Below are 57671 nucleotides of genomic sequence, written 5' to 3'. Positions count from 1 at the left end.
CTCCCGCTCCTCCTCGCGGGACAGGAGGTTGTACTGGTCCTGCATCGAGACGAACCGGGTCCAGCCGCCCAGGTCGGCGGTGTACTGGGCCTTGGCGAGCTGCCAGGCGTACATCGACGAGGCACCGATGTACCGGGCCTTGCCGGCGCGCACCACGTCGTGCAGCGCCTCCATGGTCTCCTCGATGGGAACCTGCGGGTCCCAGCGGTGGATCTGGTACAGGTCCACGTAGTCGGTGCCGAGGCGGGTCAGGCTCGCGTCGATCGCCGAGAGGATGTGCTTGCGGGACAGGCCGCCGCCGTGCGGGCCGGCGTGCATGCGGCCGTGCACCTTGGTCGCCAGGACGACCTCGTCGCGGGACGCGAAGTCGCGCAGCGCGCGGCCGACGATCTCCTCGCTGGACCCGTCGGAGTAGACGTCGGCCGTGTCGAAGGTGTCGATGCCCAGCTCGAGGGCTCGTCGGACGAACTCGCGGCTCTCCTCCTCCGGGAGGCTCCACTCGTGGTTGCCGCGGGCGGGGTCGCCGTAGCTCATGCAGCCCAGCACGATCGAGCTGACCTGCAGGCCGCTGCTGCCGAGACGGTGGTGGTCCATGGGTGTCCTCACGTCGGACCGAGGGTGTCGACCCCCGGCGGGAAAACGGCTGCGCGGGACGGTGCGAACCGGTCCCTGCGCAGGTCGGAGCGGTCTCCACGCCGGCGGAGGCGCGCCCTGCTCGAGGCTAGCCCGCGACCCCGGCAGGCGCCGGGCGGGATCGGGTGCGACCGTGGAACGACCCGCCACGAGGAGGACCACGTGATCACCGAGCTGGCCACCAGCGTGTCCGTGTCGCCCGCGTCCCTGCTGCACGCCTTCGGACCGTGGGCGCTGGCGGGGATCGCGGTGATGATCTTCATCGAGTCCGGGGTGCTGTTCCCGTTCCTGCCCGGCGACTCCCTGATCCTCACGGCGGTGCTGCTGCGCGGTCAGCTGGGGCTGTCCCCGGTGTGGATCGCGGTGGTGGCGTTCCTCGCGGCGGTCGCCGGGGACCAGACGGGGTTCTGGCTCGGCCACCGGTTCGGGCGGCGGTTCTTCACGGACGACGCGAAGGTGCTGACCACCGCGCGGCTGGCGGAGGCCGAGCGCTTCTTCGACCGGTACGGGCCGGTGTCGCTGGTGCTGGCGCGGTTCGTGCCGATCGTGCGGACGTTCGTGCCGCTGGTGGCCGGCACGGCGCGGCTGCGGTACCGGCGGTTCGTCGTCTGGAACGTCACCGGTGCCCTGCTGTGGGTGGTGGGGCTGACCGTCGTCGCGCTGGCGCTAGGACGGGTGCCGTTCGTGGCGCACAACATCGACCTGCTGGCGGTCGTCGTGGTGGTGGTCTCGGTGATCCCGATCGTCGTCACCGCCCTGCGCCGGCGCGCCACGACCGGCTCCCCCGACCGGGACCGGGCTACCGTCCACGGGTGAGCGACTGGGTGCTGGACGTGCCGCTGCGCACGGAACGGTTGGAGCTGCGCGAGCACCGGGCCGGTGACCTGGAGGACCTGCTGCTGTTCCACGGGGACCCGCAGGTCACCCGGTACACGCCGTGGCCGGTGCGGGACCGCGAGCAGACCGGTGCCGCCCTCGACAAGCGCCTGACGCTGACGCACGCCGCCGAACCGGGCCAGGCCATCAGCCTGGCCGTGGTGGAGCGGGCGAGCAGCACGGTGATCGGCGAGGTGATGCTGATGCGCAGGTCGGACAGCACCGCCGAGCTGGGCTACGCGATCCGCACCGACCGCTGGGGGCAGGGACTGGCGTCCGAGGCTGTGGCGGCCCTGCTCGACGGAGCGGCGGCGCTGGGGGTGACGGAGGTGCGGGCCGTGGTGGTGGACGGGAACGACGCCTCCGTGCGGCTGCTCGGGCGGATGGGGTTCACCGAGCTGGGGGTGCCCGGTCCGGCGGCCAAGGACGGCAGCCCGACGCGGACGTTCGCGCTGACCCTGGGCTGACGGCGCGGCGGGTCGATCTAGTCGTCGGCCGGGAAGTCCGTCGCGGGCGCCTGCGTCGCGCGGGACGATGGGGGCGTGACCCTCCTCGACCGCCTGGACACCGACCTGCACACCGCGATGAAGGCACGCGACACGTTCGCCACCGGGACGTTGCGGCAGGCGATCGCCGCCGTCCGCGGCGCCGCCAAGTCCGGCCCCGTCGCGCGCGAGCTCGACGACGACGAGATCGTCGCCGTGCTGACCGCCGAGGTGAAGAAGCGCCGCGAGAGCGCCGAGATCTACGCCGGCGCGGGCGCCACCGACCGGGCCGCCAACGAGACCGCCGAGGCGGACTTCATCGAGGGCTACCTGCCCGCGGCGCTGAGCGACGCCGACCTGGACGCGCTGGTGGCCGAGGCGGTCGCCGCGACGGGTGCCACGTCGATGAAGGACATGGGCGCCGTGATGAAGGCGGCGCAGGCCGCGGCGGCGGGCCGTGGTCGCGTGGACGGCAAGGCCCTGTCCGGCAAGGTGCGTGCGGCGCTGAGCTGACGTGGGCTGACGTGGACGGGGCGCGCCGCGGGCTGACCTCCGCGCAGGCGGCCGCCCGCTTGCGGTCGGACGGCCCGAACGCGCTGCCCGCACCGCACCGGCGGTCGCCGCTGGCGACGTTCGCCGCGCAGCTGGTGCACGCGTTCGCGCTGCTGCTGTGGGTGGCCGCGGGGCTGGCGGCACTGGCCGGCCTGCCCCAGCTGACCGTGGCGATCGCCGTGGTGGTGCTGGTCAACGCCGCGTTCTCGTTCCTGCAGGAGGCCCGTGCCGACCGGGCCGCCGAGCGGCTGCGGTCGCTGCTGCCCGGCTCGGTGAGCGTGCGAAGGGACGGGCAGCCGCGGCAGGTGGAGGCGGCGGACGTCGTCGCGGGCGACGTGCTGCTGCTCGAGGCGGGCGACCGCGTGCCGGCCGACGGCGACGTGCTGCTGGCCGATGCGGCGCTGCTGGACACCTCGACGCTGACCGGTGAGAGCGAGCCGACCACGCTGGACGTCACCGAGCGGGTGTACGCCGGGACGTTCCTGGTGGAGGGGCTGACGGAGGCGGTCGTCGTGGCGACCGGACCGCGGACCCGGCTGGCGGGCATCGCCAGCGCCACGTCGGCGGCCGGCCTGCACCCGACCCCGCTGACCCGCGAGCTGACCCGGGTGGTGCGCGGCATCGGGGCGATCGCCGTCGTCGCCGGCGGTGCGTTCCTGCTGCTCACCCTGCTGATCGGCCGGCCGCTGCCGGACGCCTTCGTGCTGGCGATCGGCGTGACCGTCGCGCTGGTGCCGGAGGCGCTGCTGCCGACCGTCACCCTCGCGCTGGCGTGGGGCGCCGAGCGGATGGCGAAGCGGCAGGTGCTGGTCCGCTCGCTCGAGGCGGTCGAGACGCTGGGGTCCACGACGTTCGTGTGCACCGACAAGACCGGCACGCTGACCTTGAACCAGATGACGGTGGTGGCGGCGTGGACGCCTGCCGGGTCGGCGCGGGTGGGCACCGCCGGGTACGCGCCGACGGCTCCGGTCGACGTCGACCCCGGTGCGCACGAGGCGATGGTGGAGCTGGGCCGGGCGGCCGCCCGGTGCTCGCGCGGGTACGTGGAGCAGGCCGACGAGCGGTGGGTGGCGCACGGCGACCCGATGGAGGCGGCGCTGGACACCTTCGCCCGACGGCTGGGTGTGGACACCCCGAGGGTGCGCGTCGAGTCGTGGGCCGACGTCGCGTTCGCCTTCGACCCGCACCGCCGGCGGATGAGCGTGGTGGCCGGCGACCAGGTGCTGACCAAGGGTGCGCCGGACGCGCTGCTGCCGCTGTGCCCGGCCGACGAGGCGGCGGGGGCGGCTGCCGCCCTCGCGCGACTGTCCGGGCAGGGGCTCCGCGTGCTGGCCGTGGCGAGCCGGCCGACCGGGACTACGGCGCCGACGACCACCGCCGCGGCCGAGACGGGGCTGCACCTGCTGGGCCTCGTCGGGCTCGAGGACCCGCCACGGCCGGAGTCGGCCGCCGCGATCGCCGCGTGCCGCAGCGCCGGTGTGCAGGTCGCGATGATCACCGGCGACCACCCGGTCACCGCGGCGGCGATCGCGCTCGAGGTGGGGCTGCGGACCCCGGACGGTCCCGTGCACCTCGGCGCCGACCTGCCGGCGGACGACGAGGCGCTCGGCGCGCTGCTGGACCACGACGGGGTGGTGGTGGCCCGCGTCGCACCGGAGGACAAGCTGCGGATCGCGCGGGCGCTGCGCGCCCGCGGGCACGTGGTGGCGATGACCGGCGACGGCGTGAACGACGGGCCGGCGCTGCGCGAGGCGGACATCGGCGTGGCGATGGGCGCCTCCGGCACCGACGTCGCCCGCGAGGCGGCCGACCTGGTGCTGCTCGACGACCGGTTCTCCTCCGTCGTCGCGGGCATCGAGCTGGGCCGCGCGACGTACGCCAACGTCCGCCGGTTCCTCACCTACCACCTGACCGACAACGTGGCCGAGCTGGCGCCGTTCGTCCTGTGGGGCGTCACCGGCGGGGCGTTCCCCCTGGCGCTGGGCGTGCTGCAGGTGCTGGCCCTGGACATCGGCACGGGCACGCTGTCGGCGACGGCCCTCGGTGCCGAGCCGCCCGCCCGCGGCGTGCTGGCCGAGCCGCCGGCGGCCGGACGGCTGCTGGACCGCACCGTGCTGCGGCGGGCGTTCGGGCTGCTGGGGCCGGTCGAGGCGGTGGTGTCGCTGACCGCGTTCACGGTGTCGCTGCTCGCGGCCGGATGGCGGTTCGGCGATCCGGCACCGGGGGGCGCGGTGCTGGCGACCGCGTCCGGTGCGGCGTTCCTCGCGGTGGTGCTGGGACAGGCCGCCAACGCCTACGCCTGCCGCAGCGAGGGCCGGGCGGCGCCCGGCCGGGCGAAGAACCTGCTGCTGGTGCCGGCCGTGGCGATCGGCATCGCGTTCTGCCTGGTCACCATCTACGTGCCGCCGCTGGCGCGGCAGCTGGGACAGGCGCCGCCGAGCCCCGTGGGGTGGGCGGTGGCGCTCGGCGCGCCGGTGGCCGTGCTGGTGGCCGATGCGCTGGACAAGGCGGTGCACGCCCGTCGGGCGACCCGTGCCCCCGAGGCAAGTTCCGCAATGACTACGGAGGTCACGCCGGCGGCCCGCGGCTAGCGTCGAGGCGGCGCACGACCGTGCGCGGCACACCGTCCGGAGGGCACATGAGGGCAGCACCAGGCATCCACCGCGCGGGCACGGTGCGGCGGGCGCTCGTCGTGCTGACCGCCGGAGCTGTGGTGCTCGGCACGCTGAGCGGCTGCTCCCTGTTCGGTCGGGACAAGAAGGGCCACGCGGTCTCCGCGCTGGCCGCCAAGCCCGGCGACTGCGTGATCGCGCCGACCGCCATCTCCGCGGAGATCAAGGACGTCACCGTGGTGCCCTGCTCGCAGCCGCACCAGCAGGAGGTGTACGCGCTGGCCGCGTACCCGTTGCCCGCCGGCACCGAGAAGTCCGCCGCCTACCCCGGCGCCGCGGTGCTCAAGGCGTTCGCCGACGGCGCCTGCCTGTCCGCGTTCTCCGGCTACGTCGGCTCCGACTACCGCGACTCGTCGCTGTACTTCACCTACCTGCTGCCGTCCGCCCGCGGCTGGCAGGCGGGCGACGACCGGGACGTCACGTGCGTCATCACCACCACGGGGGCCAAGCGCACCTCGTCGGTCAAGGGATCGAAGCTCTAGCAGCAGCGGCGCGGCACTGCGCCGACGGGAGGACGACCATGGGCAAGCCCGCCGCCACCGCGACCGCGATGCTGCAGTGCAGCTTCGGCCTGGCCCCCAGCACGCTCAACGTGCTGCCGATCGCGCGCGTGATGATCGAGGGCAAGCCGGCCGCGGCGATCACCGACGCGATCCCGATGGTGAACATCCCGCCGTTCGGCATGTGCACCTCGCTGGCGAACCCGCAGGTGCTGGCCGCGACGACGGCCGCGCTCGGCGTGCTGACGCCGATGCCGTGCGTCCCGGTCACGGGCGCGTGGGTGGGCGGTGCGGTGCAGACGACGATCGGCGGGAAGCCCGCGCTCACCCTGGGCGCCACCTGCACGTGCGGGTTCGGCGGCGTGATCCAGATCGTCAACCCCGGCGCGGTGCGGACGCTCGAGTCCTGAGCGCAGGGGTCACTCGCGGCCGGCGAAGGACTGCGCGAGGCCGTCGATCCGGGCGCGTGCCTGGGTGTCGTCCGCCGGTGCCGTCGCCCACAGCAGCAGGTCGCCGTTCACCGTCGTCTCGACCACCAGGTCGGTCTGCCCGGCGAGGCCGCGCAGCTGCTGCTGGGCCGCCTCGGCCTCGTCGTAGTCGTCGAACTCGAGCACCGTGACGTGGGCCTGCTCCCCGGGCCAGTCGAAGGCGATCGCGTCGAGCGCGTCGACGTCCTCGGCGGTCGGCACGGGGTCGGTCTGCTGCACGTCGGGGTCCTGGGTCAGGCCCAGCAGGGCCAGCACGCGGCTGCGCTGGTCGGTGAGGCTGCTCATCGGTTCTCCTTGTCGACGGGCTGGGATGCTCGCGAGCCGATCAGGCCGGCGGCATCGCCTTGTTGGCGTCGGACCACTTGCCGTCGCTGATCGCTTCCTTGAACTTCGCCCACTTGGAGTCGAGCGTCGTCGCGCTGATCTTGGCCTTCTTGGCCTTCCAGGCGGCGCGGAACTTCTCCTCCAGCTTGGCGATGCTGCCCCCGAAGTAGATCTCGGCCAGCACGGTCTCCTGGTCCACCTTGCTCGACCCGAGGATCCGCAGCATGCCGCGGACGAAGGTGACCTGCTTCTGGTAGTTGTCCCGCTCCGGACCGCCGTCCTTGGCGGGTGTCGCGTCCTTGGCCGCGAGCATCCGGGTGAAGAACTCCGTGATGCCCTCGTTCAGGTCGAAGCCGTAGGTGTCCAGCACGTCGTTCGGGGCGTAGCGGTGCATGGACTCGTGGATCGCCGTGCTCGGCGTGCCGCGGTCTGCGTGCAGGATGGCCGGCTCGTCGGCGTTCTTCGTGGAGGCGTACGCGTTGGTGCTCTGCTCCTCCTCGGCCGAGTCGGTGGGGAACTCGACGCCGTAGACGATGGCCCAGTCCTCCGGCGAGACGCTGGCCACGTAGCCCTCGCCCTTCTTGCCGGCGGCGACGGCCGTCTCGATGAACGGCTTGATGTGCGGGTAGTCCTCGATGTTGGTCGTGATGAACTCGTCCGCCTCGGCACCGGTCAGGTGGTGCTTGACCTTGGTGCCGTCCTTCTTGGTCTTCTGCTTCGCCATGTTCACGGCGGCGAGCAACGACATGTAGTACAGGTCACCGAGGTGGGCGCGGCCCTTGGCCATCACCGCGGGGTCGTCGGCGATCGACTTCTTCTCCGCCGTGCTGAAGGTGTTGATCAGCACGCGGAGCGCGTCCATCCGGACCTTCGCCTCGGCCTTGCCGGCCGGGGCGGTCTGCGGGTCGCAGGCCTCCTCGAAGCGCTCCTTCGCCGACTTGGGCGTCGGCGGGGCGACGGCCTCGGTGGTGGGCGTCTGCGTGGTCGGGGTCTGGGTGGTGGGCGTCTGGCTCGGCGCCTGGTCCTGGGACGGCGTCTGGGGTGCGGTCTGCTCGGGGACCGGCGTCGGCGCCTCCGGCTGGGGCGGTGCCTGCGGCGTGACGGACTCCGGCGTGGGCACGGGCGGCTCGCCCCCCTGCGGCACGGGCAGCGGGACCGGCTGCTCGGGCGTGGGTGCCTGCGGCGTCAGCGCCTCCGGCAGGGGTGCCTGCGGCAGGGTCGGCGCCTTCTTCTTCTTGCCGCCGAACAGCTTCTTGAACGGGTTCCAGCGGCGAACGGTGGTGCCCTCGACGCGGGCCTGCTGCCGGCGCAGCGCCTCGGCGCCACCAGCGCCCGCGCCGTCGGCCGTCGCGCGACCTGCCGGCTCGGCATCCGCCGTGCCCGGCGTCGCGACACGCGCCGCCTGCCGCTGCAGCCGCTGCACCGTCCGCTCGGCCACCGCGTCGGCGGCCGCCTCCGCCGGGTCGTCGGCCCGCCCGATCACGGGACCGTCCCCCGCCGGTGCGACCCGGCCGCTCTGCTGCTGCACGACGTGGGCCAGCTCGTGGCCCAGCAGCCGGTCGCCACCCGGGGTGCCCGGCGCGTAGGTGCCGCTGCTGAAGTACACGTCGCTGCCCGCCGTGAAGGCCACGGACTGCACGGACCGGGCGATCGTGTCCGCCTCCGCGTCGTCGTGGATCCGCACGCCGCCGAGGTCCGCGTCCATCGCGGCACCCATGCGCTGCGCGACGGCCGGCTCGAGCGGCCGTCCCTGGCCCTGCCGCCGGCGCAGCACGTCCGCGACCTCGGGTGCGGCGGCGGTCCCGCCGAGCGGGTCCTGGGTGGCGGCGCGGCGGCGGACGTCCACCGCGAGCCCGGGGACGGCGACCGCGTCCACGGCGTCGTCCTGCGCCGGCTCCGTCGCAGTGACGGGGACGGCGGGCGGCGCCGCGGTCAGGCGTCGCTTCTCGAGCGTCGTGCGCTCGTTCTCAGCCGGCATGGTCGCCCTCGCTCTCGATCGGAAGTGTCGTTCGGACCCGCCCACCTGGCCGACCGCTCGCCAGGGCCCTGCGCCTCGCAGCCACCGGTGGTCAGCCCGGCGCGAACCCGTCGGCCGGCACGCGCCTGCCGAGCTTGTGGTACTCGGCGACCGTGGCCGCGAGCACGTGCCGCATGCCCACCGGCTGACCGGCGGCGATCGCGTCGTAGGCCGCCGCCAGCACGATGTTGCGGATGTCGCCCCCGGCCAGCTCGATCTGCTTCGCGAGGTGCGGCACGTCCACCGGGTCGGCGGGGTCCGTGGTGACCCGGTCCAGGTGCGAGCGCCACAGCAGCCGCCGCGTCGGCTCGTCGGGGTCCGGGAAGTGCACGATGAAGCTCATCCGGCGGCTGAACGCCGGGTCGAGGTTGCCGTGCAGGTTGGTCGCCAGGACGGTGATGCCGTCGAAGCTCTCCATCCGCTGCAGCAGGTAGGCGACCTCCTGGTTGGCGTACCGGTCGTGGGCGTCCTTGACGTCCGACCGCTTGCCGAACAGCGCGTCGGCCTCGTCGAAGAACAGCAGCACGTCCAGGCTCTCCGCCTCGTGGAACACGCGCTCGAGGTTCTTCTCCGTCTCCCCGATGTACTTGTCGACGATCGACGTGATGTCCACCCGGAACAGGTCCAGGCCCAGCTCGGCGGCGATCACGTGGGCCGCCAGCGTCTTGCCGGTGCCGGGGCTGCCGCTGAACAGGGCCGCGATGCCGGTCCCCTTGCCGCCGACGTCGACCAGCCGGCCGTCGGCGAGCACCTCGTCACGGTGCTGCGCCCAGGAGACCAGCCGGCGCAGCGTCGCGGCGGCGTGGCCGGGCAGCACCAGGTCGTCGAACGACGGCGCACGGCGCGGCGCCGCCGCGGGGCCCGTGGTCATCGAGCCGGCCACCCGGCGGGCGGCGGCCCGCGCCGAGCCGGCGGACAGCTGCGCACCGGTCAGCGCCGCGAGGTCCGTGGCGTAGCGGGCGGCGTCCGCGATCGACTCGGGCGCCAGCCGCAGCGCCGTCAGCGCCGGGTCCGCGACGCCGGCGCCCAGGTGCTGGTCCCACACCAGGGTGCGGTGCTGCGTGGTCACCGGCGGCGCCTCGACCACCAGCGGGTGCCGGGCCAGCCACAGCGGCTGCCACGGCCGGTCGCTGACGGCGAGCACCGGCACCACGGACTGCGCCAGCGCGAGGAACGCCGACGCCGGGTCGGCCGCCCGCTCGGTGGCGGCCAGCTGGTCGGCGTTGGCCAGCACCAGGCCCGCACCGCGCAGCGCCGCCTCCCGCACCAGCGACCTGACCAGGGCGGACAGGTCGGCGGACGGGGGCACGCGGGCGAGGTCCACCGCCAGGCAGCCGACGCCGGCGGCCGCCAGCGCCCCGGCGGCCAGCGACAGGCCGCCCGAGCCGAGCGGTGAGCGCACCCAGACCAGTGGCGCACCGGCCTCGACGGCCGCGGTCAGCACGCCGTCGGCGTCCAGGTCCGGCAGCGGCACCGGGTCGACCAGCAGCGCGGCCAGCGGGCCGTCGAGCTGGTCGACGCCCGTCAGGTGGGCCAGCACCCGGTCCGGCAGCCACACGTCGCGCAGCAGCCACGGCTGGTCCTGCTGCTGCTCGAGCAACCCGTACCGGCGCAGCGGAGCGCCGGCACCGAGCCGGCCGTGCGCCTCGCTCGACAGGGACGGCTGCCCGGTCAGCTCCAGCACCAGGCCGGTCGACGCGCGGGCAGGTGATCGCTGCCCCCGCAGCAGCCCGTACACCAGCGCGAGGTTCGCGTCGAGGTCCGGTGCGGCCGCGACGGTCAGCACGTCGACGTCCTCCGGGTCCAGCCCGAACACGTCCGCGACGCCCGCCAGCCGGTCCTCCTGCTGCGGCAGCGGACCGGCGTACTCGTCGCGCAGCACCTCGAGCGCCGCCTCGAGCCGCGCCGCCAGCACCGGGTCCGCGACGTGCCGCCGGTCCGCCGCGAGCTCGACCGGCTTGAGCAGGCGCGCCAGGCGTTCGCGCACGACGGGCCTCCTTCACGACGACGGACGGCGCGCGGCACCGGGCCGCCCTCGAGCCGGCACGGCGACCCACGGCGCCGGGGCTGCCGGTGGGCTGCCGGCACCGCCGGTGCGGGTCGACCGGCCGGACCGCTCCGAGTCTGACCGCGGCGCGTGCGCACGGTCGAGGGCTGGGCGGCAACTTCGGTAGCGATTACCGATGTTGGCCGTTCCGCCCGGTTCCTAGCATCGGCAACGCCTCTCCGGCGTGCGATGGCTGCTGGCATGCGACGGCCGCTGGCATGCGACGGCTGCTGGGCCGGTGACCGGGCCCCCGGGCGGCACGTCGAGCAGAAGGGAGCCCGCCATCCTCATCCCCACTGTCGAGGACGGGCTCGAGAGCTACCTGCGCTCCGCCCTCCCGCTCACCCCGGAGACGGGCGACATCTCCTTCGAGGCGCCGTCGTCCACCTGGGCCGCGCAGGTCAACCGGATCACGGTGAGCCTGTTCCTCTACAACGTCGCCCGCAGCCCGGTGCCGCCGCGGCCCGCCGCCTCGCGGCCCGGGCCCGACGGGCGCGCCGAGCACCGGGCACCGCTGCCGATGGTGCAGCTGTCCTACCTGGTCAGCGCCTGGGCGGGGAGCACGCGGGACGAGCACCAGCTGCTCGGGGACGTGCTGACGCGGCTGGTGGCGCAGCAGGTGCTGCCCGTCGAGCACCTCGCCGTGCCCCTGGAGTCCAGCGTGCAGCTGAGCCTCGCGGTGGACGAGCTGAACCGGCCTCGGGAGCTGTGGTCCGGCCTGGGCGGCACCCTCAAGGCGTCGTTCACGCTGCTGGCGACCGTCGCCGCGGACGCCTACCCGTGGCAGCTCACCGCGCCGGCCGTCACGTCGGTCGAGGCGACCGCGACCCCGCTGCGCCCGGCCGTCCTCGACCGCAGGGCGTGACCTGACCGTGCGCGTCCTCAGCGGTGTCGACGTCCTGGAGGTCCCCCCGGGCGGGTCCGGCGAGATCCCGATCGACGTGGTGAACACCGGCACGGTGATCGACGGCGTCAGCGCGCAGGTGCTGGGGCTGCCCGCCGAGCACACGTCGTCCCGGCCGTCGGTGCTGGCCCTGTTCCCTGACGCGACCGGGCAGCTGGTGGTGCGGCTGGACCTGCCGAGCAGCTTCCCGGCAGGCACGCACCCGATCACGGTGCAGGTGACGGGTGAGGCGGGCACGGCGGGCGCCGCGCACCACGACGTCGACGTGGTGGTGGCCACCCGGCCCGAGCTGGCCCTGACCGCGGCGCCGACGACCATCCGGGCGCGCCGCCGGGCGACGTTCGAGGTGCAGGTGGCCAACCGCGGCAACGTGCCGCTCGACGTCGCGCTGCGTGCGATGGACAGCGACCGGAGCCTCGCGGCGACGCTGACCCCCTCCACCCTGAGCCTGGCGCCGGGGGCGACCGCCACCTGCGCGGTGCGGGTGCAGGGGCCGCGGCAGCTGCTCGGCCCCGACCGCGAGCGCGCGCTGCAGGTGGAGGGCACCGCGCTGGACCAGCACCAGGTGCTGCCGCTGGTGCTGCGGCAGCGGTCGCGGTTCAGCGCCGGGGTGCTGACCCTGCTGGTGCTGGCGGCGATCCTGGCGGCCTGGGCGACGATGTTCCTGCTCGGCGTGGGTGCGGTGCTGGGCGCGGACCCGTTCACCAAGGTGGCGCCGGCGTCGTTCTTCGCCGCCACGGGCGTGACGGCGGCCGGCGGTACCGGTGCGGCGGCCGCGGGTGCGGGCGACGGCGGCGCACCGGCCGGTGCGGTGCCGCGGGACGGGGTGCTGCCGGCGGGCGTCGGCGGCACGGTGGCCGGCACGGTGACCGCGGCCAGCGACCAGCAGGGCGTGGGACGGCTGACCGTCGAGGCGTGGCGGTCCACCGCCAACGGCCCGGTGCTGGTCGGCTCGGCGGCCACCCAGCAGGACGGCAGCTACGCCATCGCGGGGCTGTTCCCCGGGGCGTACCTGGTCAGCGTGCGGGCGGACGGGTACACCACCGTCTGGTACCCGGCGGCGGGCGACGCGTCCGGCGCCACGTCCGTGAACGCCGTCGCTCAGACGGTGACCAGCGGCGTCAACCTCACGGTCACCGGCGCCGCCGCGCAGATCAGCGGCAAGGTGGACGTCGGCGTGGTCACCGCACCCGTCGTCACCACCGTCGTCGCCCGGGCGACCTGGGCGCGCGACGACGCGACCCTCACCCGCACCGTGACCGCGGCCCCCGACGGCACGTACGCGCTGCCGGACGTGGTGGCGCCCGGCACCTACGAGCTGAGCTTCACGGCCCCCGGCTACCAGCCGACCACCATCACTGAGACGGTCACCGGCGGGCAGCAACGGTTCGCGCCGAACGTCACGCTGCGGGCCGGCACCGGCCAGATCTCCGGGACGGTGACGGACGGCAAGGCACCGCTCGGCGGTGTCACGGTCACCACGGCGGACGGCAGCAACCCGATCGTCGTCGGCACCCCGACCGTCGGGGCCGTCGGCACGTTCGTCATCCCCAACCTGCCGACCCCCGGCACCTACGTGGTCGCGTTCACCGCACCGGGCTACACGCCGTCGACCGTCGTGGTCGACCTGACCGCCGGCCAGTCGAAGACGGGGCTCGCGGTCGCGCTGGCGGGAGGCGCGGGCACCGTCACCGGCCGGGTGCTGGCGCCGGACGGCAGCGGTCTGGGCCGGGCGACCGTCACGGCCACCGGCGGCCCCACCGCGGTCAGCGCCACCTCGCTGACCACCGGCACCGTCGGCTCGTTCACGCTGGCCGGGCTCAAGCCGGGCCTGTACACGCTGACCGTCACGCTCGCCGGGTACACGTCGCAGAGCGTCGCGGTGGACCTGTCCACCGGGGTGGCGGCGCCGGTCAGCGTCACGCTGCGCCCGTCCTGGGGGACGGTGCAGGGCGTGGTCCGCACCGGGACCGTCGGCACGGCCGGCGTCAGCGTGGTGGCGACGGACGGGCAGCACAGCTGGACCACGACGTCGACGGCCGCGGCCGGCACACCGGCCGGGTACTACTCCTTCGTCCAGCTGCCGCCCGGGTCCTACTCGGTCAGCGTGTCCCAGGGCGGTGTCGTGGTCAGCACCGCCGTGGTCACCGTGACCGCCGGCGGCACCGTCTCGCAGGACCTGAGCCTGCCCGGGGCGGGCTGACATGCGCGTCGACCTGGCCCCGCGCCGCCTCAGCGCCGTCGCCGGCGCCCCGAGCACCGTGCTGGTGACCATCACCAACACGGACGACGTGATCAGCGGGTACGCCCTGCGCTGCCTCGGCGTCGACCCGGCCTGGGTCCGTACGGACACCGCCGAGCCGACCCTGTTCCCCGGCGAGAGCACCACGCTGACGCTGACGCTCGACCTCCCCGCGGAGCTGCCGGCCGGTGAGCGGCGGATGGCCGTGCAGGTGCGCGAGCTGACCGGCCCGGGCCGCACCGGCGTCGAGGAGCTGGTGATCGACGTCGCCGGCGCGCCGCGGGTGGACGTCAGCCTGGAGCCGACGGTGGCGACCGGCGGACGGTCGGCGGCGTTCGCGGTCGCCGTGGAGAACAACGGCAACACCGCGGTGGACGGCGCCGTCGCCGGCAGCGACCCGGAGAAGGCCGTCCGGTTCACCTTCGACCCACCCGAGTTCCACCTGAGCCCCGGCGAGCGGCTGGTGACGCAGCTGCGGACGACGGCGAAGCGGCCGCTGGTCGGCTCGCCGGAGCCGCGGTCGTTCGAGCTGCGGCTGGCCGAGCGCCCGCCGCTGCCGGCGCAGCTCGGCACCTGGGACGTGGCGGCAGCGGTCGAGCGGGCCGCCCGGGACGGTGCCGACCCGCTCGGCCGGCGGCCCGCCTCCCCGCCGGCGGCGGTCGGCGTCTTCGTGCAGAAGCCGCTGCTGGGCCGCGGGCTGCTGGCGATGGTCGGCCTGGTGGTGGCGATCTCCCTGTTCGCGGCCGTGATCACCACCGCATTGGGCGGCGTGGTGCAGCGGTCGGCGGCCGACCGGGACGTCGCGCTGCAGGTGGCGCAGGCCCGAGACCAGAAGACGACCACCGGCACCTCGGCCCTCGGCGGTCAGGTGCGGCTGCTGTCGACCGGCGACGGGGTCGCGGCGGTGTCCGTGGACGCGTTCGACCAGGCCGACGCGACCACGCCGGTGGCCAGCACGGCGACCGACTCGGCCGGGGCCTTCCACATCGGCTCGCTGCCCGCCGGCTCGTACCTGCTGCGGTTCCGCGCCGCCGGGTTCGGCGAGGTCTGGTACCCGGCGGCGTCGGCGCAGGCGAAGGCGCAGCTGGTGCCGCTGGCGGCCGGGCAGGACGTGACCGACCTGGTCGCGGTGGTGGGTGGGGTCCCCGCGACGGTGTCCGGGACGGTGACCGGCAACGACCTGGCCGGCGCCGTGGTGCGGCTGGAGCTGCCGCTGGACGCCGCACCGCTGGCCGGCAAGGTGACACCGCCGCCCGGTGAGGCGCCCGGCGCGACCTCCGGCGCCGTGGTGCGCAGCGTCCCGGTGGGCGCGGACGGCACGTTCACGCTGGACCAGGTGCCGTCCCCGGCGGTGTACGACCTGGTGACGACGAAGACGGGCTACAGCACCCAGGTGCAGCGCCTCGACGTCGCCGCCGGGGAGAACCGGACCGGCATCCAGGTGCAGCTGCTGGACGGTGACGGCGCCATCTCCGGCGTGGTGTCCGGCGCCGGCGGACCGGTGCCCGGGGCGACGGTGGTGGCCACGTTCGGGCAGGTGACGGTCCGCACCGTCACGCTGACCCAGGACACCCCCGGGGGGTTCACGCTGCGCGGCCTGCCGACGCCGGGCACGTTCACCGTGGTGGTCAGCGCACCGGGCTTCGCCCCGGCCACCCTCAACCTCAACCTCGGCGCGGCCCAGACGCTGACCGGCGTCGCCGTGACGCTCGGCGCCGCCGCCGGCACCCTGTCCGGCACCGCCACCACGCCCGACGGCACCGGCGGGGTCACCGTGACGGTCACCGACGGCGGCGACACCCGCCAGACGGTGACGCAGAGCGGTGCACCGGTCGGCTCGTGGGCGATCTCCGGGCTGCACATCCCCAGCACCTACACGGTGACGTTCTCCCGCTCCGACCTGGAGTCGCAGGTGCTGTCGGTCAGCGTGGACGGGTTCGGCACGGTGACGGCCGGGGCCGCGAGCGCGACCGCGGTGGACGTGAAGATGCGGCCGGCCACGGCGCAGATCGTCGGCACCGTCACGCAGAGCCCGGCCGGCGGCGGCACGGCGACACCCGCGGGCAACGTGCAGATCAGCGCCAGCTCCGGGCAGGCCCAGTTCACCGTCACGTCGGCGTCCACCCCCGCCGGCAGCGTCGGCACGTTCGCCATGCAGGGCCTGCCGCCGGGCACGTACACCGTGACGTTCAGCCGCAAGGGCACGCAGCCCACCTCGACCATCGTGACCCTCGCCGCCGGTCAGGTGCAGCGGCTCTCCCCCGTGCTGGTCTCCCCCGCCGCGATCAGCGGCGTGGTCAGCCAGCGCGGCACGCCCACCGTCGGCGCGATCGTGTCGCTGTACCTGGCCTCGCAGTACGGCACCGCGGCGCCGCCCGTGGCGACGGCCACCACCGACGGCAACGGCCACTACTCGTTCACCGACGTCGACGCGCCGCAGTTCTACCTGCTCGAGGTGCAGCTGTCCGCCAATGCGGCCGCTGCCGCCACGTCCCCACCGACCACGTTGAACCCCAGCCAGCAGCTGGTGCTCGACATCCCGATCCCCTGAGGGACCACCCGCCCCATGAGTGCACAGAGCGCACAGCACCCGAGCAGGCCGACCGTCAGCGTGGCGGTCGAGCCGGGCGCGCACGCGCCCGCGGGCCGTGAGGCCACCGTCCGCGTGCACGTGCGCAACCTGGCCGACGGGCCCCGCGACATCACCGTGTCCGCCATCGGCCTGGACGGCGCCTGGCGTCCCCGGGCCGCACGCCTGGTCGGTGTCCCGGCCGACGCCACCGCGTCCACCGACGTGGTGGTCGCCATCGCGCGCGGCGCGCTGCCCGGCACCTACCCGTACGGGCTCGCCGTGCAGTCCCAGGTGCCGGGCGGCGCCGGTGACGGCGTGACGATGGTGGACAGCACCCTGGTGGTGGACGCACCGAGCGCCGTGGTGCTCGCCGTCGAGCCGGCCGAGGCGACCGCCGTCCGGGCGCGCCGGGTCGCGGTGGTGCTGAGCAACACCGGCGACCGGCCGGCGGACGTGCTGGTGGACGCCGCCGCGTCCGACGCGCTGCGCGTGCAGCTGCAGAGCCAGGTCGTCAGCGTCCCGGCGCACGCGACGGTCCGCCTGCCGGCTCGCGTGGCGGTGCACCGGCCCCGGTTGGTCGGGCCCCGCACCCGCACCGCGTACTCGGTCACCGCGCACGGCGACCAGGCACCCGCGCACACCCAGGCGGTGCTGACCGCACGGCCGTTGCTGTCCTCCGGGGTGCTGCGCGGCGTGGGGATGGTCGCCGTGCTGGCGCTGTGGGTGGCCGGTATTGCCGTCGGGCTGCCTTGGCTGTCGCACCGGGCCAGCCAGTCGGCGACGACGGCGGGGCAGGCCGCGGTGGCTCCGGCACCTGCGGGCACCGGCGGGACGGGCGGCACGACCGCGCCCGGGAAGGCCGGTGGCGGTGCGGCCGGCGGGTCGGGCGGAGCGGCGGGCGGGTCGGGCGGCGGCGCTGCGGCGACGGGGGTCCGCATCGGCGGGATCGTCACGGCGGCGGACCCGTCGGGGTTCCGCGTCGAGGTGGTGCCGGCCAGCCTGCTGATCGGCGACACCGGTGCCGCGCCGGCGGGCGTCCCGGCACCGGCCGGCGGGGCATCGTCGGGCACCGCGTCCGGCGGCTCGTCGGGCGGCTCCTCCTCCAGCACAGCCTCGGGCGGCGCGCAGACCGCCGGCGACGCCGTCTTCCGCACCGTCTCCAACGTCGTCGCCGCGCCCGTCCCTGCGTCCGCCCCCGTCGACCGCTCCGACCTCGGCAAGGTCGCCGCCGGCGCGCTGGCGCTGCAGGCTGTCGGTCCCGCCGACGGCGCCCGCACCACGTCGTCCCTCAACGACGGCACGTGGGCGTTCGCCGGCATGGCGGCGCAGTCGAACTACCTGGTCACCATCTCCAAGCCGGGCTTCCAGACGCAGCGCTTCGAGCTGACCGGCGCGCAGGCGGCGGCCAACCCGCTCAAGGTGACGATGGTCGCCGGTGCCGGCCAGCTGTCCGGGCACATCACCGGGCCTGACGGCCCGCTGGGCGGCGTCGCGGTCACCATCACCGACGGCACCAACGTGGTCACCACCAGCAGCGCGACGCAGGGGAACGTCGGCTCCTGGTCGGTCACCGGCCTGTCGACCCCCAGCACCTACCTCGTCACGGCCGCGGCAAGCCGGTACGGCGCCCAGTCGAGCCTGGTCTCGCTGGGCCCGGGCGGCAGCTCGGTGGTCGACCTGACGCTGTCGCACGGCGTCGCCTCGCTGGCCGGGACGGTGACCGGTCCGGACGCGCTGGGCGCGATCGGCGGTGTCGGCGGCCTGACCGTCACGGCGACGGACGGCACCACCACCCGCACGGCGTCGACGGTCACCTCCGGCCAGGTCGGCACCTTCGTGCTGGCCGATCTGCCGGTGCCGTCCACCTACACCGTGACGGTCAGCGGTCCGGGCTACGCCTCGCAGACCACCCAGCTGACGCTCGGCACGGGCTCGTCGGCGGCACGGCTCGACATGCGGCTCGACCTGTCCACCGGCGTGGTGCAGGGCACGGTGCGCGAGCCGAGCGGGACGGGGCTCGGCGGCGCCGGGCTGAAGCTGACGGACGGCGTGAACACCTACAAGACGATGAGCACGTCGGACGCCGACGGCACCTTCCGGTTCAACGGCATCGCACCCGGCACCTACGTGCTGTCCGCCGACCTGTTCGGCCACCTCGCGGCGTTCGCCCCCGTCACCGTCGTCGCCGGCTCGGCGGCCACCGCGGACCTGGAGATGACGCCGATCCCGGGCTCCGGCCTGCTGTCCACCTCCGTGATCAAGGGACGGGTGTCCGACGCCCGCACCAACGGCCAGATCACCTGCACCAACCTGGGCCTCGACCCGAGCGGCAAGCCCGAGGTCTGCCAGATCACCGTCACGATGACGGCGCCGGCGGCCGACGGGTCCACCCGCACCATCACGGTCACCTCGGCACCGGACCTCGAGTACGTGATCCCGGCACCGGGCGACACGGGCCTGCTGCCCGGCCTGTACACGCTGACCGTGTCCGTCCCCGGCTACGAACCCGGCACGGTGAAGGTCAAGGTGCCGATGGGGCAGACCGTCGAGGCGGCCCAGGTGGCGCTGTACCCGTCGCCGTCCGTCGTCGGCACCATCCTCACGCGGGTCGGCGCCGTGCCGGCCGGCACCTGCGTGATCGCCCGGCCCACCGGCTCCACCACGCCGCTCGGTCCGTGTGCCGTCTCGACGGCCCCCGACGGCTCCATCACCTGCAGCATCACCGGCGGCGCCAAGTGCGCGGGCACCAAGCCCGACGGCTCGTACGCGCTCGAGCGCCTGGGCAGCGGCCAGTTCGACGTGTCGGTGCAGCCGGGCGACAGCGAGTACCTGCCGGTCGCCCCGGTGTCGATCGTGCTGAGCCCCGGCGACGTGCGCCGGTACGACGCGACGCTGGACCGGCTCGCCCGGGTGGCGGTCAGCGTCCTGTCCGACAGCGGCACGTCGTCGCTGGTGCCGGCGCCGGGTGCCGTCGTCACCGCCGTCCGCGTCTCGTCGGGCACCTACACGCCGCCGACCACGCCGTGGACCACGGGCACGGACGGTCAGGTGACGGTCACGCACCTGCCCGCGGGCTCCTACCGGTTCGACGTCACGTGGACCACCGTCCCGCCGGGTGCGACGTCGGCCGTGCAGCTCAAGGCCTCGTCGCCGGTGCTGACCGTGGGCAACAACCAGGAGATCGCCACGCAGGTGGTGCTCACCCGGCCGCGCAACGCCTTCGGCGGCACGGTGGTCACGCAGCTGACCTCGTCGGCGTTCAGCCCGGTGGGCGGTGCCACGGTGCAGCTGACCGGCGTGACGGGGTACTCGGGCCTGGTGCCCGTCACCACCTCGGTGCAGGTGACCACCGCCGCGGACGGCACGTTCCAGGTGGTGGCCAGCCCGGCCGACGTGACGTCGTCGTCCCAGGTGTACTTCCCGGTGGTGACCGACCAGCTCGACGTGACGGTGTCCTACACCGGCTCGCCGGCTCCGTACCGCACGCTGATCAGGTCGAACATCACCATCGCCGACCTGACGTCCCCGCTGGTGCTCGAGCCGACGGGCCGGCACTTCGACGGAACCATCACGTTCACCGGCGCCCCCGCGCCGACCGACGCCGAGCTGGCCAGCACCACGTTCACGGTGGTGCAGGGTCCGCCCGGGGCCAGCAACGCGGGGCTGCAGGCGGTCGCCTCCGGCACCCCGGGGTCCGGCACGCTCGTCTGGTCCGACCCGTCGCAGCCCACCGACCCCGCCGGCGGCACGCTGGTGCGGCCCGGCACCTACCGGGTGACCGCCTCGCTGCCCGGCTTCGACTCGCGCACCCTGACGTTCACCGTCCCGGTGCTCCCCACCGCCTACCCGACCGTCGCCTTCGACCTGCCGCGCTACGGGAACCTCACGGTGGCCGTGGTGACCGGCGCCGCGCCCGGCACCCCCGTCCAGGACCCGGTGGTCACGCTGATCCGGCCGGGATCGGCGAACGTGACTCTCACCGCGATCCCCGGCACCAGCTCGGTGTCGTTCGGGCAGCTGCCGAGCGGGACGTACCAGGTGCTGGTGCAGGCCGCGGGCTTCCAGTTCGACACGTTCTCGGTGACGGTCGCCGCCGGGCAGGTGGACCCGATCCCGGTGACCGTGACCAAGCTCGGCTCGATCGGCGGCACGGTGTCCGTGCAGCGGTCCAGCGGCGTCACCGCGACGCTCGCGGGCGTGCTGGTGCGCGCCGCGCAGGCCGGCGGGCAGACGTTCACGGCCACCAGCGACGCGGCCGGCGCGTACCGGATCACCGGCACCACCACCACGCAGGGCCTGTCCGCCGGCACGTGGAACGTGACCATCCTGGCGGCGGGCTACAGCTTCGCCGACGGGTCCACCTCGGTGACCGTGACGGTCGGCGCTGGTGCCGACGTGACGCAGGACCTGCTGCTCAAGGCCAACCCGGTGGACCTGCGGCTGACGATCTACGACCCCTCCGACCCGACGTCCACCGCGGTGAACGCCCTGGACGTGGCCCTGATCGGCGTGGACGGCACCAAGACGCAGGACTGCACCACGTCCACGTCGACCACGTGCCCGGTGCCGGCGCCGACCGGCGGCCTGTACGTGTTCACCGGCAACGACCCCGGCACGTACACCGTGGCGATCAACGGCGGCGGGTTCGCACCGCTCACCGTGAACATCACGCTGGCCGCCGGTGAGCCGACCATCCTCAGCCTGCCGATCGCGGTGCGCAGCAACACGATCACGGGCACGGTGTCCGGCCAGGCCGGTGCCGCGGCGCCAGTGGCGCTGGACGGCGCGACGGTCCAGCTGAAGGACTCCGGCGGGACGGTGCTGAAGCAGACCACCACGTCGGCCGGTGCGTTCACGCTGACCGGCATCGCGGACGGCTCGTACTCGCTGGCGTTCGCGGCGACCGGGTACGGGTCCACCACCAGGTCGGTCACGCTGAGCGGCGGGCAGCTCTACTCGGCGGACATCGTGCTGTACACGGTGTCCCGGCAGGTGACGGTGACCGTGACGTCGCCGGAGGGCTTCGACCTGACCGGCGCGCTGGTGTCCCTGGTGCCGAACCCGCCGTCCGGCGGCCTCGCGCTGGCGGCGCAACCGGCGGTACGCACCGGGACCACCACGTTCGCGACGACGTTCAACCAGGTGCCGCCCGGCGCGTGGACCGCGACGGTGTCGGGCCCCGCCGGCCACGTCGGCACGTACACGGCCGCGGTGGCGGCCACGGACACGGCCGTCACGGTGACGGTCGACGAGCTGCGGGTCCGGGTGACGGCGACCTCCGCCACGTCGGGCGCGCCGTCCATGCCGTTCGTCATCACGCGCAGCAACGGCACCGCCTCCGGGACCACCGTGTACTCCGGCACCGCCGGCATCGACACGGGTGCCGAGGTGATCTACGTCGACCGGACCTCGAACTACACCGTGACGCCCAACGTGACCGGCTGGCAGGTGTCCCCGACGTCGGCCGCCGTGAGCACCACCGACCCCAGCGTGTCCGAGGTGACCACCGCGTTCACGCTCTCCAAGTCGGCGAGCACCACCACGCTCGCCGTGTCCCCCACCACCATCTCGCCGGGCGACACCCTGACGCTGACGGCGACGGTCAGCCCTGCCTCGGGCAGCGCCTCGGGGCTCACCGGCGGGACGGTGACGTTCTTCCGGGACGGCGTCTCGCTCGGTGACGTCACCGTGTCGAGCAGCGGCGGCACCCGGACGGCCGTCCTGACGCCCAGCACCACCGGGTGGGCCGGCGGCAGCACCACGTTCACCGCGCAGTTCAACGGCACGGCGACCTTCGCGTCGTCGACCTCTACCGGCGTCGCCGTGACCGTGCGGTACGCGAGCACGACGACGCTCGCCTCCGACATCAGCACGTTCAAGGCCGGCACCGCCCAGCCGATCGTGCTGACCGCCATGGTGACCGGCGGCACGGGGACGGTGGGCGCCGGGACGGTGACGTTCAGCCGGGACGGCACCAGCCTCGGCACCGCGACGGTGAGCAACGGGACCGCGACGCTGACGGTGCCGGGCACGACGACGTCGACCTGGACCGCCGGCACCTCGACGCTGACGGCGGCCTACGGGCAGACGGCGACGCTGACCGCCTCGACCAGCGCGGGGGTGACGCTGACGATCACGCCGTGACCGCAGGTGCCTGCGCTCGGGCCGCCATCGCTCCGGATCAGACCCGAGTGGAGTCACTCGAGCCGCACATAGCAAGCGCCACGGACTCCAGATCTGTCTCCGACCTCGGCGGGAGGAGCGACCCATATGGACGGGTCAGGGCATCGCGCAACGCGGCAAGCACTGAAGCTGCCGAGCCTGGCCCCGACGGCGACCCAGGCCTGCGTGTCGGGTGCCGTGGCGTAGCCGAGAGTCCCCGCGAGGGGTCATCGAGGCCCTTCACGTGCGCCTGTGAGCCAACGCCACCCCCCGACAAGGAGCCGCCAGGCGCGGGCGTGCTGACGACCCCGCGACCGTCCTGTTCGGCTCCGTCTCCAGTGAGTTGCCTGGGTTCGGTCTCGCCGCAGTGCTCGCTCGGCGCTCGGCCAGTCCGGCGTCCGCCGCTGGCTATTCGTCGTCGTCGCCGACAGTCTCGGTCGTGCGTGCCCGTAACCACGGGTCGCCCGAAACCTCCTCCGCCTCGAGGTAGACCCTGGTGGCCAACGGGTTGAGCGGTTCCAGCGCAGCTACGCGTCGTCGAGCTAGCAAGCGGCTCAACAGTCGCCGCCGTCGGATCGCGCGCGGCGCCAACCGGGTCCCCGCAAGCCACTCCCGATAGATCCGAGGGCTCCGAAGGATCTCGTCCTCGACAGCTCTCCGGCTCGTCGGCGAGATGATCCGGTTGTCCTCGGCGACTGGGAGCACGCTCTCGTTCGCGAGGAACACCTCCGTCAGGTCAGCGCGGTAGGCCGGGTCCACCATCCACCGGGCAATGTCGTTGTTCACATCGACCGCTAGGTCAATTCTTGGCTCAGGTGCCGACGCCGAGGCACGCGACGGATCGCCCTTCTCATCCCACTGCTCGTCAAAGTCCATGCTGACGTAGTGGTCGATCAAGTCCATGAGCGCGGTCGCCCCCGGCCCCATAGCGGCTACGAAGTGGTTCATGTCGCGGAACCGGAGCAACACGGGGTCGCCTGTGGCCAGCAGACGGGTGAACTCTCGGATGGCCGCCGCGCGACGCTCCTGAGTCGACGTCTTCCGGTCCAGTCGCCACAGCCCTATGGCGATGGCCGCCGGGACAACGGCGGCCACGACCGTGACCAAGAGGTTTAGCCAGTCGAACCAACCAGGCTGGGTGACGACAGCCGTAAGCATGCGATCGACGCTATATGAGCGGAGATGCGGGTTCAGGGTCCGAAGTCCGACGGCAGGCTTTGGCGGTGCGTCACCGCGGGTCAACCGATCACGCAGCCGTCACGTCATCGGTGCGTGGAGCCGGATGCAGAGGTGGCGCCACCGATCGTCAGAGATGTCCACGGCGACCGTCTGATCCACCCAGTCCCCGGCCACGGTATCGACGTCCTCGGCGCCGTCTCGTTCCCAAACCAGGTGTACGGCGACATCGATCTTCTCCCAGCCCAGAATTTGGCGGTCCCGCGGCGGCTACGGCCAGCGGAGGCTTGGCCGCGCGTGAGCGGCGGCAGGGAACAACAAGGTCGACGACCGGCTTGAGCGCAGCGCTGCGGCCGATCGAACCGTTGCGGCTCGTAGGCTGCGGCCGTGGACTCGGCTGCACGCCCGCGCATCCTCTTGAGATCGGTACCGCCCGAGCTCGTGCCTGAGTTCGAGGGGATCCCCGGCACGCTGACGTTCGTCAGCGAGTCGGACGACGTGCACCCCTCAGACCACGACCTCCTCGTCACGTTCGAGGCGGCGCCTCAGATGGGCCTTGATTGGCACGTCCTAGCGTTTGGGGTGAGGGCCTTCAACTTCGGCACGAGCTCCTACAAGCGCCTCAACCCCCATAGCGTGGCTCGCGACGTGTTCGTGTCAGACAACGAGGATGCCCGCGCCATCAGGAGCCTCATCGAGCGGACGATTCTGGCGACGCTGCCTCCGCCACCCCGGGCCACGTGGGTCCCCAACGTCAGCACACCCAGCGAAACGCCCACCCCGCTAGTCCAGGTCGGCCAGGAGAAGAGGGTCTACGCCTTCCGGGCGCGGAAGGGTTCACGGCTTCGCATGTGGGCCTTACCCGAACACACCACAGAGCATCGCGTGTGGCTGTTGCACGTGCTGGAGGTTCTGCACGAAGTCGACCCGGACCGTTTCCCGGGTGACCCAGAGTGGCAGGCGGGCACGCGCTGGGCCACGCCCGAGCTGGCTGCCGCGCACGACGCCAGACGGCTAGCGGAAGAACAACTGCAAGCCACCGTGGCGGCTGCGACGGAAACGGTCGCCGCGGCCGAGGATGCCGTCACCGTGGCGCGGAGTACCGCGGCGACTGGGATGTGGCGGCTGTTGACCGCCGAGGGGGACGACCTGGTCGACGCGGTGCAGGCCGCGCTCACGGACCTTGGCTTCGATGCGAAGAATGTCGACGATGAGAACCGTCTGCGGCACGGGCGACGCCTCGAGGATCTACGGGTCGCCGACCCCGAGCAGCCTGACTGGGAGAGCCTCACCGAGGTGAAGGGGTACACCAAGGGCGCCAAGGTCACTGACGTTCATCAAGTCGCCCAGCACCCTTCCATGTACTTCGCGATCGACCGCGGGCGCGGACCCCGGACCGTCTGGCATGTCGTCAACGCCTGGCGAGAGAAGGACCCCACACTGCGCGAGTCGGCCATCCCAAACGACGCCGATCTGAAGGCCCTAACAGACGCGCCCGGGGCGCTGATCGATACACGCGACCTGTTCCGCGCTTGGCGCGACGTACAGAACGGTAGGGCCGCGGCCGCCGACGTGCGGCACTCCCTCCGCACCGCGGTGACGCGGTGGAAATGGCCAGCCTAGGTTCGTCCAGTGCCGTGGGATGGCGCTGCACTGAGCCTGTCGCCTGCAGGAACGACGACGATCCAGTCAGTCAGCGCGGTGCCGAGGACACGTGGTGAAAGACCCGTACGCGGACTGGCCCCGGCGAAGGCAGACGCCGACGGACCTCATGGCAGCGCGCCCGCGAGATGACCTCACGAAGCCGATCGGTGCCTTGTTCTTCCGTCATCGTGGGTGCCTGACATTGGCCAATTCCTGGCGCATTTCGCGGTCGGAGGCCCCTCCGGGACGGCACGCTATCCAGCGAACGAAGCCGCGACGCTGGTAACTATTGAAGGTCCGCGCCACATCCAACGTGATCGGCACCTCCGCAGGTTCGGGCCCCATGCCGATCAGGATCGTTGGACTGATTGGCATAACAATGTCAGTGGCCTCCATGAAGGCGACGCCTTGGTGCGGACCTACTCCGTCGTGACCGGGGCGCAGTGTGATGACAGGCGCGTCCCCGATCAGCAGATCGGCGCCAGGATCGACGTAGCCGATCTGGACACGCCCCCTGGCTGCAAGGTCTGCGCGGACCTTCTCGTAGTACTGGGCAACCGTCTCGCTGAACATCTCGTCGTTGACCTGGTCAAAGAGCTCCTGGTGCACCCGTTCATTGATCCAGTCGAGCTCCGCTGCCCCAGCGGCAACGAGGCCCGTCCGCTGCCGGAGAAGTACCGAGAGAATCTCCGGCCTGGACGACAGGCCGCGGATTCGGTCATTGAGAACCCTCTGCGCGACCTGCTCGTGTGCTGCCCGCATCGCGCTGGAGCGCACCCAGTGCATCGCCACCAGGTCGCGCAGCGTTTCGACCGCGTCAGGGTTGTCCAGCGCTCGTCGCTCATCTAGCAGCTTGTAGACGGCGTGCATCTTGGACTCGACCGCGCCCCAGCGTTGTTCGGCGGTTGCCCAGTCGAACCGGTCGAAGTTCGATCGGAACACGCCACCCGGGCCCTTGCGGTAGATCGCGTCCTTATGTCGGTCGTACACGCTGAGTACCTCACCGTGGACAAAGCGCCGCAGCACGACCCGCGAGACGGTGTGCTGGTTCTTCTGAGGTTCAACCAAGCGGTCAGCCATGGCCCTCAAGTGTGCTCCGTCGGCCGACTCCTCGTGCTCTCCGCGACAGACATCGTGGGCTCCGTTAGTGCGACCGGCACGGTGGGCCCTGTTCGTCTACAAACGGGTCCGACGAAGAGGCGGGACCCGCCGACTTGTCGCCCTCGGCTCTCCAGGGAGGTCGCTGATCAGGTGCGTCGTTCAGAATGTGGAGTTGATCCTAGGCGGAGCCCCGTGGGCAACGAGGCCGTGTCGCGGCCACGCGCCGGTCAGGGCGGTCGGCCGCACGCCGGGCTCCCCGGCGGAAGTTCGGGGGATTCCCACCTGTGCTCGACTCCCGTGCCGACGGTGGGGCGCGGATTCCAGAACCGTGCCATTTTCTGCCGCGGTTCAAACGCCGCCCACCGGCCAATCCGCCGCTCAGTAGTGCGTGCTGACCCACCACGCGATGCCGCCGATCGCGGCCATCGCCAGGTACCACCACCACGGGAACCGCACCTTCGGCTGCTCCCGCGGCACCACCACGGGCACCACCACCACGGGCTCGGGCACCGGCAGCGGCACCGGGACGGGCGGCGGCGGGGGCACCATGTCGGCCCCGCACCGCACGCACACCACCGCGGACGGCAGGTTCAGCTCCTCGCACACCGGGCACGGCACGGTGGCCAGCAGCAGCGCGCCGGACGCGCCGGGCGAGCGCCGTCGGGCGTCGTCGGGGCCGTCCTGCGGCGGCACCGTGCGGTCCTGCGGGCGCGCCCAGAACAGCGGGTAGTCGCACGTCGGGCAGAAGTCGTCGGCGTCCCGACGGGCCAGCGCGACCGGGGAGGCCGTACCGCACTCGGGGCAGACGATGGTCACCTCGGCCGGCGCGGGAACCGCAGCCGGCGCAGGGGTCGCGGCCGCGAGCGCGGGGGTGCGGACGACGACTGTCGGCGCCGTCTCCGGCCGCAGCGGCCCCGTCGGGGCGGCGAACGCCGGCACTCGCACGGGCTCAGCCACGTCGCCCCTCCTCGGCACGCGCCTGCGACCAGATGTCCCGGTCGCCCACCCACAGCTGCGCGCGCACGTGCGCAGGCACGTGGTCCGCGATCAGCGCGACGAAGTCGACGTCGTCCAGCCCACCCGTGGACTGCACGTGCATGACCACCCAGGCGTGGTCGGCCGGCGCGTCGCCCTCCCGCCACACGCCGCCGCCGTCCTCCACCAGCGCGGGGCCGCCGCTGAACAGCTCGAGGAAGCTCTGCAGGGCGCCCGGCGTCCCGCGCCGACGCATCGTGCGCGCCGCCATGGTGACCAGGCGCCGCTGGGTCAGCTCCGGCAGGTCCGGGTCGATGCCGTCCAGGCCGATCCAGTCGGCCATCCAGCGCACCATCGCCGGCGGCGCCACGGTGGGGTCGGCCAGGTGCGGCAGGTTGTCGCCGTGCGCCAGCAGCGTGCCGGCCTCGGCCTGGAAGATCGAGACGAACCGCGCGAAGAACTCGTCGCTCACCATCCCGACGGGCAGCTGGTCCACCAGCCACGTGTCGCGGCTCATCGGACCACCACCCGGTGCTCGGCGGACAGGAACAGGGTGTGCGGCTCGGGGTGCAGCACGTCGCGGCCGCTGCCCAGGCGCCGGCCGGTGCGCAGGTCGTACTCGAACAGCTGCACCTCCTCGACGCGCTCCACGCCCTCGACCGCCTCGAGCAGCTGGGCGATCTCGGCGGCGGTGATGTCCTGGTCGAACGGCCACCCGTTACCCGACGGGCCACCGGTCAGCGGGTTGACGTAGCGGTCCACCACGGCGAGCACGCGCTGGCGCACCAGCGCCACCGGCCGGCCTGGCAACGCCCTGACCAGGGCCGCCACGCTGACGCCCTGGTAGAACGGCGTGCCGATCTCGACGGCGACGCCGACGCAGCGGCGCTCCTCGAGCACGTCGGCGATCGCGTGCAGCAGCGGCTCGGACAGCGCGAAGTCGTCGATCTTGTGGTTGCGCGGGTCGGTGCGCACCTGCGGCACGACGAGCACCCGAACGGCACCGTTCTCCGTCGCCGTGCCCGGCAGGCACCGCGCCCGGGCCACCTCGACGGACGTCTCGCGCGTCAGCCGCTCGTAGTCCCCGGCGGTGACGGCCCGCTGCCCGGTGCGCAGCGACAGCGGCCCGCGCACCTTCGCCTCGTCCACCGTCTCCGCGTCGACACCACCGGCCGCGGGCACCAGGTTCACCACGCTGGCGACGAACGGCAGCGTGGACCGCAGCTCGGTCAGCGTGCGCGCGCCGACGTTGCCGGCCGCACCGCCGCCGTGCCGGTAGCCCGTCACCTGCACCAGCGCACCGTCCGGCGGGATCGCGCCGTGCTGGCGCACCGACCCGTCGGCGTACCGCACGCGCGGTCCGAACCGCACCACGCCGGTGGACGACTCCCACACCACGTGCCGGTCCGCCGGCCCGGACTCGGAGAAGTCGGCCACCTCGGTCCAGTCCTCGGCGCCCACCGTCGTCACCACCCGCACGTGCTCGCCGTCGCGCCGCGCCGCCACCGGCACCGACGCGACGCGGAACTGCTGCGCCGGGACGCCGACCGACCGGCCCAGGTTCTCCGGCCCGACGGTCATCGCGTGCTCGGCGGGCACCGTCAGGCCCACCACCTCGGCGCGCACCGACTCCAGCCGCGGCGACGCCTGGTACGTCGGCTGCCCGGGCGCCGGGCGCACCAGCCGCACCCGCAGCCAGTACGCCGTCGTGCCCGCCAGCATCAAGGAGGCGTGCGCCTGCGGCACCAGCAGCACGATCTGCCCGTCGCGGTTCAGCCCGCCCGTGGTGTCCTGCTGCACGCGCACCGGCGTCCACGCCTCACCCGTCCACACGTCCCACGCCAGCGGCGGGTTGGTCGGGTCGACACCGATGCCCTGCGCGGACGCCTGGACGGTCAGCCGCAGGGCGGCCCCCGCCAGCGACTCGGCGAAGCCAAAGAGGGTCGCGTCACCGGGCTCGAGCGGGTCGGAGACGAAGCAGGTCACGGCGCTGCCGGGGTAGGTCAGGTCCTCCCAGGCGTCCACCGTCTGCTCGCCGCGGGCCCGTGCCGAGTGGGCGGCGATCATCCGCGGCGGGCTCACCACCGCCTCGTGCTCGGTGGAGAACACGACGGCGTCCACCGCACTGGTGGACGTGGTCACCTCGGTGCCGGCCGGGATGGTCAGCGGCCGCTCGGATGGTGCCGAGAGCCAGAACGTCACGTCCGTGCGGGCCACCGACGGCGGGAACGGCTCGATGCCGGCCAGGTTGAGGAAGTGCACGTACAGCCGCTCGGGCACCTGGTTCACCCGGAACAGCACCATCTCGCTCATCCACGCGAACAGCTCGATCAGCGCGACGCCGGGGTCGGACACGTTGTGGTTGGTCCACTCGGGGGTGAACCGCGGGATCAGCCGCTTGGTCTCGTCGACGATGTCCTGGAAGGACCGGTCGTCGAGGTTCGGAGGGGGGATCGGCGGCATCAGGAGTCCTCACGCGGGATCACGTAGAAGGGGTAGACGAGGTTGCGGCGGTCGTTCGTCGCGCGGACCCGGTAGCGGATGGCGATGCGGACCAGGCCGCCGTCGTCCTCGTCCTGCACCGGCTCGACGTCCTCCACCTCGACGCGCGGCTCCCACTGCGCGAGGGCGTCCCGCACCGCCTCGGCGATCAGGCCGAGCAGGTTGGCGTTGACCGGCTCGAACAGCAGGTCCCAGATGCGGCAGCCGAACTGGGGTCGCATCACGCGCTCGCCCGGGGCGGTCAGCAGCACCACGCGGATGGACCGGTCGAGGTCCTCCGGGCCCTGGGTCAGCCGGATCGCGCCGCGGTGGTCCACCTCGAGGGGCCAGCTGAAGCCGCGCCCGATGAACGACGCGTCGGGGACGGCCTGCGTGGGGTCGGGGATCGAGAGGCTCATCAGTTGATCTGCACCATCGATCCCTTGACTGCGGTGATGCCGGAGGACTGCAGCGTGGCGGTCCCGTCGGCCTTCAGGTCCACCTCGGGGGCGGAGGCGGCCACCTTCGCGGTGCCCTTGGCGGTCACCTGGACGCCCTCGAGCGTCAGGTCCTGGGTCGCCTTGATCGAGATGGTGGTGCCGGACAGCGTGATGGCGCCGTGGCCGTCGAGCTTGATGGACGACGAGCCCGAGGCGATGGTCAGCGGCACGCCGTCCGGCAGCGTCAGGTCCGCCTTGTCCTTGCCCAGCCGCAGCCGCACCTCACCGCCCGCGAGCGCCAGCCGGATGTGCTGCGTCGCGGCGTCCCTCCCGTCGGCCAGCTCGACGACGTGACCCAGCCGGGAGGTCAGCGTGCGGTGCGCCACCGCGCCGTCGGCCACGAGGTTCGTCGGGATCTTGTCCTGGCTCCCGAACAGCCCACCCAGCACCACGGGCCGGCGAACGTCGCCGCCCTCGAAGCCGACCAGCACCTCGTCGCCGACCTCGGGCATGAACACCATCCCGCGGTCGGCCCCGCCACCGAGGACCGCCACCCGAGCCCACTGCGAATCGATCGTGCTGTCGAGGCCGGGCAGCGACACCTTGACCCGGCCCGCCTGCTGCGGGTCCTGGTCGATGGCGGAGACCAGTCCCACCACCAGCCCGTCGTGCGTGAAGCTCGACGCGGTCCCCGTCGCGACGGCCGGTGCGACGAGCGTGCCTGGCTCCCGGTCACCCGCGACGAAGGTGGTGTGGAACCCGGCCGGCCGGTAGGTGTGCTCCACCTCGCGCACGTAGTAGGTGCCGGAGGACGGACCGCCGTCGCGGACCTGCACCAGCACCCCGGGTCGCAGCGTGGGTGTGATCTCGCACCGTCCCCGGGCCAGCACCGCGCCGTTCAACCGGCCGACGGCCTTGGCCAGCGCCTCGGCGTCCGACTGGTCCACCGGCCCGGCCTGCGCGTCCAGCACGGTCGCCGTCGCCAGCCCGGAGGCCGGCGCCAGGGACCCCAGCCCGTCCGGCACCGCCGACCGGCTGGTCTGCGCGTCGCCCACCACCGCGGTCTTCTTCAGGTGGTCCCAGCCGCGCACCCGCACCGAGCTCGGCGCATCGGCGTACACCCGTGCGGAGAAGTCCCGAAGGCTGTCGCCCACCGCGAGCCGCACGGCCGCCGACCCGGTCCCGTCCGGCAGGGCCCACGCCCGGAACGTGGAGCCGTCCATCTCCCAGTCCAGCCCGTTGCGCCGGCACAGCTCGTCGACGAAGGCGAGGTCGGTGTCGGTCTGCAGCGTGTACTCCAGCGTCGCCGTCGTGGCCGTCACCGACGGCTGCGCACCGGCCGCACGGACCACCTTCTCCACGATCTGCGACGCCGTGACGTTGAGGAAGGTCGCCGCCCGCGCGGACCGGCTCAGCTCGAAGGCCAGGTCCTCCGCGACGACGTGCAGCTCCGGCTGACCCCCGTCGCGGTGCTCCACGCCGGTCGACGTCACCTTGCCCTGGAAGACCACCGTCGCGGTGGCACCGTGCTCGACGCCCTTCGCGCTGACCCGCACCGCCGTGCCGACCTTGAGCTTGCTCGCCTGCGCCAGGGTGTAGCCGGGATCGACGAACCGCATGGTGCAGCGCCCGATGGTGCGCACGGCACGCCGCACGCGCAGCTCGACCAGAGCGTTGCTCCAGACGGTCGGCAGCTCGGTGCCGTTGGCGGCGATCACCGGGGCGAGCGCCATGCCGTCGGAGGCGAGGGGGGCGACGGACACGCTCACACCTCCAGCCGCGGGATGGACAGCCGGGAGCCGGGACGCAGCGACAGCGGGTCCTCGATGCCGTTGGCGACGGCGAGCGTCCGCCAGCGGGTCGCGTCGCCGTAGTACCGGGCGGCGATGCGGTCGAGCGTCTCGCCGGGCTGCACCTGGTGGACGCGGTGCGGGCGGGGCGTGCCGGAGGTCGGGTTCTGGGGGCCGAACGCGTGCGACTCCTCGTACTGGCGCAGCACCAGCGCGAGCGTGGCGCGCAGCGGGACGCCGGTCGACGAGAAGTAGGTGAACGTCAGGTCGAGGTGCGCGATGACGGCCTTGAACGAGTGCAGGTCGCCCCAGTGGAACGTCACGTACGGCGGCCGGGCGTTGTGGGTCGCGTCGTTGGCCCCCGGCAACGACGGGTCCACCTCCATCAGCCCGAGGATCTTGCCGGTGTACCGCGTGACGGCGGTGCCGTCGTTGGTGGTGTCGAAGAACAGCTCGACGGCCATCGTCGCCGGTCGCGCACCGGTGTAGCGCAGCCGCGGCACGCCCCGGCCCGGCATCGACTCCCCCGCCCAGCTGTTGCTGCGCGTGATCGCCAGCTGCGCCGGGTTGAACAGGCAGGGCAGCCGTTCGCCGCTCTCGATCTCCAGGAACGCCTTCTCGGTCGCGGCCATCAGAACACCCCCGGCATCCGGCGGCGTCCGCGCCGCTCGAGCTCCTCGACCACGCGGTCCTCCAGCCGCTCCAGCACCCGGTCCACCAGCTCGTCCATCACCTCGGGCGGGAGCACGGCCTGCGATGGGTCCTCCGGCGGGGACCAGGACCGGCTGACCCGGTCCGCGGCGCTCGGGCTCATGACGGCTCCCTCGGTGGTGCGCAGGACGGTGGCGGCGCCGGGGACGCCGACGAGACCGGAAGCTCCGCCGACGGAGCCGCCCGAGCCGGTGGCGAATGCCGTGCCCGACCAGCCGGCACGGCTGGCGGAGGTGCTCTCGAACGCACCGGCCGCCTCGGCGGCGACCAGGGCGGCGAGCCTCGCCGGGACGGACCCGGCCGGCGTCCCCGCGGTGGACGGTGCGGGGGCGGAGACCGAGCGACGCAGAGCGTCGGTAGGGCCGGACGACGGCGTAGGGCGGTCCGACGGCCGCCGGCCGGCGCGGGCCGACGACGGCTCCGGCGGCCCTCCCGGTCGACCACCGAGGCCCGTGGTGCGCGGCGGGAGCACGACGAAGCCAGAGGCGACCCCGGACAGCTCCACCGGCGCGGCGGCGCTGCGGTGCAGGCTCAGCACCGCAGCGGGGCTGCGGCGCGACGGGGCCGGCGCCCCGGCGACGCTGCGGTGCACGGTCAGCGCCGAGCCGGCGCTGCGGTGGGACGCGGGCGCCGCGGAGCCGCGCGAGACGGCTGTCGACGCCGCGAGCTCGACGGGCCCGGCGGCGCCCACCACGACGGCGCCCAGCGCCGCGTGTGCGCTGCGTCGGACGTCGCCCGGCGCAGGTGCGGAGACGGGTGTCGGTCGCCCTCCGGCGGCCACGAGGGGACGGACGGTGGGCGCCGCGGCGTCCGCTCGCCGGCGCATGGGCGCAGGAGCTCCGTCCGGTCGGCCCGGTCGGTTCGGCGACGCAGGCGAGCCGGGTCCCTCCGGACCGACGATGCCGAGCGACCACGAGCGGCCTCCGGGTGCGGCGTGGACCCGCCGCACCGGTGCTACGCGGCGTCCGTCCGTCCGCGCGCCGGCCCGCGCCGCGGCCCCGGTCGGCACCGGCAGCACGCCGCGCGGCGCGACCCGCTGCAGCGACGTCCCACCAGCGATGGACGTCCCACCGGTCAGGACTGCTGCACGGCGGCCCGCATCGGCCGCGACGCCACGCTCGGTCCCGGCGGTCAGGGCCCCTGCGTGGCGGGCGGAGGCGACGGCCGACGCTCCCCAGCTGCGCACCGCGCGCCCGGCACTGGCCGCGCCGCCAAGCAGCCCGTCGTCGGCGCCGTGCCCGACGGCCAGCCGGTCGATCGCCACCGGCAGCCCGCTGTACCGACGCACGCTCGCGGCCCGGCGTGCACGCCGCGACGTCCCGTGCACGACGGCATCCGGAGCGGCGAGTCGCTGTGCCGGGACGGACGTCGCGCTGCGGCCCGCCGAGTCTGCGCCGGCTCCGGCCGGGATGCCGGCTGCCTCGGCCGCCAAGTTCGCCTTCGAGTCGGCTGCGGACGGGGCGGTGGCGGTCGGGGGAGCCGTCTGCCGGTCGGTCGCCGGGGGGTCGGTGGACGGCCGGGCATGGGCATCGACCGGAGCGGTGGGCTGAGCGGTGATCGACTGCGCAGCACCCGTCGGAGCACTGCTCGGCTGTGCCGGCGCGGCGACGGCTGCGGCCGGTTGGGCAGCGGCCGGTTGAGCAGCGTCCGGCTGGGCAGAGGTCGGCTGGGCTGTGGTCGGCTGAGCTGTGGTCGGCTGAGCAGGGCTCGGCGCGCCTGCGGTGCGCTGAACGGCGGTCGGCGCCGCAGGTACGGGCTGCGCTGCGGTCGGCTGCGCACTCGTCGGCCGGAGGGCGGCGGGCGGAGCCAACGGTGTCGGAGCGCCAGGGCTGCGGGTCGGCGCCGACGAGGCCGGTGGCGCAGCCGCCGCGGGGGCCGCGGAGGCCGCTGCCCGCACCGCGCCAGACGTATCGCCCCTGGCCGGACGCGCCTCCGGACGCGGCCCGGCGGAGCGGGCACCAGCGCCGGACCGCAGTCGTCCGCCGCCGATCGGCGCTCCGACCGTCCCGGCACCCGCGGGTCGCAGCCGCACCGGCGCTCCCAACGCGCGCCGCAACGGTCCGCCGAGCGCACCGTCCGTCGCTGCCGTGGCCCCGTCCGGTGCGACCCCGAGCGGGGCGAGCGACAGCGGTACCCGCCGAACCGCCAGGTTCGACGCTCGGCTCGTCCCCGAGGCCTCGCCGCTCACCGCAGGGTCGTTCGACGCTGCCCCCGACGTCCCGACGGGCTCGGCCCCACCGTGCCGCGTCGCCCGCGCTCGCGGTGCAGCAACCGTCCCCGCCGTGCGCGCCGCGGGCCTGGAGGTGGACGTGGGCCTCGGCGTGGACGAGGACGTGGACGTGCCGAGCGTGGCCGCGCCGCGGCCGCTCTCCTGGGCACCGCCCGTGGCTCGCACATCACCGGCCGCGCGCGCGTCACCCGCCGCCCGTGCCGCCTCGCTGGCAGCCAGCCGTCGTCGGACGAAGCGGCTCACCGGCGTCGCCCGCCCCGGCGTCCCGGGCGTCGACGTCCCCGCCTGACGGGCCGCACCAGCACCTCCCCGGGTCACCGCAGCCGTGCCGTCCGTCGGCCTCGGCCGCGCCGGCCCACGCTGCTCGGCATCCCGCCGCACGGCCGCCTGCGGGGAACCGGCCGACGTGCCGCGACGCGGCAGGTCGGGCGCGCTGCCGGCCCCCGAGGTCTTCCCCGGCGAACCGACCTGCGCCCCGCCGGCATCCCTGGGTGGAGGCGGTGCCGTCCGACGCCGCCGGTCGAGCGAGGTGATCATCGCGCCGGCGGCGGTCACCTCGGCGGGCAGCCGCATCGGCAGCGTGCGCGGTGCCGCGGTGACGGACAGGCTGCCGGGGCCGTGCGACTCCTCGGTCGGCACGCTATGCACCACCCGGCGCAGCCCGCGTGCCGGCAGCTCGGCGGCGGCGCTCACCGCGCCGGCCGGCCCGGTCGTCGGGGCTGCCGGGCTCGTCGTCGTCCCCGCGACCGTGCCGCCGTCGACCCCCGTCGCCTCGACCGCGCGCGCGGACCGCCGCCACCACCGGGGTGCCCGCACGGTCGCCAGCCCCGCGCCGTTCGCCTGCACGCTGGCCGGCACGCCGATCGCCCGCCGCACGGCCAGCGGCCGCCCGGTCGCCGACCCGAACCGCAGCGAGCGAGCGGCGACCTGGCCGATCGCGCCGTGCCGCAGCTGGCGACCCGGCGACCCCGGCGGCCCGTACCGCGCCCACGGCGACGGCGGTGCGCTCAGCTCGCCGGTCGCTGCGGCCGCACCGGCCGCAGCCGAACCGGCCCGCGCCTCCCCCGCCGCACCCGCACCGGCCGCGGCCGCGGCCGCACCGCTCAGGACGTCGCCACCGCTCACGACGTCTTCGCCCGGAACCCGTTGTGCGCCACCTCGAGCTGCTCCACCAGCTGCCCGGTGCTGTCCACGTTGAACTCCGGCCCGGTCCACCGCACGGCGAACACGTCGGCGAACTCCCAGGCGCGCAACCGCTCGCCGGTGTAGCTGATCGCCGTCACCGCGCCCGTGCTGCGCTTCACCTTGTTGCCGTTGGCGGCGAAGTTCTCGCCCGACGAGTTGGCGACCCACGTGAACAGGGCGTCGCTCTCCACCATCCCGCGGCTGAACACCAGGTTGGGCCAGTGCAGCGTGCCGGGAAGCTTGTGCACGTACTGGTTCTGGCCGCCCTCGACGTAGGTCTCCACGTCGACCGTCAGCTCCAGACCGCGCACCTCGCGGAACGTGCCGATCTCGACGCCGTCCACCTCGAAGATGAAGTACCCGGTGGTCGACGGGTCACCGCCGAGCGGTGTCCGGTCAGATCCCGCCACCGTCGCGCACCGCCTCCCACGCTCGTTCGTTCAGGGCAGAGACCGCCCGGACCATCCGGACGCGGTCCAGGTGCTCGAGGTCGAGCAGGTCCGCCATCGACCAGTGCAAGTGGTAGGCGAGGTAGGCGATCTCCTGCCAGAGCGCCTCAGCCGGGTAGCGCAGCATGGGTCACCGGCCGTCGGACGGGATCTCCTCGATCGCCGACCGTCGCCCGTAGGTGACCGTCGCCGACGTCCCCACCCCGACCGGCACACCGGCGGCCGCGCCGCCGTCGCCCACCGCAGCAGCCCCGGCGTCGGCCCCAGCGGCACCGGCCACCACCGGCGCCGCCGCCTGCTCCGGCAGCACCACCGGCGTCGTCACGGGCGCCTCGGCGTCGCGCTGCGCCGCCAGCAGCTCCTCGTACTCCTCCTGGCTGCCGAAGTTGATCACCCCGTAGAAGTCCTGGAGAAACGCGAGGTCGGCGGCGAACAGCCCCTCGATCTCGTGCCGGGTGACCAGCTCGAGCGTGCCGAGCCGCTCGACCACCCGCGCCAGCACCACGATCGTCAGGCGCGGGTCGTCGGGACCGTCGATCGTCGGGTCCCGCAGCGGCTCCAGCTCGTCGCGCGCCGTAGCCAGCCGCATGGTGCCGGTGCGGTGCACCTCGCCCTTGTCGTCGACGTAGCCGCGCGGCAGCGTGAAGTCGTAGCGGGTCTGCATGGTCACTTGACCCGTGCGAGCCGCTCGATCGTGAGGGTGATCGTCTCCTTCACGGCGTCCGAGCTGTCCACGCTGAGCTGGTCCGTGGAGATCTTGCTGGGCCAGCCGTTGAAGAAGTTGAACCGCGCGAGCTCCTCGTGCGTGTGGTCGTACATCACCACGGAGCCGTTCTTGCGGTTGTTGCTCCGGTCGCTGTTGAGGATGCCCTTCTCACGGATGTTGTTGAACCACTCCCAGAGCTTGTCGCCGTCCATCTTGGCGGGGGCGACCCGGGTCAGCGTGAGGTCGGGCGCTGCGGTGGTCGCACCGAGCGTCTTGATCAGCTGCTGCTTCCCGTCCTTGCCGGCCTGCTGGATGGTGGCGACGGAGACCTCGACGTCGAGGCCGCCGACGGTCATCAGCGCCGTGACCACCTCGCCGTCGATCTCGAGGAAGAAGTTCTGGGAGATGATCGGGTCGGTCTTGAACAGCCCGTCAGGCATGGTGGCTCCTCGGCTCAGGGTGCGGTTTCCCGGTGGGGGCGCCCGCCGCCCACCGGATCAGGTCAGTTGGCGGACTGCTTGTTCTGGCTGATGCGGAAGATGACGAACTCCGCGGGCTTCACCGGGGCGAGGCCGACCTCGACGACGAGCTTGCCGGCGTCGATCGACTCGGGCGGGTTGGTGGTCGCGTCGCACTTGACGAAGTACGCCTGGTCCGCCGACGCGCCGAACAGGGCGCCGGACTGCCACAGCCCGTGCAGGTAGCCGGTGAGCGTGCGGGTGACGCCCTCCCACAGGGTGACGTCGTTCGGCTCGAAGACGGCCCACTGGGTGCCGGACATGATGGTCGACTCGACCATGTTGAACAGCCGGCGGACGTTGATGTACTGCCAGTCGGTGTCCGACGTCAGCGTGCGGGCGCCCCAGATGCGGATGCCGCGCGTGCCGAACGGCCGGATGCAGTTGATGCCGATCGGGTTCAGCAGCGACTGCTCGTTCTGGGTGATCGACCGCTCGACGTCCAGCACGCCGCGGATGGTGTCGTTGGCCGGTGCCTTCCACACCCCGCGGGTGTCGTCGGTGCGGGCCCAGACGCCGGCGACGTGACCCGACGGCGGGATCAGCACCTCGGCGTCGCCGTTGCTGCCGATCGGGTTGTCCACCTTGATCCAGGGGTAGTACAGCGAGGCGAACGCCGAGTCGTACATGGCGACGTCGCTGCGCCACTCCTTGATCTGCTGCGGGCCCATCCCGGGAGGGGCGTCGAGGATCGCCATGCGGTTGGGGTGCAGCTCGCAGTGCGCGATGAGCGCCGTCTGCACGGCCTTCCACAGGTTGAGGTCCAGGGTGCCGTCGGCCTTGGTCGCGGCCGTGACCAGGTCGGGGACGATCACCATGGTGACGTCCTCGGCGATCGCGAGGCCGTTGATGCCGCTGCGCGCGGCCTCCGAGCCGGCGAACTTGCGGCCGTTGACGGGGGCCGGCACGGGCGCGGCCTTCTCCAGCTGGTAGACGCCCGGCTTCAGCAGCTCCAGCTGGCTCGCCACGTCGGCGTCGGTGTCGAGCTTGAGCTCCACCTTGATCTGCGTGGACGTCTTGTTGATCACCGTCGCGGCGTCGCGCGGGCCGCCGAACGTCAGGTCGGGGTACTGCTCCACGGCCTCGCCGCCGATCACCACGGTCAGCGTGAAGGGCGCGGGGCCCTCGGCCTCGGGGTCGGTGTCCTGCGTCTCGACCACCACGGAGACGTTCGCGTCCGGCTCCACGCTGGTGATCTCCAGCGGGCGGCCCAGCGAGCGGTCGGCGGCGGGCAGCGCCAGCTGCGCGGGCTCACCGGCGGGGGTGGAGTGCGGGATGCGGACGATGTAGGCCAGCGATCCGCCGTTCTGGAAGTACCCGAACACGGACAGCGGCAGCACGGCACCCGCGACGAACCCGCCGAACAGCTGCTCGAACTGGTTCCAGCTGGTGACCAGACGGGGGGCCAGGCCCTCCGGGTCGTTCGGGTCGTCGAGCGGGGCCCGCTCGGTGAACCCGACGAAGGCCGCGACGGCCGTCGGCGCGGACGCCAGGACCTTCTGCGACGACGGGACTTCCTCGACGTAGACGCCGGGCGCGGTGTACGTGGGCACTGTGTCTCCCTGTTCTGCGCCGCATCCTCGGGCAGGAGGGCGGTGCCGGTGGCGCTGACAACCGCGAACGTAGGGAGGGGCCCCGTAGGGCAACATCCGTAATCGCTACCGATCTTGGGACCAAGGGCCCGGACCACCCGGGGTTTTCACCTCCTGGGCAGCCCTATATCGGCGCTAACCCGGGACTAAAGTCCTCGGCGGATCCGGCCGAAAACCCGGGTGGAAGCAGACGGTCCGGGAAGTGGACCCCCAGCGGCTGACGATGTCTGCCCTGCGCGGAGACGAGGAACGCCGATGAGCGAGCTCGCGGAGAGGGCGACCTCCGGCATCCGCCTCGCACCGGCGTCCGTACCCGCGTCCGGTCACGCGGCGGTGCGCCCGTGGCCCTCGGTCGACCGCCCGGGACCCCGCCGTGCCGTGCTGGCGGCGCTCGCGGAGTCCCGCAGCGTGCTGCTCGTCGGCGACGCCGGCGTCGGCAAGACGCATCTGCTCGACTCCGTCCTGGCCGAGTGGGGCGCGGACCGGCGTGCCGCGGCGGTGCAGGCCGCCGCCGTGGCACTGGTCCCGGCGCAGGCACCGCACCTCGAACCCGCCGTGCTCGCCGCCGGCGGTCACGACGACGGTGGTGTCCTGGCGACGCTCCGGCACCGGTCCGCCGCCCGTCCCGCGGAGGGTCCGGCGGCACCGGTCGGGCACGTCGTGCGGGTGCACCACGACGTCACCGAGCCGGTGCTGCTGCGGGTCGAGGACGCCCACCTGCTCGACGCGGCGGCGGCCGAGGCGCTTGCGTCGCTGGTGCGCGACGGCGAGGTGCGCGTGCTCGCCACGCTGCGCGGCACGCCGTCGTCCCCGTGGTCGGAGCTGTGGAAGGACGGCATCGCCGAGCGGGTCGACCTGGGCACGCTCGACCCCGCGCAGACGCAGGCGCTGGTGGAGACGGCGCTGGGGGGGCCGGTCACCGGGGAGACCGGCCGCCGGATCTGGCTGCAGACGCTGGGCAACCCGTTCTACGTCCGTGAGCTGGTGCGGCACGAGGTCGCCTGCGGCGCCCTGGTGGAGCGGCACGGCGTGTGGGTCGGGCTGATCGGCGCCGAGCCGGGTCAGCGCGTGCTCGACACGGTTGCGCGGGACCTGGAGCGCCTGGACCGCCCGGCACGGGACGCGCTGGAGCTGGTGGCGCTGGCCGAACCGGTCCCGATTTCGGCCCTGGACGGGCTCGTCGACGGCGCTGTGCTCGACGACCTGGGCCGCCGCGGACTCGTCGTGCGCGGCACCGCCCCGGCACATCCGGGTCCGGGAGCCCTGGACCAGCCGCTCTCACCGACCGTGCGGCTGACGCCGCCGGCCTTCGCCGAGGCGATGCGCGCGCTCGTCCCGCACGAGCGTCGTCGTCAGCTGTTCGCCCTGGTCCGCACCGCACGGTCCGGCTTCCGGTCCGACCACGAGTCCCCTGCGGCCCTGCTCCGGTCCGTGCTGTGGGCGCTCGAGTGCGACGTGCACCAGAGCGGCGAGCGGCTGCTGCGGGCGATGCGTGCGGCGATCCTGCTCAGCCGTCCCGAGGCGGCCGTCCAGGTGGGCAGCGCCGCGCTGCGCCAGACGGTGGGCGGCCCCGGGCCCCGGGTCGACGTGCTGCTGCTGCGGGCGGAGGCCTGGCGGCTGGTCGGCGCACCGGAGCGGTCCGCCGCGGACCTGCTCGAGGCCTCCGAGCGGCTGGCGAAGGACGACACCGGCACCGACCACCGCCTGCGGCAGATCCGCCTCGCGGAGCAGACGGCGGACCTGCACCAGTTCCACGACGACGACTCCGACGAGTCGCTGGAGCTGATCGACCAGTTCCTCGACGACCTCGGCGAGGACGACGACGCCGCGCTGCGCTCCGCGCTCGCCGTGCGCCGGCTGGTGCGGCTCGGCACCGGTGGACGCTTCACGGAGAGCATCGAGCCGTCGCTGGCAGCCCTCAAGGCGGCCGGCTACCGGTCGCCGAGCGTGCTGGCCCTCGCCGCGCCGGCCGTCTTCGGTCTCGCGCAGACCGGCCGGATCAGCGAGGCGATCGCGCTCGGCTCGCGCAGCCTGCGCGCGGCGGAGGTGCACGAGCGGGAGCACCCCTGGCTCGGCTCGAACATCCTGGCCGCCCAGTTCCTGGTGCACCTGTGGGCGGGTGACGTCGCGGCCGCCGAGCGGATCGCCGCCGTCCCACCGGGCGGCGACTGGGGGTACGCCACCAAGTACTCGACGGACAGCACCGGCCGCGGGCTGATGGCCGCCGCTCGCGGCCTGTGGAGCGACGCGATGGCCGAGCACCGGGCGGCCGCCGCCACGCTCGGCGTGCTCGACCCGTACGGACTGACGGAGTTCGCCGCGGCCGCCGGCGCCGTCTCCGCAGCCGCCCTCGGCGACCGGTCCACCGCCCTGCAGCTGATGGAGCTGGCCCGTCGTGCGCCCCACCGGGCGTCCGCCATGGTCGAGTCGGACCTGCGGCTGATGCTCGTCGACGCCGGCCTGTGGCTGCAGCAGCCGACCGTCCGGGCTGAGGCCCTGGCACTCGCCCGCTGGTGCGCCGAGCGCGGGCTGCGCCGCACGGAGCTGGAGGCCCTGCACCGGGTGCTGCTCGCCGGCCACCTCCAAGGCACCCCGGACTCCACGGACACGGCGGTGCTGATCCGCCTGCAGCAGGTGGGCGACCTCGTCTCCGGCTCCCGCGCCGCGGCGCTCGTGGCCCACGCCGCCGCCGTCGTCGCCGGGGATGCCGAGCTGGTGGCGGTCGCCTCCCGCGACCTCAACGCGCGCGGGCTGTGGCTGCCGTCGGTGCGGCCGTCGGCCCGGCTGACGGCCCGCGAGCGCGAGATCGCCGGGCTGGCCGCCGCCGGCCTGAGCAGCCGAGCGATCGCCGACCGACTCACCCTCTCGGTGCGCACGGTGGACAGCCACCTGTCCCGCGTCTTCGCCAAGCTGGGCGTCACCAGTCGCGCGCAGCTGCGCGACCTGCGGGACTGACCGAGGTCCGCACCGAACCACCCGCGCCGACCGGTGCGCGGCGGTCCGTGCAGGAGCAGGCTGGCGCCGTGAGGCGACGCGAGGCCGCGTGGGAGTACGTCAGCGCCGCCCTGTGGGTGCTGCCGTTCGTCGCCGGTAACGCAGCGCTGCTCGCCGGCTTCGCCCTGTCCCGCGTCGTCCCCGCGCCGGGCTCGTTCCTCGCCACCGTGGCTTTCCGCGGCTCGTCGGCCGACGCCCGGACGCTGCTGATCACCATCACCGGCACGGTGGTCACGGTGATCGCCCTGGTGCTGGGCCTGTCGATCGTCGCGCTGCAGCTCTCGTCCACCCAGTTCAGCCCGCGGCTGCTGCGCAACTTCCTACGGGACCGGCCCAACCAGATCGTCCTGTCGGTGTTCATGGCGACCTTCGCCTACAGCGCCGCCGGGCTGCTGACGGTCGGCGTCGGGACGGACCCGAAGACCTTCCCCCGCCTGGCGGTCACCGGCGCGCTCGCGCTGCTGTTCGCCAGCATCGCCTCGGTGGCCTACTTCGCCGACCACCTGTCGCACTCGATCCAGGTGGACGCGATCATGCGCCGCGTCGAGCGGGACGCCCTGACCCTCGTCTCCCGGCTGCCGACGGACATCGAGCTGGTGCCGCCGGCCGCGCCGCCGTGGGCCGTGCCGGTGGCCGCCCGCAGCAGCGGCTACGTGGTGACCGCGCACCCCGAGCAGCTGCTCCCCCTCGCCCGCGAGCACGGGGTGAGCATCGCGCTGGTCAGGCGCGTGGGCGAGCACGTGGTGCCGGGCACCCCGCTCGCGCTGATCTGGGGCCCGACGCCCGACGACGCCGTCCCGGACCGGCACCCCTTCGAGCACGCGCTCGACGACGCCGTCGGCATCGGCTTCGAGCGGACCCGCCAGCAGGACGCGGCCATCGGCATCCGCCAGCTGGTCGACGTCGCCTGCAAGGCGCTGTCCCCCGCGGTGAACGACCCCTACACCGCCATCCAGGCGGTCGACCACATGGCGGTGATCTTCGCCGCGATGGCCGCCCGGCCCCTCGGTCCGCGGGTGGCTCGCGCCGGCGACTCGGTGGTGGTGGTCCCCAGCCGCCGCTTCGGCGAGTACCTCGCCACCATGTGCGGGCTGGTGCGCCGGTACGGCGCCGGCGAGCCGACCGTCTCGCTGGCCCTGCTCCGGCTTCTCGACACGTGCGCGACGGTGGCCCGCACCGACTGGGCCCGGCTGCACGACATCGCGGACCAGGCGCGGCTGATCGCCGACGACGCCGAGCGGGCCGTGCACCAGCCGGCCGACGCCGAGCCGGTCCGCCTCGCGGAGCAGGCGCTGCTGCGCCGCATCGAGACCTACCGCGCCACGGCGGAGTGAACGCTCGGATCTACCGACCGACCCATCTGCGAGCAGGATCTAGGCGCCCCGAGCCCCCAGCCGGTATGGCTTCCCCAAGCCGCTGCGCTCTGTAGGTTGGACAGATGCGCGTGGGCGTCTACATCGACGGGTACAACCTCTACTACGGCACCAAGCGGCAGTGCAAGACCGCGACATCCAGTTGGAAGTGGCTCGACCTTCGATCGCTCGTTACGTCGGTCGTCTCCAGTCAGCGCTCATGGCCGGACGCAACGATCGAGCGGATCGTCTACTGCACGGCACGGATCGACGCCGGTCTCAACCCCGATGGCCACGCCGAACAAGACATCTACCTCAAGGCGCTCGTTGCAGCTGACAGCGTCGACCACATCGAGTACGGCAAGTACGTGGTGGGCATCCGCCCACGTCCGCTCGCGGTCAAGGGCCCGACCGCGAGCGATCCGCCGCGGATCGTCACGTCACAGTGGCCGGTGATGGTCCAGTCATCGCTAGGCGTTCCTCAGCAGGACTCGGTCTTCATGGTCTCCACGCTGCATCAGGAGGAGAAGGGCACAGATGTCAACGTGGCCTCGCACATGCTCGTTGACGTACTCAACGGTGCGGTCGATGCGGTCGTGGTCGTGTCCAACGACTCTGACCTGAAGTTTCCAGTGCACTTCGCACGGGAACGGGTACCAGTCGGTCACGTCAACCCCCACGGCAACTTCTTCGCGGGCGACCTGGCGGGGGTGCCTACCGAGGGAGTCGGCAGCCACTGGTGGCGCAAGCTGCACGCTGGAGACTTCACTGGGCACCAGCTGCCGACGACGGTAGGCCGGTACTCGCGCCCACCGAAGTGGTAGACGTGCGAGCTCGCGGCCTTGTGGCGTAGGACACGATGGCTTCACGTTGATTACGCCAAGCGACTCGCATACGCTCATCGCATAACGCACCCGGTCCCTCGTGGGCCGGGTTTTTCTTTGCCTGGGCTGGTCCTCGTTCGCACGGCTGGACCCGGCAAGTCCGCACCGACGCCTACTTGCCGACCGCCCTAGCCCGACTGGCCGCCGCAGACAGTTCGGTTCTTGACTGTTTGGTTCCTCACCATCTAGTGTTTCGGTCATGAGGAGCAGCCGTCCCGAGCCGACCGTCGCCGAGCTGATCGGCCGGATCTCCAGCCGGTTGCGTCAGGCGATGGGCGACTCCTTCGACTCGACTGACCTGGGCGGGCTGACCCCGCTGCAGGCCCGCACCGTCGGCTTCATCGAGGCGAGCGAGGGCCGGGGCCTGATCCAGAAGGACATCGCCGACGTCACCGGCACGCGGCCGGCGACGGTGTCCGCCCTGCTCGGCACGCTGGAGCGCGACGGCTGGATCGAGCGCCGCACGGACCCGGCGGACGCCCGCCGCAAGACCCTCCACGTCACCCCGAAGGCCCGTGAGCTGGTCAAACGGTTCGAGGCGAGCGTCTGGGCCAGCAGCGAGCGCCAGCTCGACGTGCTCGACGCGGACGAGAGACGCACCCTCGTCGCCCTGCTCACCAAGCTCGACCAGCACCTGTCGAGCTGACCACCGGACCGGCTGACCACCAGGCCGGCTGACCCCTCCACCACCCCCACCGACCGGCACCCGCCGGCCGGCCGACCCCGCACGCCCTGAACCGGCTCACGGCCCCGGGCACCACCCACCACTGCCCCGCGGCGCTGCCGCGCGCCCTCGCGCGCCCCGTCGTGCCCTCACCCACCCCAGGAGGAACCATGACCACGCACGACGACACCTACTACCTGCGCCGCGCCCCCATGACCCGAGCCCTCGCCCACCTCGCGCTGCCGATGATGGCCGCCACCACCGTCGGCGTCGTCTACGGCGCCGTCAACGCCGGCTTCATCGGCTCGTTGCACTCCACGGCCCTGCTCGCCGCGATCACGTTCGGCCTTCCGCTGACCGCCGTGGTGATGGCCGTCGGCGGGGTGTTCGGCACCGGCGGCAGCACGGCGGTCGCCCGGCTGCTGGGCGAGCTGCAGGCGCTGGACGACGGCACCGGCCCCACCGCGGTGGCGCTCCGCGAGCGCATCCGTCGGCTGTCCGCGTTCACCGTCTGGGGCGCGGCGCTGGCCGGCCTCGTCGTCGCGATCGCCGGCCTGCTGGCCCTGCACCCGCTGACCCACCTGCTCGGCGCCACCGGTGACGCGTTCGCCCCGACCGCCGACTACGTCGCCGTGCTGCTGGCCGGCACCCCGGTGCTCGCTGTCGCGTTCGCCATCGAGCAGCTGGTGCGCGCCGAGGGCGCGACCTGGATGTCGATGGTCGGCATCGTCGTCTCCACCCTGGTCAACCTGCTGCTCGACGTGCTGCTGATCCCGGTGCTCCGCTGGGGCGTCACCGGCGCCGCGCTGGCGATCGTCGGCTCCAACGTCGTCACCGTCGCCTGGTTCGCCGTGCACCTGCACCGCCGCTCCCCCGAGCTGCGCATCGGCCTGCGCTGGTTCCGGCCGGACGGTCCGACGACGCGCACGGTGCTCAGCGTCGGCGCCTCCGAGCTGCTGATGAGCGGGTTCCTCACCGTCACCGCCGTGGTGTTCAACAACGTCGCCGCCCGGTACGGCGACGGGGCGCTGGCGGCGTTCGGCGTGGCGCAGCGGATCGTCCAGCTGCCGGAGATGCTGGCGATGGGCGTCGCGCTCGGTGTGATGCCGCTGCTCGCCACCGCCTTCGGCGCCCGGGACGCCGCCCGGCTGCGCTCGGCCCTGCTGCACTCGGCCGCCTGGGTGGCGGGCTGCGTGCTGGTGTTCACCCTGCCGGTGTTCGTGCTGCGCGAGCGGGTGCTCACCCTGTTCAGCGCCGACCCGGCCGTGCTGACCACCGGCCTGGCGGTGCTGACGGCCATGCTGGTCGCCGCCCTGTTCAACGGCTTCACCGGCCTGGCCACCACGCTGTTCCAGTCCACCGGCCAGGCTGTGCCCGCCACCGTGATGTCGGTGGCGCAGGGTGTGCTGTTCGTCCCGGTGCTGCTCGCCGCCCGCGCGATGCTCGGCCTGACGGGCGTCATCTGGGCGATGCCGGTCACGGAGGTCCTCTGCTTCGTCGTCGCGACCGCCCTGGTCACCGCCCACCGCGCCAGCACGCTGACGCCCGCCGACGCTCCGTCGCCGGACCTGTCGGCCGTCGGCGCACCGGCCGGCATCGAGGCCTGACGCGCCAGGCGGGTCGGTGATGGTGTCGGATGGACCCATGCGCGGAGCGATCATCCATGGAGCCGGCGACGTGCGCTTCGAGGAGCGCCCCGATCCCACCGTCGTCGAGCCGACCGATGCGGTGGTCCGCACCGTCGCGGCCTGCGTGTGCGGCTCGGACCTGTGGCGGTTCCGCGGTCTGGCGCCCGTGCCGCAGCCGAAGCCGATCGGCCACGAGTACGTCGGCGTGGTCGAGGAGGTCGGCTCGAGGGTCACGACGGTGCAGCCGGGCGACTTCGTCGTCGGCGGCTTCCTGCACAGCGACAACACGTGCGCCGTCTGCCGCAAGGGCATGCACTCGAACTGCCTGCACGGCGGTGGGTACGACGGCTGCCAGGCCGAGCGCATCCGCATCCCCAACGCCGACGGCACCCTGCTGGCCACCCCCGGCCAGCCGGACGCCGACCTGGTTCCGAGCCTGCTGGCGCTGTCCGACGTGATGGGCACCGGCTGGCACGCCGCGGTCTGCGCCGACGTGAAGCCGGGGTCCTCCGTCGCGGTGGTCGGCGACGGAGCGGTGGGCCTGTGCGGTGTGCTCGCGGCGGCGCAGCTCGGGGCGACGACGATCATCGCGATGAGCCGCCACGCCGACCGCCAGCAGCTCGCCAAGGAGTTCGGCGCCACGCACGTCGTCGCCGAGCGCGGTGACGAGGGCGCCGCCCGCGTCCGCGAGCTGACCGACGGCATCGGCGCCGACGCGGTGCTCGAGTGCGTCGGCACCGCGGACGCCCGCCTCCAGGCGGTGGCCGTCGCCCGCCCCGGCGCGATGATCGGCGTGGTTGGACTCCCCCACGGCGACGTCCCCACCGACCAGCTGTTCTGGCAGAACAAGGGATTCCGCGGCGGCCCGGCGCCGGTCCGTGCCTACCTTCCGCATCTGCTCGACCTGGTGCTGACCCGCACCATCGACCCCGGCAAGGTGTTCGACCTGACCCTCCCGCTCGCCGACGTGGCGCAGGCCTACAAGGCGATGGACGAGCGCCGCGCGATCAAGGTCCTCCTCCAGCCCTGACCGAAGCGGCAGGCTCATGGCCGTGAACCGGTGGTTCGAGACGCAGAACGACTCTCTCTCTACACTCCTCCCGCGACTCGAGCGCGCCTGGCGGCTTCGGAAGGCGCCGATCGTCGAAGGACTGAGGCCCGGTCTGACGGACGACGCCATCGACGCCTTGATGGCGCCGACAGGTCTGGTCCCGCCGGGTGAGCTGCGGACGTGGTGGCGATGGCACGACGGCTCGGCCGGCGGGGAGTCCATCGGTCCGGGCAGCTGGCAGTTCGGGTCTCTCGCCGAGATGATTCAGACCCTTGAGTACTGGCGTCGTTTCCAGGCCAGCTCCTGCGACGCGTCCGAGCCCGCCGTGTGGAAGTCCAGCTGGTTCCCGGCGGTCCAGCGCGGCCCCAATCACGTGCTCCACGTCGACACGTCCGCCGCGACAACGGCTGGCGAGGCGCCCGTCGGCAACGCCGAGCCGTTCGACGACGAACCGCGGGACGTAGTTCGTGCCACCTCGTTCACGCAGGTCGTGGGGCTCTGGCTCGGCCTGATCGAGTCCGGGACGTTCACGCTGGTCGACGGCTACTGGGATGCCGACTGGAACTCGCTTCCGACCGAGCTGAAGACCGGCCGCCTGATCTAGCCGGGCACTGCTGCGCGACCGTCCCTAGGCGGCCGGTGCCTTGGGCGGCTTCGGGCGGACGGTCCCGTCCGTCGGCGCCGGGACGGTGGATCCGTCGAGCGTCACCAGGGCCGGCATCGGCACACCCAGCGGTCCGGGCCACGGCGCCGTCGGCGGGACCGACGGATGTGCGGGCGGCGTCGGCTGCTGGATCGCCGTCCCCGGCGCCGGCGGCACGGGCCGAGCCGCAGCACCCAGGTCCACCAGCCCCGCCAGGCTCGGCGCCGAGTCGACGCGCGGCACACCCATCGGCGGCAGACCGAGCAGGTCGATGATCGTCTTCGGGATGCTGGCGTGGGAGTGCCAGGCGGTGTCGATCGCCTGCGTCACCCGCCCGCCGAACATCACCAGCGGGATGCGGGACCCGCCGATCGCGGCGAACCCGTCGGGATGCAGCGCGTCCGGCACCGTCTCGATCGCGGGCGTCTTGACGTGGTCGGCGTACCCGCCCCAGTCGTCCCAGGTCAGGATGAACGTGGTGTCGTCCCACCCACCGCCGTCGATCACGGCCTGCACGCGCGACCACACCAGGTTCTGCCCGCGGGTGACGTAGTCGGGCTGCGGGGTCGCCGGCGGGTGCTCGTCGTACCCCGCTGGGCTCCAGACGTAGCAGACCTGCGGCAGCTCGCCACCCGTCGCCATCGGCACGAACTCGTTGGGGTGGTGCACGTGCGTCTGCCCGGGTGCGCTGGTCAGCGACGTGTAGAACTTCGCCGGGTACCCGTGCTCGTCCGGGAACGCCCCCCAGGACACCCCGGCCTTGTCCGCCACGGTGAAGATCGACGGCAGGTCCCACACCGGCGACGGCCCGACGAACGGCGGGTTCTTCAGCGTCGGCATCTGCCCGCCGATCGCCAGCATGTGCCCCGGCGTGGAGTTCGACCCGGACCCGAAGTGGTGGTCGGAGAAGACGAACGTCTTGGCCAGCCACGCGTAGTACGGGATCACCGCGTCGGTGTCCACCTGGGCCGCCACTGCCGGGTAGTCGCCCATCGCGTAGTGCACCCACGCGTTGCGGTCGTGCGGCTGGTCGTGGTCCGGCGGCGCCGCGAGCAGCGGGCCGGTCGCGACGGCGGCGCCCCACGCTGCCATCGAGGCGAAGTAGAGGTCCGTCGTCTTGTTCTCTTGGAGGAACACGATCACGCGGTGGCCGGTGGCCGGCGTCGAAGCGGGCACGTCGGCAGTCTCGCCCGCACGGCCGCGGTCCGCACCCGGGGCAGGCGCCGGACCCCTTGGCGGTTTCTTGGCGGCGGCCCACGACGCTCAGGGGGAACCTGCAGGAAGGCACACCCCGTGACCAGCAGCATCAGCAGCAACCCGGAAGGCCGGGCAGTCCCAGCCACGCAGCCGGGTGCCCCCGTTCGTGGCCCATCGACGCGAGCCGAAGACGACGGTGCGGCACGCACCGGCCGGACCGCCGCCGCGAGCGTCGGGCAGCTGGTGGCGTCCGGCGCCGGGCTCGTCGCGGTGCTGCTCGCCGGGCTGCTGATCCCACCGCTGCACGGCTGGACCGCCGCCGAGCTGTCCGTCGACCAGTGGCTCTCCGCCCACCACGTCCCGATGCTGAACGCGATGGCCGCCGTGATCGGGACGGTCGTGTCTCCGCCGGTCGGCTTCGGCCTGCTGGTGGTGCTCTGCGTGGTCGGCGCCCGCCGGATGGGGGTCCGACGAGCCGTGGTGCTGCTCGGCATCGCCGGGGCGACGCTCGCGGGCGGGGTGGTGCTCAAGGTGCTGGTGCACCGGCCACGTCCGGACATCGCCCTGCTGGCCTCGCCGCCGCCGGTGGACACCAGCTTCAGCTACCCGAGCGGGCACACGACGGTCGCGACGGTGCTGGTGGTCACGGCGCTGGCCCTGCTCGGCCGCCGGCAGCGCCGGTGGGCGGTACCCGTCGGCCTCGTGCTGGTCGCGGTCGTCGCCGTCTCGCGCGTCTACCTGGGACTGCACTACCCGCTCGACGTGGTCGCCGCCGCGGTGTACGCGGCCTGCGGGTTCGCGTTCCTGTCGGCCCTCGCCACCACGGCACCCCTGCGCCGCGTGCTGGCCGTCGTGCACCTCGACACCCCTGACCGCCACGAAGGAGCTCCGGCGTGATCGACTCCCTGTCCACCGCCGCCACGCACGCCGGCACGGTCGCCACCGGCCTGTCCATCTCCCCGGAGCACCTGCTGCACGCCCTCGGCCCTTGGGCGCTGGCCGGCATCGCCGTGATGATCTTCATCGAGTCCGGAGTGCTGTTCCCCTTCCTGCCCGGCGACTCCCTGATCCTCACCGCGGTGCTGCTGCGCGGCCCGCTGGGCCTGTCCCCGTGGGCGATCGCCGTGGTCGCCCTGGTCGCAGCCGTGGCCGGTGACCAGACGGGGTACTGGCTCGGCCACCGGTTCGGACGGCGGTTCTTCACGGACGACGCCCGGGTCCTGACCACGGCACGACTGGGCGAGGCCGAGCGGTTCTTCGACCGGTACGGGCCGGTGTCCCTGGTGCTGGCCCGGTTCGTGCCGATCGTGCGGACCTACGTGCCGCTGGTCGCGGGCACCGCCCGGCTGCGCTACCGCCGGTTCCTCGTCTGGAACGTCACCGGCGCCCTGCTGTGGGTGGCCGGCCTGACGCTCGTCGCACTGCTGCTGGGCGGCATCCCGTTCGTCGCCAAGAACATCGACCTGCTCGCGATCGTCGTGGTGGTCGTCTCCGTCCTGCCGCTGGTGGCCACGGGTCTGCGTCGACGCGGCCAGAATCAGCACCGTGAGCTGGTGGATGCCGACCAGGACGCCTGAGCGATGACGGTCCCGACCCGTCGTCTGTCCCTGCTGCTCCTCGAGGACGACCCCCGCCTCGCCCCCGTCGTCGCCGAGCTGCTGTCGGACATCTACGACGTGACACTCGTCGCGGACGGCGCGGTGGCCCTGGAGCGCGCGCTGACCGGCGAGTTCGACCTGCTGGTGCTGGACCGCCGCGTCCCGACGCTCGACGGCCTGGAGGTGGTGCGCCGGCTGCGCGCCCGGCACGTCGCCACCCCGGTGCTGCTGCTGACGGCCCTGGGGACCACGGCGGACACGGTCGACGGTCTCGACGCGGGGGCGGACGACTACCTGGTCAAACCCTTCGAGCTCGACGAGCTCCTCGCCCGCCTCCGAGCCCTGACGCGCGACCACACCGGCCCGGAGAAGCAGCTCGGCACGTGGACCTACCGTCCGGGCTCCGGCGAGATCCACTCCCCGTACGAGGGCCGGATCCTGCTGACGGTCCGCGAGGACGCACTCCTGGCGATGCTCGCGGCCGAGCCGGACCGGGTGTTCAGCCGCGCGCAGATCCTCACGGCGGTGTTCCCGCGCGGCGAGGCGGAGGGCACGGTCGACGCGTACGTGCACTACCTGCGCCGCAAGACGGACCGCGACCTCATCGACACCGTGCGTGGCCGCGGCTACCGGCTGGGGCACCCGTGAGCGACCGGGCCCGCCTGTCCGGCGACGCCCGCCGCGCGATGCGTACCTCCGTGGTGTCCATCGGCGTGGCGGTCGCCGTCACCGCGGCCCTCCTGGTCGCGGGCGTGCTGACGGTCACCGCGCTGTACCTGTGGCTGCAGTCCACCCCGGCGGAGCGCGTCGAGCCGCCCAAGCAGGGAGACCTGACGCTGTCCATCGACGCCGGCCACGTGCTGCTGGGCCTCGCGCTGGTCGGCGGCGCCGCGGTGGTGATCGCCGGCGTGGCCACGCTGTTCATCGCCCGCCGCGCCGTCCGGCCGCTGGAGGACGCCTTCGACCGGCAGCGACGGTTCGTCGCCGACGCCAGCCACGAGCTGCGCACCCCGCTGACCGTGCTGCACGCCCGCATCCAGCTGCTCTCCCGGCGCATCGGCCCGGACTCGCAGGCGGCGCCGCTGGTCCGCGACCTTGCCGACGACGCGCAGGACCTGATCGCCATCGTCAACGACCTGCTCGCAGCGTCCGACGAGCCGGGCGTGGGTGCCGGCTCCGCACCCGGCTCTGCTCCCGGGTCTGCACCCGACGAGCGCACGGACGTGCACGCCGCGGTCGAGGACGCGGTTCTCGCCGCCCGGTCCTCCGCGGGTCCGGCGCAGCTCGGCGTCGTGGTGGACTCCACCGCCCAGCCGCTCGCGGTCCGCATCCCGACGGCCGCGCTCGGCCAGTGCGTGATCGCCCTCCTCGAGAACGCCTTCCGCCACTCGCCGGCGGGCGGCACGGTCCGGATCACGCTGGCGCGGGCCGGTCACTTCGTCTCAGTCGACGTGCACGACGACGGTCCGGCGCTCACCGGCGCCGACGCCGACCGGCTGTTCGACCGCTTCGCCCACCGCCCGCCGTCGTCGGCCACGCCTGCACCGGGAGCGCCCCACCGGCCAGAACCCGCACTGGGCCTGTTCCTGGTGCGCGAGACGGTCGCCCGTCACGGCGGCACGGCGGCCGTGGTGCCGACCACCCACCCCGGGGCCGGCACCACCATCCGCCTGCTGCTCCCCGCCGCCTGACGGCCCCGCAGGGGCCGGCTCCGGGGACCTGCTCGGGTCAGTCCTCGACGACCTTGAGAGTGACCTCGACGTTGCCGCGGGTGGCGTTGGAGTAGGGGCACACCTGGTGGGCGGCCTCGACGAGTGCCTGCGCCTGCTCGCGGTCGAGGCCGGGGATGACCACCTCGAGCTCGACAGCGAGGCCGAACCCGCCCTGCCCATTGCGGCCGATGCCGACGCGGGCGCCGACGCTGGTGTCGTGCAGCGCGACCTTCTGCGTGCGCGCCACCGACAGGAGCGCGCTGTGGAAGCAGGCGGCGTAGCCGGACGCGAACAGCAGCTCGGGGTTGAGCGCGCCGCCCTCGCCGCCCATGTCCTTGGGCACGCGCACGTCGGCGTCGAGCAGCCCGTCCATCGTCGCGACGTGACCGTTGCGACCGTCGCCCGTGGCCAGCGCCTCGGCCGTGTAGAGGATCTCCATGACGTTCACCTTCTGTAGGGGTTCTTGGGGTCAGGACGCGACCGTGGTCGCATCCGAGTTGGAGGCCTGCACGCTGCCGGTCAGCCGGTGGAGGGAGTCGAGCAGCTCCCGGGCGGACTCGACGGTCAGGCTCATGCACTGCGCCACCTGAGCAGGCACGTCGGCCATCTCCGTGCGCAGCTCGCGACCGCGTTCCGTGAGGTCGACGGTGACGACGCGCCCGTCGGCCTGGTCGCGTGACCGGGTGACGATGCCGGCCGTCTCCATGCGCCGCAGCAGCGGCGACAGGGTGCCGGAGTCCAGGCCGAGGTCGTCGCCGAGCTGCCGCACGGACCGCGGTCCCTGCGTCCACAGCTCGACCAGCACCAGGTACTGCGGGTAGGTGAGCCCCCACGGCTCCAGCAGGCGCCGGTAGGCCTGCGTCGTGGCGCGGCTCGCCGAGTACAGCGAGAAGCACACCATCCGATCGAGCGCGGTCATGGCAGAACAGTTGCATACAACCGAGTTGCGCACAACTGATGTGGAACTGGCGCGGGCACATCTAGAGCGGTGAGAAGCGGGTGGTGTGGGTTAGCTGGAGTCGTGCGCCAGCTGGTGTGCGCTGCGAGAAGGGCCCACCTGCACGCTAGCGGCAGGGCTTCGACGCCGAGGCATAGAAGCGCGTCACCGTCGCCGGGTCCTCGGCCGGCAGCACAACGCACCCAAGCAGGTGACCGTTCGAGTCGAGGACGCCGACCGACTCCTCGCTGCACAGCTCATGGTTCCGCTCGAGGCTCACGCCCGGTGCGAGCGGCCCACCGCTGCCGACGTCATCGCGTCGGGTGCACTGCGCGTTCAGGCACGTCTGGAACGAGATCGGCTGAGCTAGATCATTCGCCAAAGTCACGGAACCGACATCGCCGGGAGGAGGATCGAACCCGCAGTCGCCAAGGACGCTCGTGATTCCGATCAACGTTCCGAGCGCAGCCACGGGCACGAAGCAGGCGAGCACGATTAGAGCGACCCGTAACCGGGCCTGCCCAGATCGTTTCCAGAATGCGTGCCCCGGCGGGGGCGGAGGCCACGAGGGATCGGGCTGCCAACCCGCGTCTGGAGCCCATCCATCCGGTGGCACAGGCCAGTTCTCGGGCGCGACCCATCTCCAGCCGCGCCGGTCCACGGCGCCGAGTGTGGCACCCAGTCGATGCAACGAAGCCTCACCGCCCCGGCGCGCCGAGCGTCACAAGCATCAGAACACCTCCGACGGCGGATGTCGCAGCGGAGGTCCTTGGCCGTGGTGGCCAAGTCGCGGTGGTAGTCGGCTTGGCGGTGGGGAGACGAACGACGAAGGGCCCCACATCCGCAGATCAATGCAGGTGGGGCCCTTCGACGGCCGGCTGGCGGTAGCGGTGGGCTTGGATCGCACGTGTTGTAGGGGGTTGGTCCGGTTGGACGATCTGGGCTCTGACCTGGTCAGACGTTTCGTCGCGGCGTGCATCGCGCTACACGTTGTCGCGCTCGCTTGGTCCGACAAGTGGAGGCTTAACGGCGACCTTCGCTGTCCCGCGAGTGGCTGGCCCTCCGCCCTATGGACGAACGATCCGAAGCGGCGAGTTGCTGACGAACGCGACAGCAATGCCGTGCTCTCGCGCAATCCGTTCCCAGTCAGCTGTGAGCTCGTCGGCGAGGCGCCAAGACCCGGCGCCGTAGATCAGGTCGCGTCCAAAGGAGTAGTCGGTCAGCCGGGACTCCAGCGGTTCATCCAGGTCGTCAAGCTGCGGCGCGTCAGGGCCGTTCATCGGCGGGTACTTCGCGGCGACGTCGCGGTAGAAGGCCTGAAGCGCAGGAGTGGACACGCTGGGACTGTTGTATCCGTGGCCCTCAGGCCACTGCGCCTGCTCGTCCCACCACGCCTCGAAGTCGTCGTCGGCAGTGGCGCCCGGATCGAACGCGAGGATGTCGTAGCTCACGGGGCGTGTGTAGCACCGACCGGACGAGCGCGGGGCCGGACTGGTGTTGTTGCGCCTCGGTGCACGGCGCAGTGCGTCGCGAGGTTCTGCGTCCGATGTGTCGCACGAGGTCGAGGCAATGGCTCGGCAGTCCGCGGGCGCCTCGAAGGTTGGGGCAGTCTGAGGCGCCGAACCGATAGCGAGCACGAGAGGCCGGCGGAGCTCTGGGTCAAGGTTGGCCACGGGCCGTAGCGCAGCGACGCCGTAGGCGCCCTTGACGCGGAGTCCACATCGCCCCGGACGTTCGCGTCGTCATCGACCAGCTGGTCCAACAAGCGGCGGCCGAACAGGCACCTGAGACCCCAAAGCGGTGAGTTCTCGGTGACCTGGAACGACGAAGGGCCCCACTTCCGCAGATCACTGCAGGTGGGGCCCTTCGGGTGGCGGTGTGGTGACACAACTGTCTGACCCGCGCGAACGGAGCCGTCGGAGGAAGGCGATCACACGCTGAGGCTTGAAGTGCTCACACGCCCGCGCGTTGACGTGCGGAAACGCGACGAGAGAGCGCACGCGGCCGCGCAATGCCAGCAGGACCTTGACCTGGGCCTCTACGAACGGACGTGGCTACCCGCCCCGCGAGTACCGGGGGCAGACCCGTGCGCGTAGGTCGGCCTGGCAGCTCCGCGCATGGACCTCGCGTCGTCGACGAACGGAGGACTGTTGAAGGTCTACCTGAGCCTCCCCCGAGGTCGGCGGCCGACTCACGGCCAACAACGATCGAAGGCTGCAGAGTGGAACACGGCCGCCGGCGCCCTGGCTGCACCTGCCGGAGATGGCACCCTCCCGCGCCCGCGCTTATGACGGTGCATCAGGCTCGCACGTCGAGAGGTTGTCAAACAGCCAGTTCGTGAAGGCCAGCCTCACTACAGTCGGACCGTCCCCCAGCAGGGGCATGTTGGCGATCGCGGCCACATCCCCAAAGGCACGCCGAACTGGCTTCGCCAGCAGACACCGGCCCAGGAACGAAGGACGCAGCGTGGTGCGAGCTGAGACCGCCGACCGAATCGAGCCTGTTGGCGGCGACGTCGTTCAGCTCCGATTCGTCGGACGCGACGACGGCACTATTGACGGCCACCTCCTTGCGGAATCGATCCAGGGCCTCGTTGAGTTCGTCTCAGCGATGGCCAAAGCAGGCGTATACGGCGAGGGCCCCGCGCCGGAGGTTCGGATCCGTCCGATCCAGAAGGGTTCGACGGTGTTCGAAGCCGTCCTGGAGTGGGCAGCGAACAACCCGGACACCGCACTGACCGCTGCGGGGATGGCCGGGGGCGCCCTGACGACCCTCGGCTCTGTCACGGTTCGCGCGATCCGAGCCGGTGTACGTACGTTCAGCCGCACGATCAGCGACTTCGAGATCCTCGAGACGGGCAACTACAAGGTGACCTGGTCGGACGGCCGCAGTGAGGAGGTGTCCCCCGAGATATTCGCCATCATCAACAAGCCCAGCCTCCAGGTGCGCAAAGCAGTGGCCAAGCTACAGGCGCCGCTGTCTGGGGATGCCTCGGAGCTCCAGGTCCGCAGCGCACCCAAGGCGACCCCGACCGAACAGATCATCGAGGAGGTCCCGCCGGCGATCGTCGCTGACGTCTCGGACTACCGAGCCGCTGCGGCCGTTGACGCTGTGCCCGAAGAGACGACCGAGGTCTACGCCGACGTCGAGGCGCAGCTGCGCTCGATCGACTTCGAGGGCCGTCAGTGGCGCGTGGCAGCCTTGGGCCAGGCGCGGATGGCCACGATCACCGACAGCGAGTTCATGAGTGAAGTGCTCGGCGGTCTCGCTCTGCACCACGACGACATCTTCCGGGTCACTATCCGGGAGGTCACGGTGTCTACAGAGGGTAAGCGCGACCGCGTCACGTGGACTGTCACCAAGGTTGTTCGCACCAGGGAGGGCCGTCGGGATGAGGGGCACCCCGCTGCAGCTGCTCAGGTGGACTAACGCGGCCCTGCTCCTGCTTGACGCCGCCGGCCTGGTGTTCGCCGCAGTCGGGTTCGTAGCCGCCGCTCTGCTCGCGGCATCTGGCAACTGGCAGTTCGGGGCTGCGTGTG

At 73.1% G+C, this 57671-nt stretch carries 47 protein-coding genes (1 of these 47 cut by a window edge); 24 read left to right on the top strand and 23 right to left on the bottom strand.

Features of this window, described 5'->3' with window-relative positions:
- Positions 1 to 594 carry the 5' portion of an aldo/keto reductase gene (locus ACFQTY_RS08315; protein ID WP_378099320.1) on the bottom strand. The gene continues 384 nt to the left of window position 1, outside the view, so only the first 594 of its 978 coding nucleotides appear in the window; the start codon lies at positions 592 to 594; its stop codon lies beyond the left edge, outside the window.
- A gap of 201 nt (positions 595 to 795) precedes the next feature.
- Here ACFQTY_RS08315 and ACFQTY_RS08310 point away from each other — a divergent pair, with 201 nt between their 5' ends.
- From ACFQTY_RS08310 to ACFQTY_RS08285, 6 genes are all read left to right on the top strand, one after another.
- A complete protein-coding gene (locus ACFQTY_RS08310; protein ID WP_378099318.1) occupies positions 796 to 1449 on the top strand; it encodes a DedA family protein in 654 nt (217 codons plus the stop codon).
- Positions 1446 to 1976, top strand: a complete 531-nt coding sequence (locus tag ACFQTY_RS08305) for a GNAT family N-acetyltransferase (protein WP_378099316.1) — start codon at positions 1446 to 1448, stop codon at positions 1974 to 1976. Before ACFQTY_RS08310 ends, ACFQTY_RS08305 begins: the two co-directional genes overlap by 4 nt.
- Before the next feature lie 75 nt (positions 1977 to 2051).
- A complete protein-coding gene (locus tag ACFQTY_RS08300) occupies positions 2052 to 2507 on the top strand; it encodes a GatB/YqeY domain-containing protein (RefSeq protein WP_378099313.1) in 456 nt (151 codons plus the stop codon).
- An 11-nt stretch (positions 2508 to 2518) separates the two neighbouring features.
- Complete coding sequence (locus tag ACFQTY_RS08295; protein ID WP_378099311.1) at positions 2519 to 5137, top strand: cation-translocating P-type ATPase; 2619 nt, start codon at positions 2519 to 2521, stop codon at positions 5135 to 5137.
- A gap of 47 nt (positions 5138 to 5184) precedes the next feature.
- The gene (locus ACFQTY_RS08290; protein WP_291761037.1) at positions 5185 to 5700 is read left to right on the top strand and encodes a septum formation family protein; all 516 of its coding nucleotides are present in this window, start codon (positions 5185 to 5187) and stop codon (positions 5698 to 5700) included.
- 38 nt (positions 5701 to 5738) lie between these two features.
- Positions 5739 to 6128: a DUF4280 domain-containing protein gene (locus tag ACFQTY_RS08285; protein WP_378099308.1), complete on the top strand. Its 390-nt coding sequence runs from the start codon at positions 5739 to 5741 to the stop codon at positions 6126 to 6128.
- A gap of 9 nt (positions 6129 to 6137) precedes the next feature.
- Here the strand turns inward: ACFQTY_RS08285 and ACFQTY_RS08280 are convergent, their stop codons facing one another.
- From ACFQTY_RS08280 to ACFQTY_RS08270, 3 genes are all read right to left on the bottom strand, one after another.
- Positions 6138 to 6491, bottom strand: a complete 354-nt coding sequence (locus ACFQTY_RS08280) for a hypothetical protein (RefSeq protein WP_337974306.1) — start codon at positions 6489 to 6491, stop codon at positions 6138 to 6140.
- A gap of 40 nt (positions 6492 to 6531) precedes the next feature.
- Positions 6532 to 8508, bottom strand: a complete 1977-nt coding sequence (locus tag ACFQTY_RS08275; protein ID WP_378099306.1) for a DUF4157 domain-containing protein — start codon at positions 8506 to 8508, stop codon at positions 6532 to 6534.
- 91 nt (positions 8509 to 8599) lie between these two features.
- Positions 8600 to 10534, bottom strand: coding sequence for an ATP-binding protein (locus tag ACFQTY_RS08270; protein ID WP_378099304.1), 1935 nt, complete (start codon positions 10532 to 10534; stop codon positions 8600 to 8602).
- A 298-nt stretch (positions 10535 to 10832) separates the two neighbouring features.
- Here ACFQTY_RS08270 and ACFQTY_RS08265 point away from each other — a divergent pair, with 298 nt between their 5' ends.
- From ACFQTY_RS08265 to ACFQTY_RS08250, 4 genes are read left to right on the top strand one after another with little or no spacing between them, the layout of a single operon-like run.
- Positions 10833 to 11459, top strand: coding sequence for a DUF4255 domain-containing protein (locus tag ACFQTY_RS08265; protein ID WP_378099302.1), 627 nt, complete (start codon positions 10833 to 10835; stop codon positions 11457 to 11459).
- 7 nt (positions 11460 to 11466) lie between these two features.
- Entirely contained in the window at positions 11467 to 13701 is a 2235-nt protein-coding gene (locus ACFQTY_RS08260) for a carboxypeptidase regulatory-like domain-containing protein (protein ID WP_378099300.1), read from the top strand.
- A 1-nt stretch (position 13702) separates the two neighbouring features.
- The gene (locus tag ACFQTY_RS08255) at positions 13703 to 16291 is read left to right on the top strand and encodes a carboxypeptidase regulatory-like domain-containing protein (RefSeq protein ID WP_378099298.1); all 2589 of its coding nucleotides are present in this window, start codon (positions 13703 to 13705) and stop codon (positions 16289 to 16291) included.
- A 15-nt stretch (positions 16292 to 16306) separates the two neighbouring features.
- Positions 16307 to 22456: a beta strand repeat-containing protein gene (locus ACFQTY_RS08250; RefSeq protein WP_378099296.1), complete on the top strand. Its 6150-nt coding sequence runs from the start codon at positions 16307 to 16309 to the stop codon at positions 22454 to 22456.
- Positions 22457 to 22882: 426 nt separating this feature from the next.
- Here the strand turns inward: ACFQTY_RS08250 and ACFQTY_RS08245 are convergent, their stop codons facing one another.
- A complete protein-coding gene (locus ACFQTY_RS08245; RefSeq protein WP_378099294.1) occupies positions 22883 to 23632 on the bottom strand; it encodes a hypothetical protein in 750 nt (249 codons plus the stop codon).
- 405 nt (positions 23633 to 24037) lie between these two features.
- Between ACFQTY_RS08245 and ACFQTY_RS08240 the strand changes: the two genes are divergently transcribed.
- Positions 24038 to 25273 (top strand): hypothetical protein, encoded by a 1236-nt coding sequence (locus tag ACFQTY_RS08240; RefSeq protein ID WP_378099292.1) that lies wholly within the window; start codon positions 24038 to 24040, stop codon positions 25271 to 25273.
- Positions 25274 to 25477: 204 nt separating this feature from the next.
- Here ACFQTY_RS08240 and ACFQTY_RS08235 read toward each other — a convergent pair whose 3' ends face one another.
- The 8 genes from ACFQTY_RS08235 to ACFQTY_RS08200 all read right to left on the bottom strand — a co-directional run bounded on the left by ACFQTY_RS08235 (position 25478) and on the right by ACFQTY_RS08200 (position 33618).
- Positions 25478 to 26374, bottom strand: coding sequence for a DUF4238 domain-containing protein (locus ACFQTY_RS08235; RefSeq protein WP_378099290.1), 897 nt, complete (start codon positions 26372 to 26374; stop codon positions 25478 to 25480).
- 399 nt (positions 26375 to 26773) lie between these two features.
- Positions 26774 to 27352 (bottom strand): hypothetical protein, encoded by a 579-nt coding sequence (locus ACFQTY_RS08230; protein WP_378099288.1) that lies wholly within the window; start codon positions 27350 to 27352, stop codon positions 26774 to 26776.
- Positions 27345 to 27887, bottom strand: a complete 543-nt coding sequence (locus tag ACFQTY_RS08225; protein ID WP_378099286.1) for a phage tail protein — start codon at positions 27885 to 27887, stop codon at positions 27345 to 27347. The genes ACFQTY_RS08230 and ACFQTY_RS08225 overlap by 8 nt, the downstream gene beginning before the upstream one ends.
- Complete coding sequence (locus ACFQTY_RS08220) at positions 27884 to 29833, bottom strand: putative baseplate assembly protein (RefSeq protein ID WP_378099284.1); 1950 nt, start codon at positions 29831 to 29833, stop codon at positions 27884 to 27886. The genes ACFQTY_RS08225 and ACFQTY_RS08220 overlap by 4 nt, the downstream gene beginning before the upstream one ends.
- Positions 29833 to 30270, bottom strand: a complete 438-nt coding sequence (locus tag ACFQTY_RS08215; RefSeq protein WP_263731318.1) for a GPW/gp25 family protein — start codon at positions 30268 to 30270, stop codon at positions 29833 to 29835. Before ACFQTY_RS08215 ends, ACFQTY_RS08220 begins: the two co-directional genes overlap by 1 nt.
- Positions 30270 to 32054 carry a phage baseplate assembly protein V gene (locus tag ACFQTY_RS08210; protein WP_378099281.1) on the bottom strand — a complete coding sequence of 595 codons (1785 nt, stop codon included), beginning with the start codon at positions 32052 to 32054 and terminating at the stop codon, positions 30270 to 30272. The genes ACFQTY_RS08215 and ACFQTY_RS08210 overlap by 1 nt, the downstream gene beginning before the upstream one ends.
- 2 nt (positions 32055 to 32056) lie before the next feature.
- Positions 32057 to 32713 (bottom strand): LysM peptidoglycan-binding domain-containing protein, encoded by a 657-nt coding sequence (locus ACFQTY_RS08205; protein WP_378099279.1) that lies wholly within the window; start codon positions 32711 to 32713, stop codon positions 32057 to 32059.
- Positions 32713 to 33618 carry a hypothetical protein gene (locus ACFQTY_RS08200; protein ID WP_378099277.1) on the bottom strand — a complete coding sequence of 302 codons (906 nt, stop codon included), beginning with the start codon at positions 33616 to 33618 and terminating at the stop codon, positions 32713 to 32715. The genes ACFQTY_RS08205 and ACFQTY_RS08200 overlap by 1 nt, the downstream gene beginning before the upstream one ends.
- 1456 nt (positions 33619 to 35074) lie before the next feature.
- Between ACFQTY_RS08200 and ACFQTY_RS08195 the strand changes: the two genes are divergently transcribed.
- Positions 35075 to 35311, top strand: a complete 237-nt coding sequence (locus ACFQTY_RS08195; RefSeq protein ID WP_378099275.1) for a hypothetical protein — start codon at positions 35075 to 35077, stop codon at positions 35309 to 35311.
- A gap of 832 nt (positions 35312 to 36143) precedes the next feature.
- Here ACFQTY_RS08195 and ACFQTY_RS08190 read toward each other — a convergent pair.
- The 5 genes from ACFQTY_RS08190 to ACFQTY_RS08170 form a co-directional block, all read right to left on the bottom strand.
- Positions 36144 to 36617 (bottom strand): phage tail protein, encoded by a 474-nt coding sequence (locus ACFQTY_RS08190; protein WP_263732261.1) that lies wholly within the window; start codon positions 36615 to 36617, stop codon positions 36144 to 36146.
- A complete protein-coding gene (locus tag ACFQTY_RS08185) occupies positions 36604 to 36783 on the bottom strand; it encodes a DUF6760 family protein (RefSeq protein ID WP_291761005.1) in 180 nt (59 codons plus the stop codon). The genes ACFQTY_RS08190 and ACFQTY_RS08185 overlap by 14 nt, the downstream gene beginning before the upstream one ends.
- Before the next feature lie 3 nt (positions 36784 to 36786).
- The gene (locus ACFQTY_RS08180) at positions 36787 to 37320 is read right to left on the bottom strand and encodes a hypothetical protein (RefSeq protein ID WP_378100701.1); all 534 of its coding nucleotides are present in this window, start codon (positions 37318 to 37320) and stop codon (positions 36787 to 36789) included.
- A gap of 2 nt (positions 37321 to 37322) precedes the next feature.
- Positions 37323 to 37802: a phage tail protein gene (locus tag ACFQTY_RS08175; protein WP_337974290.1), complete on the bottom strand. Its 480-nt coding sequence runs from the start codon at positions 37800 to 37802 to the stop codon at positions 37323 to 37325.
- Positions 37803 to 37864: 62 nt separating this feature from the next.
- Positions 37865 to 39433: a phage tail sheath family protein gene (locus tag ACFQTY_RS08170; protein WP_378099271.1), complete on the bottom strand. Its 1569-nt coding sequence runs from the start codon at positions 39431 to 39433 to the stop codon at positions 37865 to 37867.
- A gap of 294 nt (positions 39434 to 39727) precedes the next feature.
- Between ACFQTY_RS08170 and ACFQTY_RS08165 the strand changes: the two genes are divergently transcribed.
- The 7 genes from ACFQTY_RS08165 to ACFQTY_RS08135 all read left to right on the top strand — a co-directional run bounded on the left by ACFQTY_RS08165 (position 39728) and on the right by ACFQTY_RS08135 (position 48649).
- Positions 39728 to 42427: a LuxR C-terminal-related transcriptional regulator gene (locus tag ACFQTY_RS08165; RefSeq protein WP_378099269.1), complete on the top strand. Its 2700-nt coding sequence runs from the start codon at positions 39728 to 39730 to the stop codon at positions 42425 to 42427.
- A 68-nt stretch (positions 42428 to 42495) separates the two neighbouring features.
- The gene (locus tag ACFQTY_RS08160; RefSeq protein ID WP_378099267.1) at positions 42496 to 43800 is read left to right on the top strand and encodes a DUF2254 domain-containing protein; all 1305 of its coding nucleotides are present in this window, start codon (positions 42496 to 42498) and stop codon (positions 43798 to 43800) included.
- A gap of 104 nt (positions 43801 to 43904) precedes the next feature.
- Positions 43905 to 44642, top strand: a complete 738-nt coding sequence (locus tag ACFQTY_RS08155; protein ID WP_378099265.1) for an NYN domain-containing protein — start codon at positions 43905 to 43907, stop codon at positions 44640 to 44642.
- A 259-nt stretch (positions 44643 to 44901) separates the two neighbouring features.
- The gene (locus ACFQTY_RS08150) at positions 44902 to 45348 is read left to right on the top strand and encodes a MarR family winged helix-turn-helix transcriptional regulator (protein WP_378099263.1); all 447 of its coding nucleotides are present in this window, start codon (positions 44902 to 44904) and stop codon (positions 45346 to 45348) included.
- A gap of 188 nt (positions 45349 to 45536) precedes the next feature.
- Positions 45537 to 46973 carry an MATE family efflux transporter gene (locus ACFQTY_RS08145; RefSeq protein ID WP_378099261.1) on the top strand — a complete coding sequence of 479 codons (1437 nt, stop codon included), beginning with the start codon at positions 45537 to 45539 and terminating at the stop codon, positions 46971 to 46973.
- 37 nt (positions 46974 to 47010) lie between these two features.
- Entirely contained in the window at positions 47011 to 48024 is a 1014-nt protein-coding gene (locus ACFQTY_RS08140) for a zinc-dependent alcohol dehydrogenase family protein (RefSeq protein WP_378099259.1), read from the top strand.
- A gap of 22 nt (positions 48025 to 48046) precedes the next feature.
- Entirely contained in the window at positions 48047 to 48649 is a 603-nt protein-coding gene (locus ACFQTY_RS08135; RefSeq protein ID WP_378099257.1) for a hypothetical protein, read from the top strand.
- Positions 48650 to 48673: 24 nt separating this feature from the next.
- On the opposite strand, the gene ACFQTY_RS08130 is transcribed toward ACFQTY_RS08135, so the two are convergent.
- Positions 48674 to 49864: an alkaline phosphatase family protein gene (locus ACFQTY_RS08130; protein ID WP_378099255.1), complete on the bottom strand. Its 1191-nt coding sequence runs from the start codon at positions 49862 to 49864 to the stop codon at positions 48674 to 48676.
- A gap of 264 nt (positions 49865 to 50128) precedes the next feature.
- On the opposite strand from ACFQTY_RS08130, the gene ACFQTY_RS08125 reads away from it, so the two are divergent.
- The 4 genes from ACFQTY_RS08125 to ACFQTY_RS08110 are packed head-to-tail and all read left to right on the top strand — an operon-like array spanning position 50129 to position 53174.
- Positions 50129 to 50782, top strand: coding sequence for a phosphatase PAP2 family protein (locus tag ACFQTY_RS08125; protein ID WP_378099253.1), 654 nt, complete (start codon positions 50129 to 50131; stop codon positions 50780 to 50782).
- Positions 50779 to 51462 (top strand): DedA family protein, encoded by a 684-nt coding sequence (locus tag ACFQTY_RS08120; protein WP_378099251.1) that lies wholly within the window; start codon positions 50779 to 50781, stop codon positions 51460 to 51462. The genes ACFQTY_RS08125 and ACFQTY_RS08120 overlap by 4 nt, the downstream gene beginning before the upstream one ends.
- 3 nt (positions 51463 to 51465) lie before the next feature.
- Positions 51466 to 52131, top strand: coding sequence for a response regulator transcription factor (locus ACFQTY_RS08115; protein ID WP_378099249.1), 666 nt, complete (start codon positions 51466 to 51468; stop codon positions 52129 to 52131).
- Entirely contained in the window at positions 52128 to 53174 is a 1047-nt protein-coding gene (locus ACFQTY_RS08110) for a sensor histidine kinase (RefSeq protein ID WP_378099247.1), read from the top strand. Before ACFQTY_RS08115 ends, ACFQTY_RS08110 begins: the two co-directional genes overlap by 4 nt.
- Before the next feature lie 37 nt (positions 53175 to 53211).
- Here the strand turns inward: ACFQTY_RS08110 and ACFQTY_RS08105 are convergent, their stop codons facing one another.
- The 4 genes from ACFQTY_RS08105 to ACFQTY_RS08090 all read right to left on the bottom strand — a co-directional run bounded on the left by ACFQTY_RS08105 (position 53212) and on the right by ACFQTY_RS08090 (position 55583).
- Positions 53212 to 53634, bottom strand: coding sequence for an organic hydroperoxide resistance protein (locus tag ACFQTY_RS08105; protein ID WP_378099245.1), 423 nt, complete (start codon positions 53632 to 53634; stop codon positions 53212 to 53214).
- Positions 53635 to 53664: 30 nt separating this feature from the next.
- On the bottom strand, positions 53665 to 54114 hold the full coding sequence (locus tag ACFQTY_RS08100; RefSeq protein WP_378099243.1) for a MarR family winged helix-turn-helix transcriptional regulator: 450 nt from the start codon (positions 54112 to 54114) through the stop codon (positions 53665 to 53667).
- Positions 54115 to 54259: 145 nt separating this feature from the next.
- On the bottom strand, positions 54260 to 54625 hold the full coding sequence (locus tag ACFQTY_RS08095; protein ID WP_378099241.1) for a hypothetical protein: 366 nt from the start codon (positions 54623 to 54625) through the stop codon (positions 54260 to 54262).
- Between the two features lie 574 nt (positions 54626 to 55199).
- The gene (locus ACFQTY_RS08090; RefSeq protein WP_378099239.1) at positions 55200 to 55583 is read right to left on the bottom strand and encodes a hypothetical protein; all 384 of its coding nucleotides are present in this window, start codon (positions 55581 to 55583) and stop codon (positions 55200 to 55202) included.
- Between the two features lie 1015 nt (positions 55584 to 56598).
- Between ACFQTY_RS08090 and ACFQTY_RS08085 the strand changes: the two genes are divergently transcribed.
- The gene (locus tag ACFQTY_RS08085) at positions 56599 to 57561 is read left to right on the top strand and encodes a hypothetical protein (protein WP_378099237.1); all 963 of its coding nucleotides are present in this window, start codon (positions 56599 to 56601) and stop codon (positions 57559 to 57561) included.
- The last annotated feature ends 110 nt before the right edge of the window (positions 57562 to 57671 follow it).

It is taken from the genome of Cellulomonas sp. T2.31MG-18, from assembly GCF_964266755.1.
GTDB lineage: Bacteria > Actinomycetota > Actinomycetes > Actinomycetales > Cellulomonadaceae > Cellulomonas.
Note: the sequence above shows the minus strand (reverse complement) of the source record. Positions and strands in the feature narration are given on the sequence as shown.

Coding starts and splice junctions, on each gene's coding strand:
- ACFQTY_RS08200 (WP_378099277.1), bottom strand. CDS start 33,618: ATGCGCCGGCGAGCGGACGCCGCGGCGCCCACCGTCCGTCCCCTCGTG.
- ACFQTY_RS08145 (WP_378099261.1), top strand. CDS start 45,537: ATGACCACGCACGACGACACCTACTACCTGCGCCGCGCCCCCATGACC.
- ACFQTY_RS08155 (WP_378099265.1), top strand. CDS start 43,905: ATGCGCGTGGGCGTCTACATCGACGGGTACAACCTCTACTACGGCACC.
- ACFQTY_RS08185 (WP_291761005.1), bottom strand. CDS start 36,783: ATGCTGCGCTACCCGGCTGAGGCGCTCTGGCAGGAGATCGCCTACCTC.
- ACFQTY_RS08245 (WP_378099294.1), bottom strand. CDS start 23,632: ATGCTTACGGCTGTCGTCACCCAGCCTGGTTGGTTCGACTGGCTAAAC.
- ACFQTY_RS08215 (WP_263731318.1), bottom strand. CDS start 30,270: ATGAGCCTCTCGATCCCCGACCCCACGCAGGCCGTCCCCGACGCGTCG.
- ACFQTY_RS08285 (WP_378099308.1), top strand. CDS start 5,739: ATGGGCAAGCCCGCCGCCACCGCGACCGCGATGCTGCAGTGCAGCTTC.
- ACFQTY_RS08290 (WP_291761037.1), top strand. CDS start 5,185: ATGAGGGCAGCACCAGGCATCCACCGCGCGGGCACGGTGCGGCGGGCG.
- ACFQTY_RS08275 (WP_378099306.1), bottom strand. CDS start 8,508: ATGCCGGCTGAGAACGAGCGCACGACGCTCGAGAAGCGACGCCTGACC.
- ACFQTY_RS08180 (WP_378100701.1), bottom strand. CDS start 37,320: ATGCAGACCCGCTACGACTTCACGCTGCCGCGCGGCTACGTCGACGAC.
- ACFQTY_RS08220 (WP_378099284.1), bottom strand. CDS start 29,833: ATGCCGCCGATCCCCCCTCCGAACCTCGACGACCGGTCCTTCCAGGAC.
- ACFQTY_RS08225 (WP_378099286.1), bottom strand. CDS start 27,887: ATGAGCCGCGACACGTGGCTGGTGGACCAGCTGCCCGTCGGGATGGTG.
- ACFQTY_RS08140 (WP_378099259.1), top strand. CDS start 47,011: ATGCGCGGAGCGATCATCCATGGAGCCGGCGACGTGCGCTTCGAGGAG.
- ACFQTY_RS08235 (WP_378099290.1), bottom strand. CDS start 26,374: ATGGCTGACCGCTTGGTTGAACCTCAGAAGAACCAGCACACCGTCTCG.
- ACFQTY_RS08165 (WP_378099269.1), top strand. CDS start 39,728: ATGAGCGAGCTCGCGGAGAGGGCGACCTCCGGCATCCGCCTCGCACCG.
- ACFQTY_RS08115 (WP_378099249.1), top strand. CDS start 51,466: ATGACGGTCCCGACCCGTCGTCTGTCCCTGCTGCTCCTCGAGGACGAC.
- ACFQTY_RS08150 (WP_378099263.1), top strand. CDS start 44,902: ATGAGGAGCAGCCGTCCCGAGCCGACCGTCGCCGAGCTGATCGGCCGG.
- ACFQTY_RS08280 (WP_337974306.1), bottom strand. CDS start 6,491: ATGAGCAGCCTCACCGACCAGCGCAGCCGCGTGCTGGCCCTGCTGGGC.
- ACFQTY_RS08175 (WP_337974290.1), bottom strand. CDS start 37,802: ATGCCTGACGGGCTGTTCAAGACCGACCCGATCATCTCCCAGAACTTC.
- ACFQTY_RS08100 (WP_378099243.1), bottom strand. CDS start 54,114: ATGACCGCGCTCGATCGGATGGTGTGCTTCTCGCTGTACTCGGCGAGC.
- ACFQTY_RS08250 (WP_378099296.1), top strand. CDS start 16,307: ATGAGTGCACAGAGCGCACAGCACCCGAGCAGGCCGACCGTCAGCGTG.
- ACFQTY_RS08205 (WP_378099279.1), bottom strand. CDS start 32,713: ATGGCCGCGACCGAGAAGGCGTTCCTGGAGATCGAGAGCGGCGAACGG.
- ACFQTY_RS08255 (WP_378099298.1), top strand. CDS start 13,703: ATGCGCGTCGACCTGGCCCCGCGCCGCCTCAGCGCCGTCGCCGGCGCC.
- ACFQTY_RS08105 (WP_378099245.1), bottom strand. CDS start 53,634: ATGGAGATCCTCTACACGGCCGAGGCGCTGGCCACGGGCGACGGTCGC.